Origin of the sequence: Telmatospirillum sp. J64-1, from assembly GCF_006980715.1 — a bacterium.
Taxonomy (GTDB): domain Bacteria; phylum Pseudomonadota; class Alphaproteobacteria; order Rhodospirillales; family Magnetospirillaceae; genus Oleiliquidispirillum; species Oleiliquidispirillum nitrogeniifigens.
Map to the genome: position 1 here is coordinate 1 of NZ_SBHN01000016.1, position 56,670 is coordinate 56,670.

The 56,670-nt window shown below is 65.2% G+C and carries 55 protein-coding genes (1 of these 55 only partly in view); 4 read left to right on the plus strand and 51 right to left on the minus strand.

Translation table 11 applies throughout. The annotated features are described in order from the left end of the window. Nucleotides 1–298 precede the first annotated feature (298 nt). The 12 genes from EPD66_RS15145 to EPD66_RS15200 all read right to left on the minus strand — a co-directional run bounded on the left by EPD66_RS15145 (nt 299) and on the right by EPD66_RS15200 (nt 11,893). The gene (locus EPD66_RS15145) at nt 299–2,728 is read right to left on the minus strand and encodes an ATP-binding protein (RefSeq protein ID WP_255448516.1); all 2,430 of its coding nucleotides are present in this window, start codon (nt 2,726–2,728) and stop codon (nt 299–301) included. 89 nt (nt 2,729–2,817) lie between these two features. Next, nucleotides 2,818–3,084: a Txe/YoeB family addiction module toxin gene (locus EPD66_RS15150; protein WP_142849364.1), complete on the minus strand. Its 267-nt coding sequence runs from the start codon at nt 3,082–3,084 to the stop codon at nt 2,818–2,820. Continuing rightward, nucleotides 3,081–3,332, minus strand: coding sequence for a type II toxin-antitoxin system Phd/YefM family antitoxin (locus EPD66_RS15155; protein ID WP_142849365.1), 252 nt, complete (start codon nt 3,330–3,332; stop codon nt 3,081–3,083). The genes EPD66_RS15150 and EPD66_RS15155 overlap by 4 nt, the downstream gene beginning before the upstream one ends. Nucleotides 3,333–3,456: 124 nt before the next feature. Next, entirely contained in the window at nt 3,457–4,752 is a 1,296-nt protein-coding gene (ahcY, locus tag EPD66_RS15160; protein ID WP_142849366.1) for an adenosylhomocysteinase, read from the minus strand. 123 nt (nt 4,753–4,875) lie between these two features. Continuing rightward, the gene (locus EPD66_RS15165; protein WP_142849367.1) at nt 4,876–6,123 is read right to left on the minus strand and encodes a methyl-accepting chemotaxis protein; all 1,248 of its coding nucleotides are present in this window, start codon (nt 6,121–6,123) and stop codon (nt 4,876–4,878) included. 5 nt (nt 6,124–6,128) lie between these two features. Further along, nucleotides 6,129–7,121, minus strand: a complete 993-nt coding sequence (locus EPD66_RS15170; protein ID WP_142849368.1) for a nitrate- and nitrite sensing domain-containing protein — start codon at nt 7,119–7,121, stop codon at nt 6,129–6,131. Between the two features lie 380 nt (nt 7,122–7,501). Further along, the gene (locus EPD66_RS15175; RefSeq protein WP_142849369.1) at nt 7,502–7,855 is read right to left on the minus strand and encodes a helix-turn-helix domain-containing protein; all 354 of its coding nucleotides are present in this window, start codon (nt 7,853–7,855) and stop codon (nt 7,502–7,504) included. A gap of 44 nt (nt 7,856–7,899) precedes the next feature. After that, nucleotides 7,900–8,484, minus strand: coding sequence for a Smr/MutS family protein (locus EPD66_RS15180; protein ID WP_142849370.1), 585 nt, complete (start codon nt 8,482–8,484; stop codon nt 7,900–7,902). Next, nucleotides 8,481–9,158: a lactate utilization protein gene (locus tag EPD66_RS15185; RefSeq protein ID WP_255448517.1), complete on the minus strand. Its 678-nt coding sequence runs from the start codon at nt 9,156–9,158 to the stop codon at nt 8,481–8,483. Before EPD66_RS15185 ends, EPD66_RS15180 begins: the two co-directional genes overlap by 4 nt. After that, nucleotides 9,145–9,696: a hypothetical protein gene (locus tag EPD66_RS15190; RefSeq protein ID WP_142849372.1), complete on the minus strand. Its 552-nt coding sequence runs from the start codon at nt 9,694–9,696 to the stop codon at nt 9,145–9,147. The genes EPD66_RS15185 and EPD66_RS15190 overlap by 14 nt, the downstream gene beginning before the upstream one ends. Before the next feature lie 6 nt (nt 9,697–9,702). Continuing rightward, nucleotides 9,703–11,121, minus strand: a complete 1,419-nt coding sequence (locus tag EPD66_RS15195; protein ID WP_142849373.1) for a LutB/LldF family L-lactate oxidation iron-sulfur protein — start codon at nt 11,119–11,121, stop codon at nt 9,703–9,705. A 1-nt stretch (nt 11,122) separates the two neighbouring features. Beyond that, nucleotides 11,123–11,893 carry a (Fe-S)-binding protein gene (locus EPD66_RS15200; protein WP_142849374.1) on the minus strand — a complete coding sequence of 257 codons (771 nt, stop codon included), beginning with the start codon at nt 11,891–11,893 and terminating at the stop codon, nt 11,123–11,125. A gap of 338 nt (nt 11,894–12,231) precedes the next feature. On the opposite strand from EPD66_RS15200, the gene EPD66_RS15205 reads away from it, so the two are divergent. After that, on the plus strand, nt 12,232–13,653 hold the full coding sequence (locus EPD66_RS15205) for a methyl-accepting chemotaxis protein (protein ID WP_185961436.1): 1,422 nt from the start codon (nt 12,232–12,234) through the stop codon (nt 13,651–13,653). Nucleotides 13,654–13,964: 311 nt separating this feature from the next. On the opposite strand, the gene irrA is transcribed toward EPD66_RS15205, so the two are convergent. From irrA to EPD66_RS15325, 24 genes are all read right to left on the minus strand, one after another. Then, nucleotides 13,965–14,378, minus strand: coding sequence for an iron response transcriptional regulator IrrA (gene irrA, locus EPD66_RS15210; protein ID WP_142849376.1), 414 nt, complete (start codon nt 14,376–14,378; stop codon nt 13,965–13,967). A 74-nt stretch (nt 14,379–14,452) separates the two neighbouring features. Beyond that, nucleotides 14,453–15,088 carry a hypothetical protein gene (locus EPD66_RS15215; protein ID WP_142849377.1) on the minus strand — a complete coding sequence of 212 codons (636 nt, stop codon included), beginning with the start codon at nt 15,086–15,088 and terminating at the stop codon, nt 14,453–14,455. 88 nt (nt 15,089–15,176) lie between these two features. Further along, on the minus strand, nt 15,177–16,553 hold the full coding sequence (locus tag EPD66_RS15220; protein WP_185961437.1) for a nitronate monooxygenase family protein: 1,377 nt from the start codon (nt 16,551–16,553) through the stop codon (nt 15,177–15,179). Between the two features lie 110 nt (nt 16,554–16,663). Next, nucleotides 16,664–17,401, minus strand: coding sequence for a glycerophosphodiester phosphodiesterase (gene ugpQ / locus EPD66_RS15225; RefSeq protein WP_142849379.1), 738 nt, complete (start codon nt 17,399–17,401; stop codon nt 16,664–16,666). A gap of 20 nt (nt 17,402–17,421) precedes the next feature. Then, nucleotides 17,422–19,560, minus strand: coding sequence for a polyribonucleotide nucleotidyltransferase (gene pnp, locus EPD66_RS15230; RefSeq protein ID WP_142849380.1), 2,139 nt, complete (start codon nt 19,558–19,560; stop codon nt 17,422–17,424). A 218-nt stretch (nt 19,561–19,778) separates the two neighbouring features. Next, nucleotides 19,779–20,048: a 30S ribosomal protein S15 gene (gene rpsO / locus EPD66_RS15235; protein WP_142849381.1), complete on the minus strand. Its 270-nt coding sequence runs from the start codon at nt 20,046–20,048 to the stop codon at nt 19,779–19,781. A gap of 16 nt (nt 20,049–20,064) precedes the next feature. Then, complete coding sequence (truB, locus tag EPD66_RS15240; RefSeq protein ID WP_142849382.1) at nt 20,065–20,985, minus strand: tRNA pseudouridine(55) synthase TruB; 921 nt, start codon at nt 20,983–20,985, stop codon at nt 20,065–20,067. Further along, nucleotides 20,975–21,445 carry a 30S ribosome-binding factor RbfA gene (gene rbfA, locus EPD66_RS15245; protein WP_142849383.1) on the minus strand — a complete coding sequence of 157 codons (471 nt, stop codon included), beginning with the start codon at nt 21,443–21,445 and terminating at the stop codon, nt 20,975–20,977. The genes truB and rbfA overlap by 11 nt, the downstream gene beginning before the upstream one ends. Nucleotides 21,446–21,611: 166 nt before the next feature. Next, nucleotides 21,612–24,245 carry a translation initiation factor IF-2 gene (gene infB, locus EPD66_RS15250; protein ID WP_142849384.1) on the minus strand — a complete coding sequence of 878 codons (2,634 nt, stop codon included), beginning with the start codon at nt 24,243–24,245 and terminating at the stop codon, nt 21,612–21,614. Between the two features lie 50 nt (nt 24,246–24,295). Then, nucleotides 24,296–24,964 (minus strand): RNA-binding protein, encoded by a 669-nt coding sequence (locus EPD66_RS15255; protein ID WP_142849385.1) that lies wholly within the window; start codon nt 24,962–24,964, stop codon nt 24,296–24,298. Nucleotides 24,965–24,984: 20 nt separating this feature from the next. Continuing rightward, nucleotides 24,985–26,514: a transcription termination factor NusA gene (gene nusA, locus EPD66_RS15260; RefSeq protein ID WP_142849386.1), complete on the minus strand. Its 1,530-nt coding sequence runs from the start codon at nt 26,512–26,514 to the stop codon at nt 24,985–24,987. Between the two features lie 11 nt (nt 26,515–26,525). Further along, entirely contained in the window at nt 26,526–27,020 is a 495-nt protein-coding gene (gene rimP, locus EPD66_RS15265; protein WP_142849387.1) for a ribosome maturation factor RimP, read from the minus strand. A gap of 233 nt (nt 27,021–27,253) precedes the next feature. Then, a complete protein-coding gene (trmB, locus tag EPD66_RS15270) occupies nt 27,254–27,985 on the minus strand; it encodes a tRNA (guanosine(46)-N7)-methyltransferase TrmB (RefSeq protein ID WP_142849388.1) in 732 nt (243 codons plus the stop codon). Continuing rightward, nucleotides 27,985–29,154, minus strand: coding sequence for a methionine adenosyltransferase (gene metK, locus EPD66_RS15275; RefSeq protein WP_142849389.1), 1,170 nt, complete (start codon nt 29,152–29,154; stop codon nt 27,985–27,987). Before metK ends, trmB begins: the two co-directional genes overlap by 1 nt. A gap of 279 nt (nt 29,155–29,433) precedes the next feature. Next, nucleotides 29,434–29,946: a helix-turn-helix domain-containing protein gene (locus EPD66_RS15280; protein WP_185961449.1), complete on the minus strand. Its 513-nt coding sequence runs from the start codon at nt 29,944–29,946 to the stop codon at nt 29,434–29,436. Nucleotides 29,947–30,080: 134 nt separating this feature from the next. Next, the gene (gene lnt, locus EPD66_RS15285) at nt 30,081–31,637 is read right to left on the minus strand and encodes an apolipoprotein N-acyltransferase (protein WP_255448518.1); all 1,557 of its coding nucleotides are present in this window, start codon (nt 31,635–31,637) and stop codon (nt 30,081–30,083) included. Between the two features lie 4 nt (nt 31,638–31,641). Next, on the minus strand, nt 31,642–32,550 hold the full coding sequence (locus EPD66_RS15290; protein ID WP_142849392.1) for a hemolysin family protein: 909 nt from the start codon (nt 32,548–32,550) through the stop codon (nt 31,642–31,644). Beyond that, nucleotides 32,547–33,128, minus strand: coding sequence for an rRNA maturation RNase YbeY (gene ybeY / locus EPD66_RS15295; RefSeq protein ID WP_142849393.1), 582 nt, complete (start codon nt 33,126–33,128; stop codon nt 32,547–32,549). Before ybeY ends, EPD66_RS15290 begins: the two co-directional genes overlap by 4 nt. Then, nucleotides 33,121–34,107, minus strand: a complete 987-nt coding sequence (locus EPD66_RS15300) for a PhoH family protein (protein WP_142849394.1) — start codon at nt 34,105–34,107, stop codon at nt 33,121–33,123. Before EPD66_RS15300 ends, ybeY begins: the two co-directional genes overlap by 8 nt. After that, nucleotides 34,104–35,486, minus strand: a complete 1,383-nt coding sequence (miaB, locus tag EPD66_RS15305) for a tRNA (N6-isopentenyl adenosine(37)-C2)-methylthiotransferase MiaB (protein WP_255448519.1) — start codon at nt 35,484–35,486, stop codon at nt 34,104–34,106. The genes EPD66_RS15300 and miaB overlap by 4 nt, the downstream gene beginning before the upstream one ends. Before the next feature lie 126 nt (nt 35,487–35,612). Continuing rightward, nucleotides 35,613–36,419: a 1-acyl-sn-glycerol-3-phosphate acyltransferase gene (locus tag EPD66_RS15310; protein WP_142849396.1), complete on the minus strand. Its 807-nt coding sequence runs from the start codon at nt 36,417–36,419 to the stop codon at nt 35,613–35,615. 5 nt (nt 36,420–36,424) lie between these two features. Then, nucleotides 36,425–37,228 carry a GNAT family N-acetyltransferase gene (locus EPD66_RS15315; protein WP_142849397.1) on the minus strand — a complete coding sequence of 268 codons (804 nt, stop codon included), beginning with the start codon at nt 37,226–37,228 and terminating at the stop codon, nt 36,425–36,427. 56 nt (nt 37,229–37,284) lie between these two features. After that, the gene (locus tag EPD66_RS15320) at nt 37,285–37,716 is read right to left on the minus strand and encodes a Fur family transcriptional regulator (protein WP_142849398.1); all 432 of its coding nucleotides are present in this window, start codon (nt 37,714–37,716) and stop codon (nt 37,285–37,287) included. 130 nt (nt 37,717–37,846) lie between these two features. Further along, a complete protein-coding gene (locus EPD66_RS15325; protein WP_142849399.1) occupies nt 37,847–38,269 on the minus strand; it encodes a MucR family transcriptional regulator in 423 nt (140 codons plus the stop codon). A 100-nt stretch (nt 38,270–38,369) separates the two neighbouring features. Here EPD66_RS15325 and EPD66_RS15330 point away from each other — a divergent pair, with 100 nt between their 5' ends. Further along, nucleotides 38,370–38,618, plus strand: a complete 249-nt coding sequence (locus EPD66_RS15330) for a sulfurtransferase TusA family protein (RefSeq protein WP_142849400.1) — start codon at nt 38,370–38,372, stop codon at nt 38,616–38,618. A gap of 33 nt (nt 38,619–38,651) precedes the next feature. On the opposite strand, the gene EPD66_RS15335 is transcribed toward EPD66_RS15330, so the two are convergent. Beyond that, nucleotides 38,652–39,089 carry a GNAT family N-acetyltransferase gene (locus tag EPD66_RS15335; protein WP_255448520.1) on the minus strand — a complete coding sequence of 146 codons (438 nt, stop codon included), beginning with the start codon at nt 39,087–39,089 and terminating at the stop codon, nt 38,652–38,654. Beyond that, the gene (gene tsaB, locus EPD66_RS15340; protein WP_142849401.1) at nt 39,086–39,754 is read right to left on the minus strand and encodes a tRNA (adenosine(37)-N6)-threonylcarbamoyltransferase complex dimerization subunit type 1 TsaB; all 669 of its coding nucleotides are present in this window, start codon (nt 39,752–39,754) and stop codon (nt 39,086–39,088) included. The genes EPD66_RS15335 and tsaB overlap by 4 nt, the downstream gene beginning before the upstream one ends. Nucleotides 39,755–39,832: 78 nt before the next feature. Here tsaB and ddpX point away from each other — a divergent pair, with 78 nt between their 5' ends. Further along, entirely contained in the window at nt 39,833–40,390 is a 558-nt protein-coding gene (ddpX, locus tag EPD66_RS15345; protein ID WP_142849402.1) for a D-alanyl-D-alanine dipeptidase, read from the plus strand. Between the two features lie 15 nt (nt 40,391–40,405). Here ddpX and EPD66_RS15350 read toward each other — a convergent pair whose 3' ends face one another. From EPD66_RS15350 to coaBC, 6 genes are read right to left on the minus strand one after another with little or no spacing between them, the layout of a single operon-like run. Further along, on the minus strand, nt 40,406–40,840 hold the full coding sequence (locus EPD66_RS15350; protein WP_142849403.1) for a DsrE family protein: 435 nt from the start codon (nt 40,838–40,840) through the stop codon (nt 40,406–40,408). Continuing rightward, nucleotides 40,827–41,618 (minus strand): molybdopterin-synthase adenylyltransferase MoeB, encoded by a 792-nt coding sequence (locus EPD66_RS15355; protein WP_142849404.1) that lies wholly within the window; start codon nt 41,616–41,618, stop codon nt 40,827–40,829. Before EPD66_RS15355 ends, EPD66_RS15350 begins: the two co-directional genes overlap by 14 nt. A gap of 4 nt (nt 41,619–41,622) precedes the next feature. Further along, on the minus strand, nt 41,623–42,597 hold the full coding sequence (cysK, locus tag EPD66_RS15360; RefSeq protein ID WP_142849405.1) for a cysteine synthase A: 975 nt from the start codon (nt 42,595–42,597) through the stop codon (nt 41,623–41,625). A gap of 52 nt (nt 42,598–42,649) precedes the next feature. Continuing rightward, nucleotides 42,650–43,108 carry an Rrf2 family transcriptional regulator gene (locus EPD66_RS15365; RefSeq protein ID WP_142849406.1) on the minus strand — a complete coding sequence of 153 codons (459 nt, stop codon included), beginning with the start codon at nt 43,106–43,108 and terminating at the stop codon, nt 42,650–42,652. After that, on the minus strand, nt 43,108–43,575 hold the full coding sequence (gene dut / locus EPD66_RS15370; protein ID WP_142849407.1) for a dUTP diphosphatase: 468 nt from the start codon (nt 43,573–43,575) through the stop codon (nt 43,108–43,110). Before dut ends, EPD66_RS15365 begins: the two co-directional genes overlap by 1 nt. Then, nucleotides 43,572–44,816 (minus strand): bifunctional phosphopantothenoylcysteine decarboxylase/phosphopantothenate--cysteine ligase CoaBC, encoded by a 1,245-nt coding sequence (coaBC, locus tag EPD66_RS15375; protein WP_221930993.1) that lies wholly within the window; start codon nt 44,814–44,816, stop codon nt 43,572–43,574. Before coaBC ends, dut begins: the two co-directional genes overlap by 4 nt. 430 nt (nt 44,817–45,246) lie before the next feature. Here coaBC and leuA point away from each other — a divergent pair, with 430 nt between their 5' ends. Beyond that, nucleotides 45,247–46,926, plus strand: coding sequence for a 2-isopropylmalate synthase (gene leuA, locus EPD66_RS15380; RefSeq protein WP_142849409.1), 1,680 nt, complete (start codon nt 45,247–45,249; stop codon nt 46,924–46,926). A gap of 41 nt (nt 46,927–46,967) precedes the next feature. Here leuA and EPD66_RS15385 read toward each other — a convergent pair whose 3' ends face one another. The 7 genes from EPD66_RS15385 to EPD66_RS15415 form a co-directional block, all read right to left on the minus strand. Continuing rightward, nucleotides 46,968–48,953: a response regulator gene (locus EPD66_RS15385; RefSeq protein WP_142849410.1), complete on the minus strand. Its 1,986-nt coding sequence runs from the start codon at nt 48,951–48,953 to the stop codon at nt 46,968–46,970. Further along, nucleotides 48,954–49,403 carry a response regulator gene (locus EPD66_RS15390; protein ID WP_142849411.1) on the minus strand — a complete coding sequence of 150 codons (450 nt, stop codon included), beginning with the start codon at nt 49,401–49,403 and terminating at the stop codon, nt 48,954–48,956. A 2-nt stretch (nt 49,404–49,405) separates the two neighbouring features. After that, nucleotides 49,406–51,637 (minus strand): ATP-binding protein, encoded by a 2,232-nt coding sequence (locus EPD66_RS15395; RefSeq protein WP_142849412.1) that lies wholly within the window; start codon nt 51,635–51,637, stop codon nt 49,406–49,408. Beyond that, nucleotides 51,634–52,236, minus strand: coding sequence for a biliverdin-producing heme oxygenase (locus EPD66_RS15400; RefSeq protein ID WP_185961438.1), 603 nt, complete (start codon nt 52,234–52,236; stop codon nt 51,634–51,636). Before EPD66_RS15400 ends, EPD66_RS15395 begins: the two co-directional genes overlap by 4 nt. After that, nucleotides 52,229–52,597, minus strand: coding sequence for a response regulator (locus EPD66_RS15405; RefSeq protein WP_185961439.1), 369 nt, complete (start codon nt 52,595–52,597; stop codon nt 52,229–52,231). The genes EPD66_RS15400 and EPD66_RS15405 overlap by 8 nt, the downstream gene beginning before the upstream one ends. 63 nt (nt 52,598–52,660) lie before the next feature. Continuing rightward, entirely contained in the window at nt 52,661–53,911 is a 1,251-nt protein-coding gene (locus tag EPD66_RS15410; RefSeq protein ID WP_142849415.1) for a HAMP domain-containing sensor histidine kinase, read from the minus strand. After that, nucleotides 53,912–56,670: the 3' portion of a chemotaxis protein CheB gene (locus EPD66_RS15415; RefSeq protein ID WP_142849416.1), read on the minus strand. The gene runs 178 nt beyond the window's last position; the window shows 2,759 of its 2,937 coding nt (coding positions 179–2,937); its start codon lies off the right edge, out of view; it ends in the stop codon at nt 53,912–53,914.

Below are 56,670 nucleotides of genomic sequence, written 5' to 3' on the forward strand. Positions count from 1 at the left end.
CGGCCCAGCCTAACTGACCAATCCGCTTGCGTGCCATGACGGCCTCTCCTGTTGATCGAACAGGCCGCTATCGAATCACAATCATGCCTTCCGTGCAAAGGTCTCCAGCATGAGGTTTAACATGTTGATATGTTTGTAGGATTAGCCTCATGCTGAGGAGCCGCAAAGCGGCGTCTCGAAGCATGGGGCGGGCCTAGCGAGGGCTGATACGACGTCAGGCCGTGATGCGCATTAAAGACACGAAACTCTAAGGCGTCGTTTCACGAGAGGGGCCGTTCTTCCCGGCCCTTCTTCTCTCCTATGACGCGGCCGCTTCCATCTGCCCGGCGGGCAGGCGCAGCGTGACCGTGGTGCCTTCGTTGGGGACCGAGACGAGCTCGATCTTGCCGGCGTGAAGCTCGACGAAGCTCTTGACCAGGGCAAGGCCCAGACCGGCGCCCTGCTGGCGCGCTTCGGGCGCAGACCCCCGGGTGAAGCTGGAGAAGACGCGGGCCTGTTCGGCCTGCGGAATGCCCATGCCGTTATCGGCCACCGTCATGACGATCTGGTCGCCCTCGCGCTGGGCCGCCAGGATGATATAGCCGCCGGGCCGGTTGAACTTGACGGCGTTGCTGATCAGGTTGAACAGCACCTGCTTAATGCGGCGCTCGTCGGCGACCATCCAGCCGATATCCAGCGGGCAGTCGAAATTCATCGAGATATTCTTCTCGCGCACCCGTTCGCGGGTCAGGTTCAGCACCGATGTCAGCATGGCGTGGACGTCGAAGGTGTCCAGGGTCAGCGACATCTGGCCCGCCTCGATGGTCGCCAGATCCAGGATATCGCTGATCAGCGACAGCAGCGAATGGCCCGCTTCGGAGATGCCGCGCGTATATTCCACCTGGCGCTTGTTGAGGCTGCCGAAATATTCGTGGCTCAGGATTTCGGAGAAGCCGATGATGGTGTTCAGCGGCGTGCGGACTTCGCAGCTGACATTGGCAATGAATTCCGATTTCAGCCGGTCGGCGGCGCTGAGGGCGTCGTTGCGTTCCCGCAAGGCCCGTTCCACGCGGGCGGAATCGCTGATGTCGAGCCAGCTCATCAGCACGGCACCATCGGGCAGCGGAACGCTGGTATAGTCGAGGATCGTGCCGTCGGCACGGTTGAGGCGCCCGCGTGCGGGCTGGCGCTCGGTGAACAGGCGGAGGAAGCGCTCGCGGGTGGCGGGCCAGGCGCTGGCCGGGAAGAAACGCTGGTGACGGTCGATGATGTCCGTCAGATGGGGCGCGCCTGCCAAGTCGTCCGGGGCGATTTCCCAGATGCGGCCGAAGGCGGGATTGGACAGGCGCAGCCGCCCGTCGCCACCGAACAGCGCCACGCCTTCATGCAGATGGTCCAGGGTCTCGCGCTGCACCGCGATCGAGGTGTTGAAGGACCGCTCCAGCGCCAGGGAATCGGTCACGTCCTCATAGGTCACGATCAGCCCGCCGAAGGGATGGGGCGAGATGATGCGGCGCAGGGTGCGCTCGTCGGGCAGGTGCAGCAGATCCTCGACCGGTTCGATCAGCGAGGTGAAGCGCTTCAGTTCCTCTTCCTTGAAGCCGCGGTAATCCGCCGTCTCGGGCAGGCGGCGGCGCTCGCGCAGCTGATCCAGAACGGCGCCGTAAGGAGGCTGGCTGTCCAGCCAGTCGTCGTCCAGGCCCCACAGGGTGCAGAAGGCGGTGTTGTAGAAGGACAGGCGCGTATCGGGGGCGAAGATGGCGATGGCCGAGGACAGATGTTCCAGCACCTCGGCCTGGGCGGCGACATGGCGGTCCAGTTCGCTCTTCAGGTCCTCTTCCCGCGTCCGGTCAAGGGCGAAGCCGATGGTCAGCTTCTCGTCCCCGCCGATGGTTTCGGGCAGGGGCGATTCGGTCAGTTCCATCAGGCGGCGGGCGCCGTCCAGCACCAGATGGAAACTCTCCGTGCGGGGCGAGGCGGCGGCGCGGGCGCGGGCGGCCAGGGCGCGGGCCTGGCGCAAGGCCGGTCCGGCGGCCAGTTCGGCGCCTTCCTCGACGGCCAGTTCGGTCGAGGGGGCATCGACGGCGCGGGCATAGGCTTCGTTGCAATAGATCAGCGCCAGATCGCCGTCGCGCATCCAGACCGGCACGGGCAGCAGGTCGAGCAGGGCCTGCAATCGGGCCAGTTCGCTGGTCAGTTCCTCGCGCTCGCCGGCCAGCCGGTCGAATTCGGCGCTGCCCTCGGTCACGTCGCGCATCCACAGCGTATCGGCCATCACGCGGCCATCGGCATCGGCGGCGCGCATGCCGATGACCAGGACCCGGCGCATGCCGTCGCGCAAGGGGAGCTCCAGCTCGAAGCCGCGCCCGTCCTGGCGCAGGGCGGCCACCGCCAGTTCCAGTTCGGCGGCTTCGGTCAGGCCGAAGCTCTGGCGGATGTCGTCCCAGCCGGCATCGAGGCCGCTGATCAGTTCCAGCAGCACCGCCAGACGGCGCGAGCAGCGCTCGGTGCCGTCGGGATACCAGCAGAAGAAGCCGTCCGGAGCCGCCAGCAGCATCTCGTCCAGCCGCGCGGCCTCCGTCATGCTGCTTTCCAGTTCGGTGCGCAGCCGGCGATTCTCCGAGCGTTGCAGCCCCAGGACCGGCAGCAAAAGCGCGACCGCCGTGCCCGCCGCCGTCAGGACCGGCAGGCCGGGACCCAACACCCAATCGGTGAATTCGCGAACCTGCTGGAGGATATCCTCGATCACTACGCCTGCCTCATCTCACACCGGGGCCTAAACTGACGGGGTAGGCCGAAAAACTCAAGCACGCGCAGAGGGAGGCGGGGAAAGGCGAGCTAATAATGATAGCGGCATTGGGCGATTTCGAGCGCCTTGCCGGCCCCGGAGCCCGAGACGCGGTAAACCAGCCGGTGTTCGCCGGTGATCCGCCGCGACCACCAGCCCGCCAGGTTCTCCTTCAAGGGCTCGGGCTTGCCCAAACCCTTGAAGGGATCGCGCTTCGCGTCCTTGATCAGGTCGTTGATCTTCTTGAGGGTATCGCGGTCGTTCGCCTGCCAGTGGAGATAATCCTCCCAGGCTTCCGGCGCCCAGATGAGCTTCATTCGGTGGGGTCGTGTTCAACACCCTGACCGGCATCAAGGGAATCGATCGCCTTCAGCAGGCGCTGGGCGTTGGCCGGGCTCTTGAGCAGGTGGAAGGTCTCCATGATGCCCTCGTATTCCTCCTCGGACATCACGACGACGGAGCTTCCCTTCTGGCGGGTCACGGTGAGCGGCCTGCGCGATTCGCAGACCGAATCCATGTAGGACGCGAGGCTTTGGCGGAATTCGCTATAGCTGACATGGGCCATGACGCCCTCCCTGGCTGAGATGTACAAATATATGTACAATCCGGCCGAGGGTCAATGTCATATCCGCCCCAGAAAAACGCCCCGGCCTTGCGACCGGGGCGTTTCCTTGGACGCCGCTTTTCGCTTAGTAGCGATAGGCTTCCGGCTTGAACGGACCGGCGACGTTGAGGCCGAGATAGTCCGCCTGCTTTTCGGTGAGCTGGGTCAGCTTGGCGCCGACCTTGGCGAGATGCAGGCGGGCGACCTTTTCGTCCAGATGCTTGGGCAGGACGTAGACCTTGCGCTCGTACTTGTCGGCATGGTTCCACAGCTCGATCTGGGCCAGCACCTGATTGGTGAAGCTGGCGGACATCACGAAGCTGGGATGGCCGGTGGCGCAGCCGAGATTGACCAGGCGGCCTTCGGCCAGGACGATCAGGCGCTTGCCGTCGGGGAATTCGACTTCATCGACTTGCGGCTTGACGTTGTGCCACTTGTAGTTCTTCAGGCCCGCGATCTGAATTTCGGAGTCGAAGTGGCCGATATTGCAGACGATGGCCCGGTCCTTCATCTGGCGCATGTGGTCGACGGTGATGACGTCCACATTGCCGGTGGCGGTGACGAAGATGTCGCCCAGCGGGGCGGCTTCGTCCATGGTCACCACCTGATAGCCTTCCATGGCGGCCTGCAGGGCGCAGATCGGGTCGATCTCGGTGATCATGACGCGGGCGCCCTGGCCGCGCAGCGAGGCCGCCGAGCCCTTGCCCACGTCGCCATAGCCGCAGACCACGGCGACCTTGCCGGCCAGCATCACGTCGGTGGCGCGCTTGATGCCGTCCACCAGGCTTTCGCGGCAGCCATACAGGTTGTCGAACTTGGACTTGGTGACCGAGTCGTTGACGTTGATGGCGGGCACCAGCAGCTTGCCGGCCTTGGCCATTTCATAGAGGCGATGCACGCCGGTGGTGGTTTCCTCGGAGATGCCGCGCACGTCCTTCAGCATTTCCGGATATTTGTCGTGCATGAGCTGGGTGACGTCGCCGCCATCGTCCAGGATCATGTTCGGCGTCCAGCCGTCAGGGCCGCGCAGGGTCTGCTCGATGCACCACCAGAATTCCTCCTCGGTCTCGCCCTTCCAGGCGAAGACGGGGATGCCGGCGGCGGCGATGGCGGCGGCAGCCTGGTCCTGGGTCGAGAAGATGTTGCAGGACGACCAGCGCACCGAGGCGCCCAGCGCCACCAGCGTCTCGATCAGCACGGCGGTCTGGATGGTCATGTGCAGACAGCCGACGATGCGGGCGCCGGCCAGCGGCTTCTTGCTGCCGTATTCTTCACGCAGGGCCATCAGGCCGGGCATTTCGGTTTCGGCGATGGCGATTTCCTTGCGGCCCCAATCGGCCAGGGAGATATCGGCCACTTTGTAATCGGTAAAAGCGGTCATGGGCGCTCGGCTCCTGCGAAACATCGGTTTGGCATGATGATAGCTCATCTTCTACCAGTCTCGCGGGGGAACGGCAATAGCGCATAAAGATATCTTTATATGGTCATGCCTCCATGTGGCAACTCACGCGGCCCGGATGGTGCTGAGGAAGGCGGAGACCTGTTCGCGCAGGCGCCCGGCCTGGGACGCCAGACGCCCGGCCATGTCCAGGGCTTGGCCGGCGGCCTGACGGGTCTCGCCCGAGGCGCGGGAAAGCTGCTCGACATGGCTGACGGCCTGTTCGGTATCGCTGGCGGCGCCCTGGATGTTGCGGGCGATCTCGTCGGTGGCGGCGCCTTGCTGTTCCACGGCGGTGGCGATGGCGGTGGCGATCTGGTTCAGTTCGGCGATCACCGAGGCGATGGTGGCGATGGTGCCCACCGTCTGTTCCGTGGCCCGCTGCACCGCGTCGATCTGGGCGGAAATCTCCTCGGTGGCCTGCGAGGTCTGGGTCGCCAGCGTCTTGACCTCGTTGGCGACGACGGCGAAGCCTTTTCCGGCCTCGCCCGCGCGGGCGGCCTCGATGGTGGCGTTCAGCGCCAGCAGGTTGGTCTGGCTGGCGATGTCGTTGATCATTCGGGCCACGGCGGAGATGCGCCCGGCGGCTTCGGACAATTCGCCGACCCGGCCTTGTGAGTCCTCGGCCTGTCCGGCGGCTTCGGCGGCGATGGTGGCCGAGCGCTGGACCTGGCGGCCGATCTCGGTGATCGAGGCCGACAATTCCTCGGCGGCGGCGGCCACGGCCTGGACGCTGGCGGCGGTATGGCCGGTCGAGGCCAGCACCGCTTCGACTCGTTCGTCGGCCTGGGCGGTGGAAGTGGTCATGGTCTCGGCGCTTTCGTGCATGCGCCCGGCCATGGCCGCCACCTCGCCGACCATTTCTCCCAGCTTGGCCTCGAACTCGCCGCCCAGGCGGTCGATCATGGCCCGCCTTTCGGCCTCGGCCTGCCGCTTCAGGCTGTCCTGTTCGGCTTGTAGATGCTCGGCATTCTTCAGGTGCTCGGCCAGCAGGCGGAGGGCACCGGCCATGTCGCCCAATTCGTCGCGGCGGTCGCCCAGGTCGGGAAGGTCCGGCGGCGCGGCCTCGGCCAGGCAGCGCAAGGCGGCGCCGGTCCGGGCCAGCGGGCAGGCGAGGCTGCGGTAAAGCAGCAGGAAGCCCAGCAGGATGACGGATGCCCCGCCCGCCACCGCCGCCGCCAGGATCTCGGGGGAGAGGCTGCCGTGCAGCGCCAGCCAGCCGGTTCCGCCCGCCACAAGCTGGGCCGTGAGGCTGGCGGCGACGACCCAGGCGAGTTTCACGGCGGCGGGTGCATTCAGCCATACCGAAATCATCGTCCTCAACTCCCGTGCAGGACAAAGACTGCCGTCATGACAGTCAGGCAAAGGGCTGCGGCGCTGCTCAGGGCGCCGGACAGGCGGAAGGAGCGGGCGGCGGAACCCTGGCGGCGGTTGCTAGCCGCCAGCAGGCGCTGGGCCGTCTCGTCCTCGAGCTGCTTGAAGGCGTCGATGCGGGCGGTGGCGGCCTTGAACCAGTCTGCGGGACTGGGCAGCGCGGTCGCGGCATCGGCCCGGGACAGTGTCTGCCGCAGCGCCTCGACCTCCCGGAAGGCCGGGGAAGCGGCGGCGGCGTGCAGCTTGGCGGCGATCTCTTCATCGGCGAGGTCGCGGAAGCTGCCCAGATACAATGTCTGCGATTGGGACAGGCCGCGCATGCGCGAGCGGTCGGCGTCGGTCAGCACCTGGCGGCTGAGTGCGCCGTTGATCACCGCCCGCTCCTGGCCCGCATATTCCTTGCCGGTGATCAGGTTGATATAGGCAAGGCCCAGGGTGGGGACCTTGCCGCGCGCGGTGCGGCGGACGATCTGGCGGACCAGGTCCAGAAGTTGGCCGACCACGGCGGAATAGGCTTCCACCACATCGGGCGGCGCGATGGCCTTGCCGTCCACCTTCTGCCGGAGGACGGGCAGGGTTTCCAGGGCGTCGCGGCAGCGTTCCAGTGGGGCGGCCAGGGCGGTGGTGCGATCCAGGCTTCTGGCGGCGGCGGCCAGGAAGGCCGTGGAGACGGCGGAAACCACCGCGCGCTGGTCGTCGAGAGTCTTGTCCCCGTCGTTCCCGGAGCGCCCGGCATGGGCGGTCGAGAGGCCGCGTTCCTTCTGCAATTCATGGGCAAGCTGGCCGCAGGCGATGGCCAGCCGTACCTGATCCCCGGCGAGACTGGTGTCCGCCTTCTGCCGTCGCGCGGCGGAAAGCAGCCAAAAGGCCACGCTCAGGGTCGCGGTGGCGATGCAGAGAAGAAAGACCGAGAGGAAGGAGAGGAGGAGAGCGGACATTTCGGGCCTCGCGGCAGTCTAGCCTTGGGCTAGAAGGTGTTTTTACCGTTCTACCAGCAATAAGCATGCCACCCCTTCGCGCGGGAAAGGGAGGCTGGGGCCCGGGAAACCCTCGTCATTCCCGCGAAAGCGGGAATTCCTGCATCCGCCACTCAATATCTTGCTGCGAGTCCTCAGCATTGCCCCAACTTGGATCCCTGCTTTCGCGGGGATGACGGAAAATTGGGAGCTATGAACGTTTTTCCGCGGCCTTGGCCGCGGCCTCGACGGCCGATAGTCGCAATTTTCCCTGAAATATCACGGAGGATTGCCTGCACACGAATTGGGCGGATTCTGGCTACCGGGCAGGCGTCGCCGCTTTTGTAGGCAGGGTGCGGGCGTCACTCGTCCCGCACCATCTCCAGCATCCGTTCCAGCACCTCCTCGGGCAGTTCGCGGATGCGTTCGCTCAGGCGGTTCGCCAGCTCGGTGGCGGTGGGGGACAGGCCGGAAGTGTCGAGCGTGACCTTGGGATGGGACAGGGCCGCCAGCCGCTTCAGGTCCTCGACGTCATCCCAGATGATGCCGAAATAGCCGCAGATCTGCATGACCAGCCCCGGGCTGGGGCGGCCGCGATTGCCGTGTTCCAGGGCCGAAAGATAGGCCGAGGACAGATGCAGGTCGGCGGCCATTTCCTTGAGGGTGATTCCCCGTTCTTCGCGCAATTGCCGCATTTTCTGGCCAAAGGGCGTCATCTGCTTCCTATCCGCTGGAAGATCCGTGCAGGGGGGAAGATACTCTACTGCCGCCGCCGTTTCAGCAGGACGTAAAGGGCGCCTTCGCCGCCGTCGCGGGGCTGGGCATGGCTGAAGGCGAGGATGCGCTGGCGCAGCGAGCCCTCGTTGAGCCAGCGCGGCACGGCGGCGCGCAGGACGCCGATGCCGCGCCCTTCCGAATCGCGGCCCTTGCCGGTGATGACCAGCACGCAGCGGCGGTCGGCCTCATAGCAGCGATGGAGAAAGGCGATCAGGGCCGAATGAGCGGCCTCCTGGGTCATGCCGTGCAGGTCGATGCGGCCGTCGATCGCCATCCGGCCCTTCTTCAGGCGGTCGGCATTCCGCCGGTCGACTCCGGGCGTGGCGCCGTGATGCAAGGCCGGCAGCGAGGAGGCCGGGCGCGGGGCGGGCGGCTGCGGCGGAGGAAGGGCGGGCGTGGCCCTGACGGCGGCGGGCATGGGGGCCGGTTCCGGCGGGACGGACTCCGGCCCGGCCAGGTCTTCCCGTCCGGGCAGGGGTTGCACGTCACGGGTCAGGGCCCGCCACAGATCCTTTTCATCATGAGAGAGGCCGCGTTGGCTCCGGCGGCGCCGGTTGGGATCGGTCACGGGGCCGTCGCGCCCACCAGCACCAGATGCAGACGGCGCGGGCCATGGGCGCCCAATTGGATGGACAATTCGATATCGCCGGTACGGGACGGGCCGGTGATGAGGTTGACCGTACGCGGCAGGCCGCCTTCCCCCAGGCGGCGCAGGCGGACCCAGACGTCTTCATAGGTGGCGGTGATGTCCTCGGCCTTCAGCACCACGATATGGGTGTCGGGCAGGAAGTTCAGCGTGGTCGGGCTGTCCGGCCCCGACAGCAGGGCCAGCGTGCCGGTCTCGGCGATGCCCGCGAAGGCGGGCGTGACCGAAACGCCGTCGCCCGCATCGGCGGCACGGAATTCCACGCTCATCAGCGGCGAGGATTCCCAGTCCAGCTCCTTCAGGGCCGGGGCGATCACCAGCCGGGGCGGTTCGTTCAATCCGGCGAGATAGCGCGCCACCTCGGCAGGGACTTCATCGAGGCTGTCGACCCGCGCCACGCTGGCCGCCGCCGCCTGGGCCATCTCGACGAACAGCGCGACCCGCCCTTCCTGGCCCAGCGACAAGGCGCGGGCGGGCAGGACATTGGCGCGGGGTTCGGCAAGGCGCGCCCGCAATTCGTCGGCCCGGCGTTCCGGCAGCGGGCCGCGTTTCAGCGAGCGGCGGATTGCTCCCAGGATTTCCTCACGGCTCGACATTGGTCTGTCCTTCATCCTTCGGCCTATCGGCCATCTGTGGCGGTGGAGCGGGCGGCTGCTGCGGTGGAGGCGTATTCATCCGGGAATATTCCTCCGCATCCGGCAAATAGGTTTGGGCGAAGCGGCGCCAATCCCCCGACGGGGCGAGACAGGAAATTCCCGGCTGGTGGACCAGGGCCACGGCGATGCCGCCTCTTTCCCACATCATCTTCCAGCCTTCGACGCTGCCGAAGGCCAGGGCGATGGTGCGCTGGCGCAGGCGCCAGGCGATCAGGTGGTTGATCACGAAGAAATGCGCCAGCACCGCCAGGAACATGGCGACGAGGCCGATGATCATGCCCATGGACAGCAGCAGCGCCAGAGATCCCAGCAGCAGGAACAGCAGCGGCAGGATGTATTCCCAGGGATTGTAGACCAGCGAGCCCTGACGGTTGAGGGCGTCGAAATCCACATAGAGCGCCAGCCGCCGGTCGTCATGGGCCAGCCGCAGCGCCTTGTGCAACTTCTCGTCCTGCTGGGGGTCTGGACGTCGCGCCACGACAGCCTATCTCCGCTTGCGTTCGGCCCATTGGCTTTGGAAGCTGCGGCCCTGGGGCGCGGGCAGGTCGCGCGCCTTGGTCCAGCCTCCGGCCAAAGGCAGGCGCGGCAGGCGGCCCGTGCCGCGCGACAGCTTCGCCAGCAGCCGTGCGCCCAGGCCGTTGGCCAGGCGGTACAAGGCGGGCCGCTTGGCCAGGAAGGCCCACAGCTTCAGCCCCGCCCGCACCCGGCCCGGCGTCAGATGGCGCTCGAACTCGCGCTCGCGCCAGTGGCGCAGCATCTTGGGCAGCGGAATCCGCATGGGACAGACGGCCTCGCAGCGCCCGCACAGGGTCGAGGCATTGGGCAGGTGGCGCGCTTCCTCCAGCCCCACAAGGGCCGGGGTCAGGACCGACCCCATGGGGCCGGAATAAACCCAGCCATAGGCATGGCCGCCCACCGCGCCATAGATCGGGCAATGGTTGATGCAGGCGGCACAGCGGATGCAGCGCAGCATGTCCTGGAACTCGCCGCCCAGCATGGCCGAGCGGCCGTTGTCCAGCAGCACGACATGGAATTCCTCCGGCCCGTCCAGGTCCTCGGGGCGGCGGGGGCCGGTCGAGACGGTGGTATAGGCCGAGAATTCCTGGCCGGTGGCCGAACGCGCCAGCAGGCGCATCACGGTCGCCGCGTCTTCCAGCGTCGGCACCACCTTCTCGATGCTCGCCAGCACGATATGAACGCGCGGCAGGGTCTGGGTCAGGTCGCCGTTGCCCTCGTTGGTAACGATGATGCTCGATCCCGTCTCGGCCACCAGCATGTTGGCCCCGGTGATGCCCACATCGGCGGCGACGAAATGGCCGCGCAGCACGTCGCGCGCCTCGTCGAGCAGCTGGCGCGGCTCGTCCAGCATGCGGTCGGCGGGATAGCCCTCGTGCTTCTTGCGGAAGGCCTTGGCGAAATGCCCGCGGTTGAGATGCAGGGCCGGGGCGATGATATGGCTGGGCGGGTCGCGGCGGAGCTGGATGATGTATTCGCCCAGATCGGTCTCGACCGGTTCGACGCCGTGGGATTCGAGGTAGTCGTTGAGCGCGATCTCCTCGGCGATCATGCTCTTGCCCTTGGTCACCGTGCGCGCATCGGCCTTGCGGCAGATCTCCAGCACGGTGCGGCGCGCTTCCTCGGCATCGCGGCACCAATGGACATGGCCGCCCTGGGCGGTCACCTTGTCCTCGAAGACTTCAAGATAGAAGTCGAGATTCTTCAGCGTGTGGTTCTTGAGGTCGCGCCCGGCATCGCGCAGGTCCTCGAATTCCGGCAGCTTGTCGATCGCCTTCAGGCGGTTGATGCGGAACCCCGCCTTCACCTTGGCGAGCGAGTCCTGCAAGCTGTCGTCGGCCAGGGCCGTGCGGGAGGCGGATTCGAAGCTGTGGCAATCGGGCTGCATGTCAGTCGTCCTTCTCGCCGATTCCCGGCGCGTCCCCGGTCATGCCGGCCAGCACCTCGGCGACATGGCGGACCTCGATCTCCTTGCCCTGGCGCTTCAGGCGTCCGGCGATGTTGAGCAGGCAGCCCATGTCGCCCGCCAGCACCATCTCGGCGCCGGTGGCCTCGATATCGGCGACCTTGGCGTCCACCATCTTTTCCGAGATGTCGGGATACTTGACGCAGAAGGTGCCGCCGAAGCCACAGCATTCCTCGGGCTGGGCGAGGTCCTTGACGGTCAGGCCCTTGACCTGGGAGAGCAGCTTGCGCGGCTGTTCCCGGACCTTCATCTCGCGCAGGGACGAGCAGGAATCGTGGTAGGCCGCCACCGTCGGCAGGCTGGCCGCCAGATGGTCGATCTTCAGCACATCCGCCAGGAACTGGGTCAGTTCGTAGGTCTTGTCGGCCAGGCGCCGGGCGCGTCCGGCCAGGTTCGGGTCGTCCTCGAACAGGCTGGGATAGTGGTGGCGGATCATCCCGGCGCAGGAGCCCGAGGGCACCACCACGGCGTCGTGATGGGCGAACAGGTCCATGACCCGGAGCGCCAGGGCGCGGGCATCCTCGCGGTCGCCGGAATTATAGGCCGGCTGGCCGCAGCAGGTCTGGCCTTCCGGCACGTCGATGACGCAACCGGCGTCTTCCAGCAATTTGATGGCGGCGAAACCGACGGTGGGACGGAACAGATCGACGAGACAGGTGACGAAGAAGCCTACCCGCATTGGCTTGACTGACATGGACGCACTTTCGCGGCGACGGGGACGGAGTGTTTTTCCAGATTACCGGAAAAAAGGCTAGATTTCTAAGGCCCTGTTTGCAGGAAGCGGATGCGGGGGCTGCGCTTCCCGTCCTTTTCCGCCGGTTCCGCCCCTGCGGAAAGAAGCCCTGAAATCAAGGCAGGGTCATGACGCCCTCCCTCCTCCGCCGCATCGGGGATTCGGGCCGGGTCGTTTTTCGTTTTTACCCATCCTCCACTAATGGTTTTACATGCCGGAAGTGCTATGCCTTGCGGAGCCTGAGGAAGATATGTTCAAATCTTTGCAATAATAAAACATATAATTACGGAGGAGCGCTCATGACCATTGCGTTGCTAAGCCGTGAGCACAGCCTGGAGGAGATGCCGGGGCACCGGGATTTCGCGGCGGCGATGGCAAGCCGCATCGGCAGCCTGTGGGAGAATCTCGCCAAGGTTGCAGCCGACATCGACGGCGTCGCCGTCAATGTCCAGCGGCATTCCAGTCAATGCCTGGATCTGCGCCATGCCGCCGAGACCATGACGGCCTCCAATGGCGATATCCGCAATGCCGCGGCGACGGCCAGCGAGGTCAGCCAGGCGGTATCCGCCGAAACCCTGCAATCCCATGCCGTCCTGCAGGCCGCGCTTGGCGACGTCGCCTCGCTGGTGAATTCGGTCCAGCGCATCGAGGAAAAGCTGCTCGGCCTGGGCCAGGCCCTGCAGCGCGTCTCGCGGGTCAGCCAGGAGATCGAGGTAATCGCCCGCCAGACCCGCCTGTTGGCGCTCAACGCCACCATCGAGGCGGCCCGTGCGGGCGAGGCCGGCAAGGGGTTCGGCGTGGTGGCCAACGAGGTCAAGGCCCTGTCCCAGCAGACCAGCAACGCCACCTCGCATATCGAGGAGACCGTGACCGAATTGTCCCGGCTGATCGAGAGCCTGGGCAATGAAAGCGCCAGCAGCATCGAAGTCGCTGGACGCGTGCAGGAATCCACCAGCACGCTGGCCCAGACCATCGATGAATTGCACACCCAGTTCGGGATGGTGGACCAGCGCGTCCACCAGATCGCCGCCGCCTCGCAGGCCAATCTTGACCAGTGCAGCACCGTCGCTACTTCGGTTTCGCTGCTGAGCGAGGAGATGGAACGCGAAAGCAAGTCTCTCTCCCAGGCCAATGAACGCACGGCGGAATTGCTGGCCCTGAGCGAAACCTTGATCGAACTGGTGGTGGAGAACGGCTTCGAGACGGCCGACAGCCCCTTCATCCGTGCCGCCCAGGAGACGGCCCGGCGTATCTCGGCCTTGTTCGAGCAGGCCGTCGACCAGGGGCAGATCAGCCTGGAAGACCTGTTCGACGAGAATTACCGGCCCATCGCCGGGACCAACCCGGTGCAGCACATGACCCGCTTCGTCGCCTTCACCGACAGGACCCTGCCCGAAATCCAGGAGGCCCTGCTGGCGGAGAATCCGAAGATCCAGTTCTGCGCCGCCGTCGACCGCAACGGCTTCCTGCCGACCCACAACAAGAAATCCTCGCAGCCGCAGGGCAAGGACCCGGTCTGGAACGCCATCCATTGCCGCAACCGGCGGCTCTTCAACGACCCGGTGGGGCTGGCCGCCGCGCGCAACCGCAAGCCCTTCTCGCTGAAGACCTACAGGCGCGACATGGGGGGAAGTTTCGTGCTGATGAAAGACCTGTCCGCGCCGATCATGGTCAAGGGACGCCACTGGGGCGGCTTCCGCATGGGCTACAAGGTCGACTAGGCGGGTAACTGGTCCCCTGGTGTCTTGATGCTTCCTTCATGCCGCAGGGAGCCACCAAGACACAAAGGCTTAGGGGTTTGGCGCCGAGCCCTCCCATTTCAGCAGAGTACTGACGAAGCCTTTTTTCTCGTCGCTTCCGCGCAAGCGGAAGTCCATGCAACCGCCCTTTCTATCAGGCGGTTTACGGCTTCATCAGCCCCGGCATGGGCCCCCGCTTTCGCGGGGGTGACGATCTATTACGGGCGTTACCGACCTTGCTGGCAGCTTGTGAACCCGGACAGCAACGCGCTTGGATATAGCGAGTCTGTGATTTATCCCGCCAAGCGGACGATCACTTCGACGCTGGCGATGGTGGTGCCGGGCGGAGCATCGGGCAGCCTGGCGACCTGGACTTGGTCGCCGGGGATGTCCTCCAGGCGGCCGGAATCCTGGTAGAAGAAGTGATGGTGGTCGCTGGTATTGGTGTCGAAATAGGAGCGGCCGGGTTCGACCACGATTTCCCGCAGCAGCCCGACTTCCGTGAATTGGTGCAGCGCATTGTAGACGGTGGCCAGCGACACCCGCAGGTCGGCGTTCAGGGCCTCGCTATGCAGCTGTTCCGCCGTCAGATGCCGGTCGCGCCCGTCGAAAAGCAGACGGGCGAGGCCCAGACGCTGGCGCGTCGGGCGCAGCCCTACCGTCCGCAGGCAATCGAGCGCTTGGCTAAAGGGGCGCGACGTCGTCATCTCCTGATTCCTACTATGCCGGAGGTCGTGTCCGCCTATTATACCCATTCCGTTTGGGGTTTAAATGCAAATGGTCAGGTCTTGCCCTGAGTCTGGTTCTGCACCTCGTCGGCGGCGCTTTCCACGCCTTGGGGCAGATCATGGACATGGATGTCCTCGGCACCGTATTTCTTGAAAACCGCCACGGCGCGTTCGGCCGCGGTGTCATCGCGCAGGCGCACCCAGACCAGGATGCCGCCGCGTTCCAATTGCTTGTGCAGGTTGTCGGCGATCTTGCTGTCCAGCACCTTGCCCAGCGCCAGGCCTAGCCCGGCCATGGCGCCGCCGCCGATGGCCCCGACAGCCAGGGCGACCGCCGCCGCGCCGCCGGTGAAGAAGGTGACGCCGCCGAAGGTGAGGGCGCCGATATAGCCCATCACCGCCGCCAGGGCGCTGCGGCCCTCGGTGCGTTCCTCGGGCCCGGCATAGGCCATGCGCGGCGCCGAGCTATCGTCTGCGTGATTGCGGATGTTCTGGTAATTCTGGCCGAATTTCTCTTCGACCACCTCATCGCGGGCCAGCAGGCTGATATCGCCATGCTCGAAGCCCGAGGTCATCATCTCTTCGATGGCGCGTTCCAGGGTGCCGACATCGTTGAACACCCCTACCGCCTCGCGGGCCGTCACGCCGCTGCGAGGCTCATCGTCGTAATCGGTACGCTCGACGGCCATGGCCAATTCCTCCGTCCTGTCCGTGCGGCATTTCTCTTGATATATGGCCGCGACGGACAGGTTTAAGGAGGAAATGCCCGGTTAAGGCTTAATCGCCCATGGCGATGCGTTCGACCAGTTGACGCACCGTCGGGATAAAGCCGCCCGCATAGAAGGGGTCCTCGCCGAAGCGGTAGGCGTTATGACCGGCGAACATCAGTTCGTTCTCGACATTGCCACCATGGCTGATGTTCTGCAGCGTCTTCTGGATGCAGAAGGAACGCGGGTCGGCCTTCTTGCCGGTGGTGCCGGCCTCGTTCTCGGCCCAGTTGCTGAACATGCAGGCCGACAGGCAGCCCATGCATTCGATCTGGTCCCTGCGGATCTGCTCGCCGCGTTCAGGCGTGACGAAGACCAGAGTCGAATCGGGGCTGCGCATTACGTCGGTGAAGCCTTCGGCCATCCAGGACTGGGCGCGGGCCACGTCCTCGGGGCGGACCCAGACGCGGCGGCCGCGGGCGCCGATGGCCAGTTCGCCGGTCAGTTCGCCTTCGGGCTCGCTGGCATAGGGAATTTCATGTTCCAGGCGCTGGCACAGCTCGTTCAGGAAGTCGTTGCGCACCGCCGAGGAATAGAAGCCGGTGGGGCTGAACTTGTGCAGCAGCACGTCGCCGGCCTTCAGCGTCAGCAGGCGTTGCTTCCAATCGTCCGAGATGGGGCTTTCCTGGGTCAGCAGCGGACGGGTGCCGAACTGGAAGGCCACGGGGCCGAGTTCGGGATTGTCCAGCCATTCTTCCCATTCGCGCAGGAACCACACGCCGCCGGCCATGAAGATCGGCGTCTCGGTCAGGCCGACCTCGTTCATGGCGGCGCGCAGGTCGCGCACGCGCGGATAGGGGTCCTGGGGCTCTTGCGGGTTCTCGCTGTTGGACAGGCCGTTATGGCCGCCGGCCAGCCAGGGATCCTCGTAGACGACGCCGCCCAGAAGTTCGGCATGCTTGTGGTAGGAGCGCTTCCACAAGGCCTTGAAGGCGCGGGCGGAGGAAACGATCGGATAGTAATAGACGCCGTGCTCGGCGGCGATTTCGGCCACCTTGTAGGGCATGCCCGCGCCGCAGGTGACGCCGTGGATCAGGCCCTTGGCACCTTCCAGCACGCCGCGCAGGATGGGCTGGGCACCGCCCATTTCCCACAGCACGTTCATGTGGATGCGGCCTTCCCCGTTGGACATCTCGTGGGCGATGCGGGCTTGGGCGATGCCGCCCTGGATACCGTAGGCGATCAGCTCCTCCTGGCGTTCGCGGCGGGTCTTGCCACGATAGACGACAGGGATGGGATTGCCGTTCTCATCATAGGAATCGGCATTGACGCCTGAAAAGGTACCCACGCCGCCGGCAGCCGCCCAGGCACCCGAGCTGCGCCCCGTCGAGACGGCAATACCCTTCCCCCCCTCCACCAAGGGCAGGACCTCACGACCGGATATCATCAACGGTTTCAGGGACTTCACTAAGTCATCTCCACTTCATTGGCGCGCCCGTCAGGCGTGCGACGTTCCCTCGGCAAGGGCATATAAGAACTTTATCCAGCCCGGCCATGTTATTGCCGCGCCTTCAGTAGTCGGTCTGGGCAATCGGAAAAGACCGAAAGGACGCCCCAGTTCCATAGCGTCACCGCCCGGCGCGGATCATTCACTGTATATGCCAGAACATCCAAGCCCGCCAAGCGCAGCTTGTCCACGACTTCTGGTGTAAGATGCCGGTGGTCGAGATTTATACTGCTGCAGCCATAATCCGCCACCAGATCGGGCCAGTCCCGCGGCAGGCGGGAGGCGAGCAAGCCGCGCGGCCAGTGTGGAACCACCGCTTGGGCCGCGTGCAGGGCGGCATGGGAGAAGCTGGAGATCAGCGGGACCGGCAGATGGTCCGGCCAAAGCCGCTGGGCCTCGCCCAGGCCGATGCGGGCAGTCTCGTCCTCTCGCCCCTGGTCCGGCTTGATTTCTATATTGATGCCCAGGCCCAGGGTGGCAAGCAGTGTCAGCGCTTCCGCCAGGGTGGGAATGGCCTCGCCGGCGAAAGCGGGCGAGAACCAGGCGCCGGCATCGAGATCCCGAATCTCTTCCAGACTCTTGTCGGCAACGCGGCCCGAGGCGCCGGTAATGCGCCTCAGGCCGTCGTCATGGAAAAGCACGGGCTGCCCGTCGCCGGTCAGCCGCAGATCGAACTCGACCCAACGCGCCCCGAGTTCCGCTGCCCGGCGGAAGCCGGCCAGTGTATTCTCGGGGGCGCTGTCGGCGGCCCCGCGATGCCCGATCACGGAAGGCAGGTCGAGGGGCATGCCGGGAATGCGGCGAGGCCTTAGCCCTCGCCACCCTCCTGCTTCGGCGGGTTGAGGTCTTCGCCGGTCTCCTGGTCGACCTGCTTCATCGACAGCTTGACCTTGCCGCGGTCGTCGAAGCCGATGACCTTGACCTTGACCACGTCGCCCATCTTGACCACGTCGGTGACCTTCTCGACGCGCTTGGGCGCCAGTTCACTGACATGGACCAGACCGTCGCGCGATCCCAGGAAGTTGACGAAGGCGCCGAAATCGACGGTCTTCACCACCTTGCCGGTATAGATCACGTTCAGTTCCGGTTCGGCGACGATGCCCTTGATCCAGTCGATGGCCTTCTGAGCCGCCTCGCCATCGACCGAGGCCACCTTGATGGTGCCGTCGTCCTCGATGTCGATCTTGGCGCCGGTGACTTCGACGATCTCGCGGATCACCTTGCCGCCGGTGCCGATCACTTCGCGGATCTTTTCCTTCGGAATGGAGAAGGTGGTGATGCGCGGGGCGTTGGTGCTGACTTCCGTGCGGGCGGTGGTCAGGGCCTTGCCCATCTCGCCGAGGATATGCATGCGGCCGTCCTTCGCCTGATCGAGGGCGATCTGCATGATGTCCTTGGTGATGGACGTGATCTTGATGTCCATCTGCAGGGCGGTGACGCCCTTTTCGGTACCGGCCACCTTGAAGTCCATGTCGCCCAGGTGATCCTCGTCACCCAGGATGTCGGACAGCACGGCGAACTGGTCGGCTTCCTTGATCAGGCCCATGGCGATGCCGGCCACCGGACGGGGCAGGGGAACGCCGGAATCCATCAGCGCCAGCGAAGTGCCGCAGACGGTGGCCATCGAGGAGGAGCCGTTGGATTCGGTGATCTCGGAGACCACGCGGATGGTGTAGGGGAAGCTGTCCTTGGGCGGCATCACCGGATGGATGGCGCGCCAGGCCAGCTTGCCGTGGCCGATCTCGCGGCGGCCCGGCGAACCCATGCGGCCGGCTTCACCCACCGAATAGGGGGGGAAGTTGTAATGCAGCATGAAGTGTTCGCGGTATTCGCCTTCCAGGGCGTCGATGATCTGCTCGTCCTGGCCGGTACCCAGGGTCGAGACGACCAGGGCCTGGGTTTCGCCGCGGGTGAACAGGGCCGAGCCATGGGCGCGGGGCAGAATGCCGACCTGGACCTCGATGGGGCGCACCGTCTTGGTGTCGCGGCCGTCGATGCGCTGGCCGGTCTTCAGGATGTTGCCGCGAACCACGTCGGCTTCCAGGCCCTTGAAGACGCCCGCCAGAACGGCCAGTTCGGCTTCGTTCTCGGCCAGCAGGTCGGTGGCCTGCTGCTTGATCTCGGCGATGCGGGTCTGGCGATCCTGCTTGACGATGATCTTGTAGGCCTCGGCGAGCTGCTCGACGATGCCCGCCTTTTCCAGCTTGTCGCGGACGATGGCCTGTTCCGGGGCGGCCGGAGCCACGTCCCACGGATCCTTGGCGCATTGTTCGGCCAGCTCGATGATGGCCTGGATGACCGGCTGGAACTGTTCGTGACCGAAGGTCACGGCGCCCAGCATCACCTCTTCCGACAGCTCCTTGGCTTCGGATTCGACCATCAGCACGCCTTCGGTGGTGCCGGCCACCACCAGGTCCAGATCGGACTTGGGCAGCTCGTCACGGCGCGGGTTCAGCACGTACTGGCCGTCGATATAGCCGACGCGGGCGGCGCCGATCGGGCCCAGGAAGGGCACGCCGGAAATGGTCAGGGCGGCCGAGGCGCCGACCATGGAAACGATGTCGGGATCGTTTTCCATGTCATGGCTGAGCACGGTGCAGATGACCTGGGTCTCGTTGCGGAAACCCTTGGCGAAGAGCGGGCGGATCGGACGGTCGATCAGGCGGGAGACCAGGGTCTCCTTCTCGCTCGGACGGCCTTCGCGCTTGAAGAAACCACCGGGAATCTTGCCGGCGGCAAAAGTCTTTTCCTGGTAATTGACGGTCAACGGGAAGAAATCCACCCCGGGCTTGGCCGCCTTCTGAGCAACCGCGGTGCAGAGAACGGTGGTGTCACCATAGGTGACCATCACGGCGCCATCGGCCTGACGGGCGATCTGGCCGGTTTCCATCACCAGCTTGCGGCCGCCCCACATCAATTCTTTGCGGAACACCTTAAACATGGACATTGCTTGACTTTCCTCTTCCATTAGATCGCCGCCGGATTGCGGACGATCCCCATCGTGTCGGTGCGGCCCCGTCGGTTTTCTCGGTTTTCACATCGTCACAGCGGTGGCAACCGGTATCTAGATAAGGTTTCGCCCGCTTGGGATCACTCCCGCGCGGGCTCTACCCTGCCATCGCGCCGCCCCGGTTACCGGACGACGCGGTATCGCATGATTATGGCTTACTTGCGCAGGCCCAGGCGCTGGATCAGGCTTTCGTAACGCGCAACGTCCTTGCGCTTCACGTAGTCCAGCATGCGGCGGCGCTGACCGACCATGATCAGAAGGCCACGACGGGAGTGGAAGTCCTTCTTGTGTTCCTTCAGGTGTTCGGTCAGGTTGCGGATGCGTTCGGACAGAATGGCCACCTGCACTTCGGGCGAACCGGTGTCGCCGGGGGCGGTGGCATATTCGGTGATCAGTTCCTGCTTGCGCTCGGCCGTGATCGACATCGTCTACTCCATAGACTTAAAGGTTCATGACGCGCACCGGCCGGAGGTTTCCGGCTTCGATGCGTGCGAGCGCCACCAGCTTCCCTTCGGCCATGGCCCGCACGGTTTCACCGGCGGCGATGGCGGGAAGGCCAGACCGGGCTGCCAGGCGCAGGATCGGCACCGGCTGTCCGGAATGAAGGCGGCGTGCTTCGTCCTCCGTCAAGGCGAGCGCCGGGATGTCGTCCAGCGCAGTCTCAACGGGTAGGACACAAGACGCGGCACTATGCCCAAGTTGTTCCAACTTATCCAGGGAAATCGCGTTGGCTTCGTGAAAGGGACCGCAGGAGGTGCGGCGCAGGGCGGCGATGTGGCCGCAGGTCCCCAGAGCCTTGGCCAGATCGCGGGCGAGCGAGCGGATATAGGCGCCCTTTCCGGTCTGGACCTCGAATTCGGCATGGTCGTCGTCGGGCTGGGCCAGGAGCTCGAAGCGGTCGATGCGCACGATGCGCGGCTTCAGCTCGACCACTTGTTCGGCGCGCGCCAAGTCATAGGCGCGGCGGCCGTCGACCTTGACCGCCGAGAATGCCGGCGGCACCTGCTCGATCTCGCCCAGGAAGGCGGGCAGGGCGGCCAGGATCTCCTCGCGCGAGGGCCGGTGGGGGCAGGTCTCGATCACCTCCCCTTCCTTGTCGTCGGTGCTGCGCGCCTCGCCCCAGCGGATGGAGCAGCGATAGGTCTTGGCGCCGTCCATCACCCAGGACACGGTCTTGGTCGCCTCGCCCAGGGCGATGGGCAGGATGCCCGAGGCCAGGGGGTCGAGCGTGCCGCCATGACCGACCTTGGCCGCGCCGGTGATGCGGCGCACACAGGTCACAACGGCCGTCGAGGTCATGCCCAGCGGCTTGTCCACCGCCAGCCAGCCATGGACGGGCAGGCCCTTCCGCTTACGCCCCATCGTTGCGGCCTTCTTCGGCCAGCGGATCGTCGTCGATATCGTCGGCGGGATCTTCGTCTTCGCCTTCTTCGGGACCTTCCAGGTCGCGGCGGACCGCCTCGCTGCGCAGCAGGGTGTTGATGCGCTGGAACTCGTCGAAGGACTGGTCGGGTTCGAAGGACAGGTTGGGCACCGCGCGCAGCTGAACCCGGCGGGCCAGCTCATGGCGCAGATAGGGCCGCACGCGGCGCAGGGGTGCCAGCAGCGCGGTGGCATCGCCGCCGCCGAGCGGCGTGAAGAAGACCGTGGCGTTGCGCAAATCCGGGCTGACCCGGACTTCGGTGATGGTGATGGATTGATGGGCCAGGGCGGGGTCGTGGATATCGCCGCGCTCGATCACTTCGGCCAGGGCATGACGCAATTCTTCGCCCACGCGCAGCTGACGCTGCGACGGGGCCTTGTTGGCCTGACGTCTGGTCATGGCGCCTCCGTAGGCTGGGCAAGGTTGGGACAGGGCATGGGACGGAAAAGGTGACCGGCCCCGGCATGCGCGGACACATGCCGGGGCCTGGAAGCCATCATGCCGTCACGGCGGACGAACCACCCTTTCGGCTTTGGGGCATCATCCCGCTTTCGCGGGAAGGGCCTCAGAGGACTCCGGCCACCTCTTCAATCTCATAGCATTCGATGAAGTCGCCGACCTGGATGTCGTTGTAGTTCTCGAACGACATGCCGCATTCGTAGCCTTCACGGACTTCGCGGACATCATCCTTGAAGCGCTTGAGCTGGCTGAGAGCGCCCTGATGGATGACCACGTTGTCGCGCAGCAGACGAACCTTGGCGCCACGCTTGACGATGCCTTCGGTGACCATGCAGCCGCCGACCTTGCCGACCTTGGTGATGTTGAACACGTCGCGGATCTCGGCATAGCCGAGGAAGCGCTCGCGCAGGGTCGGGGCCAGCATGCCCGTCAGGGCCTTCTTCAGGTCGTCCGTCACATCGTAGATGATCGAGTAGTAACGGATGTCCACTTCGTCGCGGCGAGCCAGATCGCGGGCCTGCGGGTTGGCGCGGACGTTGAAGCCGATGATCAGGGCGTCCGAGGCCTTGGCCAGGGTGACGTCCGATTCGTTGATGGCACCCACGGCGGCGTGCAGCACGCGGACCTTGACGTCCTCGTTGCCCAGCTTTTCCAGGGTCGCCACGATGGCTTCGACCGAACCCTGCACGTCGCCCTTGATGACGACCGGCAGTTCCTTGACCTCGCCCGCCTGGATCTTCGAGAACATCTGTTCCAGGGTGCCACGGCCACCGGCGGCGGCCTTGGCCTCGCGTTCCTTGCGTTGGCGGTAGCCGGCGATGTCGCGGGCACGGGCTTCGGTCTCGACGGTGATGAAGTCGTCACCGGCATTGGGCGTGCCCTGCAGGCCCAGCACCTCGACCGGGGCGCCGGGACCGGCGGATTCGATCTTGTTGCCGTGGTCGTCGACCAGGGCGCGGACGCGGCCCCATTCCGACCCGGCGACGAAGACGTCGCCGACCGTCAGCGTGCCGCGCTGGATCAGCACGGTCGCCACCGAGCCGCGGCCCTTTTCCATCTTGGCCTCGACCACCACGCCGCTGCCGGCACGGTTGGGATTGGCCTTGAGGTCGAGGATTTCCGCCTGCAGCAGGATGGCCTCTTCCAGCTTGTCCAGGTTCAGACGCTGCTTGGCCGAGACTTCCACCGCCAGGATGTCGCCGCCCATCTCCTCGACCACCAGGTCGTGGTTGAGCAGGGCCTGGCGCACCTTGTCGGGGTTGGCGTCGGGCTTGTCGATCTTGTTGATGGCGACGATGATCGGCACATTGGCCGCCTTGGCGTGGCGGATGGCCTCGACCGTCTGCGGCATGATGCCGTCATCGGCGGCGACCACCAGCACGACGATGTCCGTCACTTTGGCGCCGCGGGCGCGCATGGCGGTGAAGGCTTCGTGGCCGGGGGTGTCGATGAAGGTGATCTTCTGACCGCTCTTCAGCGTCACCTGATAGGCGCCGATATGCTGGGTGATGCCGCCGGCTTCGCCCGACACCACGTCGGTGGAGCGCAGGGCGTCGAGCAGCGAGGTCTTGCCGTGGTCGACGTGACCCATGACGGTGACCACCGGCGGACGGGGCTGCAAGTCCTCTTCGCGGTCGGTATCGCCTTCCAGGCCGATCTCGACGTCGCTTTCCGAAACGCGCTTGGTGTTATGGCCGAATTCGGCGGCCACCAGTTCGGCGGTGTCGGCATCGATGGACTGGTTGATGGTGGCCATCACGCCCATGCGCATCAGCGTCTTGATGACGTCGCCACCACGTTCGGCCATACGGTTGGCCAGTTCCTGAACCGTGATGGTGTCGGGAATGATCACTTCGCGGATCACCTTTTCCTGCTGCCGCTGCATCTGCTTCTGGCGTTCGCGCTCGCGGGCACGGCGCACCGAGGCCAGCGAGCGGCCACGCTCGCCACGATCCTCGTCGGTCAGGGCGGCGGTGATGGTCAGCTTGCCGGTGCGGCGGCGCTGGTCGGCACGCTTGGGCGGCGTGGCAACCTTGGCCGGAGCCGGACGGGCCGGGCTGCCGGGGCGCTTGCGGGCGGCGGTTTCCTCGTCGTCCTCGGCGGCCACGGTTTCGGGACGGGCCACCGGCTTGGCGGGCGCGGCCGGAGTCGCGGCGTCGGGCGTGGTGACGGCGGGCTTGGCCGGCTCGGGCTTTTCCTGGGCCTGGGCGGGGGCCTGCTTGGCGGCGAGGGCTTCGGCGCGGGCGCGTTCCTCTTCCTCGGCCTTGCGGCGCGCTTCTTCCTCTTCGGCGCGGCGCTTGGCCTCTTCCTCGGCCTTGCGGCGGGCCTCTTCTTCCTCGACCTTGCGGCGCGCTTCCTCTTCGGCGCGGCGCTTGGCCTCTTCTTCGGCCCGGCGGCGGGCTTCCTCTTCGGCCTTGATGGCCTCCTGCAGGACGCGGGCGCGCTTCATCTTCTCGGCGTTGGTCAGATCGCCGGCCGAGGACAGATTCTTGAGCGCAGCTTCGGCGGTGTGCAGAGCATGGGCGGCTTCGGGCGTGGAAGAGGAAGGCGAGCCTCCATTCTCGGAGCCCGGGGTCGGGGTAAAGGTACGCTTCTTGCGGACCTCGACCGTCACCGCCTTGGACCGGCCATGCGAGAAGCTCTGGCGGACCTGGCCGGTCTCCACGGTCTTCTTGAGCTCGAGCTTCCCGCCCGACAGTCGCAGGGGAGTCTTGCGGTCTTGGTCGTTGGACTGCGTCATAGGTGTGACTTATCTCTCGCTTCCGCGGGGGAATTCCCCGCCAACCCAAACTAGCCGAGCGGCCTTCCGCTCTGCCTGAAACCTTGCAGCCGTCGGCATTCGACGGCCAGACGCTGGGCCAAGCGGCCCGGCGCAAATGCCACATGAACCGGGTTGTCCCGGCCTAGGGCCACGGCCAACTCGTCGCGCGTGAACAGGTCGATGACCGGAACGCCACGCCCCACTCCGGACAATTTTGCCCGGCCGCCTTCCGCGGCATCGGCCGCTTCCAGCAACAGAGCGACACGGCGGGCCGCCAGTTCGGCCTTGACCTTCTCGAAGCCCGTGACCACCTGGCCGGCGCGGCGCGCCAGACCGACGATCTGCAGGCAACGGCGGGAGAGCAGACGCTCGACCCGTTCGGCCAAATCCTCGGGCACCGTCACACGGGCCCGTGCTGCCTTGGCGAAAAGCCTTTTCGCCTGAGCAACAGCAATCATATCACGTTCGGGGCTGATCCATAACCCCCTGCCGGGCAGGCTACCCTCTATATCCGGCACCACGGTTCCGTCTGGGCCGACGACGAAGCGGATCATCTCTTCCGCCGGACGGACCCGCCCGGTGGCGATGCACCGCCGGCTGGGTCCGCTTTCGTCATCCTCGGCGGTCTCGATCTCCGGGAGGCCGGGTCCTTCTTCGGGCACGGCCTCTTCCGTCTGCTTCTGATCGGAACCGGTCATGACCTCGTCCGTTCCCAGGATCAGGATGCCTGACCTTCCCCGTCTTCGCCTTCGAACCAATGAGCGCGGGCCGCCATGATCACGGCATTGGCCTGTTCTTCGCTCATGGCGTCCTTGCCGACGATCTCGAGCAATTCGTCCCCGGCCAGGTCGGCCAGGTCGTCCATCGTCTTGACGCCGTTCTCGCCCAGCTTCACCAGCATGGCGGGCGTAATGCCCTCGATCGAGGCCAGTTCGTCCACCACGCCCAGCTGAACGCGGCGCGCCTCGTTATGGGCGTTCTGCTCGTTCAGCCAGCTGAGAGCACGTTGCTGCAACTCGGCTGCGACGTCCTCGTCGAAGCCCTCGATCTGGCTCAGCTCTTCCAGGGGAACGAAGGCGACCTCTTCGACAGCAGAGAAGCCCTCCGTGACGAGTAGATGGGCAATCACATCGTCCACGTCCAGTGCTTCGATGAACATCTTTGAGTTGGCGCGGAATTCTTCGTTGCGCCGTTCCGATTCCTCGGCCTCGGTCATGATGTCGATATCCCAGCCGGTGAGCTGGCTGGCAAGGCGGACATTCTGACCGCGACGACCGATCGCCAGGCTGAGCTGGTCGTCGGGCACCACGACTTCGATGCGGTTGGCTTCCTCGTCCAGCACCACCTTCGCCACCTCGGCCGGAGCCAGGGCGTTGACGATGAAGGTGGCAGGATCGGGCGACCACTGGATGATGTCGATCTTCTCGCCCTGCAATTCGGCAACCACGGCCTGCACGCGCGAGCCGCGCATACCGACGCAGGCGCCGACCGGATCGATGCTGGAATCGCGGCTGAGCACGGCCATCTTGGCGCGCGAGCCGGGGTCGCGGGCGACGGCCTTCAGCTCGATCACGCCGTCATAGATTTCCGGCACTTCCTGCGCGAACAGCTTGGCCATGAACTGGGGATGGGTACGCGACAGGAAGATCTGCGGGCCGCGCTGTTCCTGGCGGACGTCGTAGATATAGGCGCGCACGCGGTCGCCGGTGCGGAAGGTTTCGCGCGGGATCAGCTCGTCGCGGCGCAGCAGCGCCTCGGCACGGCCCAGATCGACCATGACGTTGCCGAATTCGACGCGCTTGACCAGGCCGTTGACGATCTCGCCGGCGCGGTCCTTGTACTCGTTGTACTGGCGCAGACGTTCGGCATCGCGCACTTTCTGCACGATCACCTGCTTGGCGGTCTGGGCGGCGATGCGGCCGAAATCGATGGGCGGCAGCGGATCGATGATGAACTCGCCGACCTGGATCTCCGGATTCTTCCGCCGGGCACGCTCCAGCGTCATCTGGGTGTTCTCGTCCTCGACCTCTTCGACCACCTCGATATAGCGGGCGAGGCGGATTTCACCGGTCCGGCGGTCGATCAGGGCGCGGATGTCGTGCTCGTGGCCGTATTTCGACCGGCCGGCCTTCTGGATCGCCTGTTCCATGGCTTCCAGGACCTCGTCGCGGTCGATGCCCTTGTCGCGGGCTACGGCGTCGGCCACCTGCAGGAGCTCGGGACGCGGAAGTGCGGCGGTTTTTTCCATTGTTCTGGGCCCTATTGTTCCTGGTCCTTCAGAGTCGCGGCAATCAACTCGTCCGTCAGCACCAGCTTGGCGCGGTGCAGATCGGCAAAGGGGATGGCGACTTCGCCGGACTCGATCTCGAGCCGGATCAGATCGTCCTCGCCAATCCCCAGGAGGCGACCGCGAAAACGCTTGCGCCCGTCGATCGGCTGCTTGGCGTCGAGCTTGACGTCGAAACCCGCATAGCGTTCGAAATCCTTGCGGCGCACCAGCGGCCTGTCGATGCCGGGGGAAGAGACTTCGAGAGTGTAAGCCGCCGGGATCGGATCCTCGACATCCAGCACGGCCGAAAGGGCGCGGCTGATATCGGCGCAATCATCGACGGTCATGTCCTTGCCATCCTGGCGCTCGGCCATGATCTGCAAGGTCGGCCGGACGGTCCCCTGATACTGGACGCGCACAAGCTCGTAGCCCATGCCTTCCAGCGTCGGCGTGACCAGGGCTTCCAGACGTGTTTGCAGGTCCATATCGGCGGCTCGTTGTTAAACACTAACCCTAAAAAACAAAAAAGTGGGCCAAAGGCCCACCCTTACAACCCTGCCAGTGTGGGCAGGACCACAAGAATGTCTTGCCGGCACTATAGCGAAAACACTTATAGAAACAAGAGTTTTCGCGCACAGAGCCGGAACGCCGCCACCCGCCGGGCGTTCCCCGCGATGGGGAAAAACACCCGGAAGGGGCGGGAAGCGGAAGAGTCCGCCTACGCCTTGCGGCGGAAGCGCATGAAGGCGCAGGGCCGTCCGACGGCGACCGCCTTCCCTTCGTAGCGGGTGGGCGGCCAGTCATCGGGGCGGATGCGGCATTCTTCCAGGGCCTTGGCCGTCCACTCGAATTCCGGCCGCTTGGCCAGCTGTTCGAGCGTCCAGTCCACATAATTGGCGTCGTCGCTGGCCACACGCAACTCCCCGCCGACGCGAAGCAGGCGGGCGATCTGGTCGAGATTGTCCTGGTTGATGAAGCGGCGCTCGGCATGGCGCTTCTTCGGCCAGGGATCGGGGAACAGCACGAAGACCCGCGTCAGCGCGCCATCGGGCAGGGCCGGCATCAGCAGGCGGGCATCCTCGGGAAAGACCCGCACATTGTCCGGCGTCGGGTCCTTGGCCTCCAGATGCTTCATCAGGCTGGCGATGCCGTTGACGAAGACCTCGCAGCCGATGATGCCGACATCGGGATGACGCGCGGCCTGTTCGGCCAGATGCTCGCCGCCGCCGAATCCCACTTCCAGCCAGACCTCGCGGACCGGGGAAGGGAACAGGGAAGGCGGATCGAGACGCTCGTCCGGGCCCGGTTCAGGCAGGGTCAGGCGCGGCAGCATCTCTTCCAGGCGCCCCTGGGCCTGGACGCGCAGGCGCTTGCCGCGGCGGCGACCGTAAAAGCGGGGGGCGTCCTCGCGGACGCCCCCTTTGCCGTCTTCGAACTCGGGCTGACTCATCAGGCGAAAGCGCGCTTCAGTTCGTCCACCAGATCGTTCCGTTCCCAGGAGAAGCCGCCATCGGCTTCCGGGGCGCGGCCGAAATGGCCATAGGCGGCGGTCCGGGCATAGATCGGCCGGTTGAGGCCGAGATGGGTGCGGATGCCGCGCGGGGTCAGGTCCATCAGTTCACGCAGGACCTGGGACAGCTTGGCTTCGTCCACCTTGCCGGTGCCTTCGGTATTGATATAGACCGACAGCGGATGCGGCACGCCGATGGCATAGGAGAGCTGGATCAGGCACTTGTCGGCCAGTCCGGCGGCGACCACGTTCTTGGCGAGGTAGCGCGCGGCATAGGCGGCCGAGCGGTCCACCTTGGTCGGGTCCTTGCCCGAGAAGGCGCCGCCGCCATGGGGAGCCGCGCCGCCATAGGTGTCGACGATGATCTTGCGCCCGGTCAGGCCGCAATCGCCGTCGGGACCGCCGATGACGAAGCGTCCGGTCGGGTTGACGTAGAAATGCTCCTCGTCGCACATCCAGCCCTCGGGCAGGACGTTGAGGACATGGGGGCGCACGATCTCGCGGATCTCTTCCTGGCTGGCGCCTTCGCTATGCTGGGTCGAGACGACCACCGAGGTGGCGCCGACCGGCTTGCCGTCGACATAGCGCAGGGTGACCTGGCTCTTGGCATCCGGGCCCAGCTTCGGCTCGGCGCCGGAATGGCGGGCTTCGGCCAGGGACTTCAGGATGGCATGGGCGTAATAGATCGGCGCCGGCATCAGATGCTCGGTCTCGTTGACCGCATAGCCGAACATGATGCCCTGGTCGCCCGCACCCTCGTCCTTGTTGCCGGCGGCATCGACGCCCACGGCGATATCGCTGGACTGGGCGTGGACATGCACCTCGACGGCGGCGTCCTTCCAGTGGAAGCCGACCTGCTCGTAGCCGATTTCCTTGACGGCGTGGCGGGCCACTTCTTCCAGGGTCTTGTCAGTGATGCTGTCGGGGCCGCGCACTTCACCCGCCAGCACGATGCGGTTGGTGGTGCACAGGGTCTCGACCGCGACGCGGGCTTCCGGCAGAGCGGTCAGATAGGTATCGACGATGGCGTCGGAAATACGGTCGCAGACCTTGTCCGGATGACCTTCGGACACGGATTCGCTGGTAAAAAGATAATCGAGCTTGGACACAGCCGATCCCTCCGGGATAGGAGTTGTGCGGGACCAGGGCCATCGGATGAAGTGCGATGCGCCCCACTTAGCCGTTTTTAACGTGGCGGCAAGCGGGAAAAATCCCCCACGGCCGGATTCTTCCGGCGCGCCAACTTGTGGCAGCCTCGAGTGACCGGCGTCAAGAGAAACTCGTCGAAAGATAGAGTGTCCGGGAAGAATTTGCCCGCCTACAGATGGGCCCCGCGGACGGCATCGGGATAAGACCGATGGCGCGGGACCATCCGGAAGGCGGGATGCTTAGTCTTCCTTGTCCTTGTCGGCCATGCCGTCGCTGGCATTGGCCAGCGCCTTGGCCAGGTCGAAGACGCGGCGGCGGACCTGAGGATCGGTGATGCGGTAATAGGCGCGCACCAGCTCCAGCGTCTCGCGCTTGGTCATGGGATCGGCCTCGAAGGGCTCGGGTTCCTCGGCGAGGCCGGAAATCAGGCGCGGGCTCTGCTGGGAGACTTCATCGGACATGTCGTCGAAGAAGAAGGAAACCGGCACATCCAGAACGCGAGAAAGGTCGAACAGGCGGGAAGCGCCGATGCGGTTGGCGCCCCGTTCGTATTTCTGCACCTGCTGGAAGGTCAGGCCGATGGCTTCGCCCAGCTTTTCCTGGCTCATGCCAAGGAGAGTGCGTCGCAAACGCACGCGTGAACCGACATGGACGTCGATGGGATTGGGTTTTCCGGAAGGTGTCCGGCCACGGCTTCCCGAACGGCGGGTCACAGAGTCTTTTTCTTTCGGAGCGCGCGAAACAGGAACCATCATACATCCACGGAAATAGCGTTCTGGTATGAAAGCCATACCACAGGTTCGCGAAGTTAGGCATACGTTAGTATGCAAGTCAACCCGGGGAGGTCGGCGGAAAGGCCAAGCTTCCTGGTGTTGCATACACTTGTTCACCCCCTTCGGATCATTCTCCCCGTAACAATTGCAGCGAGTGCTGCAACTCCGATCAAGACGAGAGGAATTGTGTTTCCGTATCTACCGTAAAGAGTGGCGTGCCCCAATGATCCCGGCAAAGGGGAATCAATCACGCCGCGAGTGCCCAGTTCGAGCTCGGCGACGCTGCGCCCCCAGGGATCGATGACGGCGGAGATGCCGGTATTGGCGGCACGCACCAGCGGAAGACCCTCCTCGACGGCCCGCATGCGGGCGCTGGCGAGATGCTGATAGGGGCCCGAGCTGATGCCGAACCAGCCGTCATTGGTGATGTTGAGCATCCATTCCGGCCGTTCCCCCTCGCCGATCACGGCGCCGGGGAAGATGACCTCGTAGCAGATCAGCGGGCTGACCGGCGGCAGGCCGGGGAAGGTCAGGGATTGCGGCCCCGGCCCGGCGGAGAAGTCGGTGCTGCCATGGGTGAGTTTCTCGAAGGGCAGCAGGCCGCGCAGGGGCATGTATTCGCCGAAGGGCACGAGATGGGCCTTGTCGTAGACGCCGATCACCTGCCCCTGGTCGTTCACCGCCTTCAGGCTGTTCCAGACCTGGAAGGGTTCGATGCCCTGCGGCGTGGCGCGCGGCGCGCCGGTCAGCACCAGGCCGCCGGGTGGTGCGGCCAGGGCGACGTCGCGGCTGCGCATCGGGTCGAGATCGAGGAAGTAGGCCGCCGCCGTCTCGGGCCAGATCACATGGGTCGGCGGGATGTCCGCCGGTTCCTGGCTGAGGGCGACATGCTGGGCGAGATGGGCCATGCGCAGGTCGTCGCGCCATTTGTGATTCTGGGCGATATTGGCCTGGACTAGGCGCAGATGCACGCCCTCGACCATCCGCACCGGCCCTTCCGGCAGGCGTGCGGCGCCGCCGACCCACAGCCCGGCCAGCAGTGCGGCCCCGGCGGCGACCGAAGCGATGCGGCGGACAGCGGAGCCTTCGCCGCCCAGCAGGGCGGGCAGGGAGGCGACGAGGACGGTCACGAAGCTCAGGCCATAGACGCCGGTGAAGGCCGCCAGCTGCAGCATTTCCGGCCAGGGCGCCCAGACATTGCCCATGAGATTCCAGGGAAAGCCGGTCAACACCCAGCTGCGCAGCCATTCCATGAAGGTCCAGGCCGCCGCGAACATGAGGACCCGCGCCCCGCCGCGCACGCCGCTCAGGCGTGTGGCCAGGGTGGTCAGGCCGATGAACAGCCCCATTCCCGCCCCCAGCCCGCCCACGGCAAAGGGCACCAGCCAGCCCCAGCGTTCGGGTTCGGTCAGCAGGGCATGGGAGACCCAATAGAGGCCTGCCGAGAAATGCCCGAAGCCGAACCACCAGCCGATGCCGAAGGCGCCCCACCGTCCGCGCGCGCCGTCCAGCAGCCAGATCAAGGCCGGAAAGGCGATCAGCAGCACCGGCAGGATATGCAGGGGCGGCAGGGCAAGCGCCGTCGATGCGCCCAGCAGGACAGCGAGGAACCGGCGCCGCCACCCTTGCAGGGCGGCGGTGCGGCAGGCCAGGGAGGGGAGAGAGGTCACGGGCTTAAGCGGTCTCTTCCTGTTGCGGCTGAGGCAGGTTGCGGACCCGCAGGCGCTTGATGCGGCGCGGATCGGCATCTACCACCTCGAATTCCAGTCCCGAAGAATGCGGGATCAATTCGCCGCGCGCCGGTACACGTCCGGCCAGGGCAAAGACCAGCCCGCCCAGCGTGTCCACGTCTTCGACCTCTTCCTCGGGGAAGAGGCGACCGACCCGCTCCTCGAATTCCTCGATGGGGGTGCGGGCATCGGCTTCGATCACGCCATCGGCGCGGATGCGCAGTTCCGGCTCTTCTTCGCCGTCGTGTTCGTCCTCGATCTCGCCGACGATCTGCTCGACCAGATCCTCGATGGAGACCAGGCCGTCGATGCCGCCGTATTCGTCCACGACCAGAGCCAGATGGGTACGCTTGAGGCGCATTTCCACCAGCAAGTCCATCACGCGCATCGAGGGGGAGACGAACAGCACCTTGCGCAGGATGCGGGACAGGACGAAAGGCTTCTCGGAATGGACCAGCGCCAGCACGTCCTTGATGTGGACCATGCCGATGGCGTCGTCGAGCGTGCCGCGATAGACCGGCAGACGGGAATGGCCCGCCGTGGCGAAGGTGGCGACCAGATCGTCGAAGGGGGTCTTCAGTTCGACCGCGACGATGTCGGCGCGGGGCACCATGACATCGGAAACATTCAGGTCGCGCAGATGCAGGATGTTGCCCAGCAACAGGCGTTCCTGCTCGTCGATCGGGATTTCCGCCTCGGCCCGTTCCTCGATCAGTTCCTCGAGTGTATCCCGGACGGTATCCCCATTCCGGCCGCGGCGCAACGAGCGCAGCCAACCGCGAAAGCTTTCCACAAGGGATGGATCATCGGCCCCGTTTTCACGGGGCGATCTACTACATGATATGTCGCTCATTCCTTTACACCATGCTCCTTTGCCGGCTGCTGGTAAGGGTCGGGCACGCCGAGGGCCGCGAGGATCGCGGTCTCCATGCCCTCCATCTCCTCGGCTTCGCTCTCGTCCTCGTGGTCGAAGCCCAGGAGATGAAGGAGCCCATGCACCAGAAGGTGGGTCAGGTGATGGGTAAAGGTCTTGCCTTCCTCGGCCGCTTCGGCGGCCGTGGTCTGGTAGGCGATGACGATGTCGCCCAGGAGGATCGGCCCGTCTTCGGGCAGAGGGGCGTCTTCGTCGTCGAGGGAAGCGAAGGACAGCACATTGGTCGGCTTGTCCTTGCCACGATAATCGCGGTTCAGGATGCGGACGGTCTCGTCATCGGTCAGCACGACGCTGACCTCGATGCGGTTGAGATCGGGCACCTCTTCCCAGAAGGTGATGCCCGCGCCCAGGGCCGCCGCGCAGACCTGGCGCGCCAGGTCTTCCACATCGGTCAGAGTGGTCGTCCACAGGTCGCACTCGACCGAGACGACGATGGACGGCCCGTTGCCGTTCCCGCCAGGATCCTCGGGGCGGCCGCCACTCTGGTCGTCAGGCATTGCCGTCTCCGGTGGTGGACTTGCGGGCCTTCATCTGGCGTTCGCGTTCGTCATAGGCCTTGACGATGCGGGTCACCAGGCCGTGGCGCACCACGTCCTTGGCGCCGAACTGCACGAAGCCGACGCCGTCCATGCCGTTCAGGGTGTCGAGGGCATCGCGCAGGCCGGATTTCATGCCGGCGGGCAGGTCGACCTGGCTGAGGTCGCCGGTCACCACCATGCGCGAATTCTCGCCCAATCGGGTCAGGAACATCTTCATCTGCACCGGCGTGGTGTTCTGCGCTTCATCCAGGATGACGAAGGAATTGGCGAGCGTCCGGCCACGCATGAAGGCCAGGGGGGCGACCTCGATCTCGCCCGAGGCCAGCTTCTTCGCCACCGTGTCGCCGGGCATCATATCGTAAAGGGCGTCATAGAGGGGACGCAAATAAGGGTCCACCTTCTCGCGCAGGTCGCCGGGCAGGAAGCCCAGGCGCTCGCCCGCCTCGACCGCCGGGCGGGACAGGATCAGGCGGTCCACCTGGCCCTGGAGCATCATGGAAACGGCCTTGGCCACCGCCAGATAGGTCTTGCCGGTGCCGGCCGGGCCCAGGCCGAAGACCAGTTCGGCCTCGTTCATCGCCTGCATGTAGGTGGCCTGGGTCGGCGAACGCGGCGAGATATGGCGCTTGCGGGTGCGGATGGTCAGGTCGGAGGACGGCCCGCCCATGCCGCCCATCCGCAGGGCGGCATCCACGTCGGCGGTCACGACATCCTGTCCCCGGCGCAACTGACCATAGAGATTGTCAAGCACGGCCGCGGCCTCCTCGACCTGCTCGACCGGCCCGTTGATGGTCACTTCATTGCCGCGCGATTGCAGGGAAACCCCCAATTGCCGTTCGATCCGCTCGAGATGGGAATTATGCGGGCCGAACAGTGCTTGCAAAAGTGAATTGTCGTCGAACGCACGCGTCACCGAAGCCGGAGCGGGATCGTTCACGCCAGGGCCCTTTCCTGTTGGAGGTCGGCGGCCATTTCGCCGGAGAGCGAATTGGCATGGCCGTCCAGGATGCGCAGGCGGACCAGCTTGCCCAGCAGCGCCTCGGGCGCCTGGACATGGACCGGCTGCATATAGGGGCTGCGGCCGAGAAGCTGGCCGTCGAGCTTGCCGTGGCGGTCCAGCAGCACGTCCATGACGCGGCCGGTACAGGCACGGTTGAAGGCCAGGGTCTGCTCGCTCAGAAGTTCCTGCAGGGCGGCCAGGCGTTCGGCCTTGGCCTCTTCGGGAACCTGCAACTCCATGGCCGCCGCAGGCGTGCCGGGGCGGGGCGAGTATTTGAAGGAATAGGCCTGCACGAAGCCCACCCGGCGCACCAGCTCCAGGGTGTCCTCGAAATCCCGTTCGCTTTCGCCGGGGAAGCCGACGATGAAGTCCGAGGACAAGGCGAGGTCGGGGCGCGCGTCGCGCAGCTTCTCGACCAGACGCAGGTAATCCTCGGCCTTGTGCTGGCGGTTCATCAGGTGGAGGATGCGGTCGGACCCCGATTGCACCGGCAGATGCAAGAACGGCATCAGCTTGTCCACGTCCCGATGCGCCGCGATGAGGTCGTCATCCATGTCGCGGGGATGGGAGGTGGTGTAGCGGATGCGCTCCAGCCCGTCGATCTCGGCCAGTTCGCGGATCAGGCGGCCGAAGCCCCATTCCCCGCCATTCGCGGCCTCGCCGTGATAGGCGTTCACATTCTGGCCCAGCAGCGTGATCTCGACCGCGCCGCCCTTGACCAGGGCGCGGGCCTCGCTCAGCACGTCGGCGACGGGGCGGGAATATTCCGCGCCACGGGTATAGGGCACCACGCAGAAGGTGCAGAACTTGTCGCAGCCTTCCTGCACCGACAGGAAGGAAGCCGGACCTTTTGCCACCGGCTCGGGCAGGAAGTCGAATTTCGGTTCGACCGGGAATTCGGTATCCAGCACGCCCTTGCGCTTGCCGCCGGCCTTGCTTTCGGCGGCGCGGCTCGCGCGGGCGACCATCTCGGGCAGGCGGTGATAGGTCTGCGGTCCCATCACGATGTCGACGATCGGGGCGCGCACCATGATTTCCGCGCCTTCGGCCTGTGCGGTGCAGCCGGCAACGGCCAGGATCATGCGTTCCCCGGCCTCTTCCCGCGCCTGTTTGAGCGGACGCAGGCGGCCCAGGTCCGAGAAGACCTTTTCCGATGCCTTTTCGCGAATGTGACAGGTGTTGAGGATGACCATGTCCGCCCCATCGGGCGCATCGGTCAAAGTCCATCCATGAGGAGCCAGGACGTCGGCCATGCGGTCGGCGTCATAGACATTCATCTGGCAACCATAGGACTTTATGAAAAGTTTCTTACCCAAGTTCTTTGCTACAGCCCGCTTCGCTGCTCTTGCTGGGGAATGGACAGACCTCTCGCCAAGAAACGAGACAGCGAGCCCACCATCTCTGAAACCTAGCATCCGACCGCCAGGAGTCAAGATTCCGGATCAGCGCGCGGGGGTGTCTCCCTCTTCCGGCCAGCGTCCGGTATTGGCGGCCAGCAGCCCCGCCTTCACCGTCTCGTAGCAGTGGCGGGCGAGCGCCCGGCGGTCGGGGAAGGAGTCCAGGCCGACGGGGGTGTGGAGGATGATGTCGACCCGCAGCCGCCCGAGGCCGAGCAGGTGCCAGATATGGGGCGCCAATTCCATGTCGCCATACCAAGCGAAATAGGGCCGCCAGGCATAGCCGATGGGAATGCCGTTGAGGCGGGTATAGGCGATGGTCACCGGCTGCACCGGCAGGGCGCGGTCGTTGGGCCGGTATTCGGCCACCGAGAACAGGGCGCTCTTGAAGGGCAGGACGCGGTTGCCGTCATGGCTGGTGGCTTCGGGAAACAGGATCAGGCTGTCCCCGGCCTGCAGCCTGTTCAGGATCTCGTTGCGATGGGTCTTGCTGTCCTGGCGGCGGCGGTTGATGAAGACCGTGCGTCCCAGCCGCGACAGCCAGCCGATCACCGGCCAGGTGCCGACCTCCGCCTTCGAGACGAAGGAGGCCGGCAGCACGGAGCCCAGGATCGGGATGTCCATGTAGGAGATATGGTTCGAGACGTAGAGAAGGGGATGGTCCTTGGACAGCTTGCCGTGGATCACGATCTTGATGCCCATCAGCCATACCGCGACCCGCCAGAAGAAGCACTGCATGTCGCGGGCGCAGGGACGGCAGACGAGCAGCGCGAGCGAAAAGGGCAGAAGATAGAGCAGCGTCCAGAGCAGGAAGAGGACGAGCCGGAAGGCGGCCAGGCTGCGCGAGACCATGACCGTCAGAAATCTTGCGCGGCTTGGGGATCGCGGGCGGTGCGCTCGTAATGCTTCTGGTATTTGTCCGTCACCAGATCGGTCTTGACGATGACGCAGACATCGATGGTGTTGAACTGGCGGTCGATCACCGCGCCATCCCCGATGAAGCCGCCCAGGCGCAGATAGCCCTTCACCAGCGGCGGCAGCGCCACCAGGGCGCGCTTGGGGTCCACCTCCTCGGGCGGCAGCAGGGCCATGTCGGTATACAGGCCGGGCAGGGCCGCCGGGCGGAAATCCTCGGGTGCCAGATGATGGTAGCGCAGGTAGGAAAGCGGCAGGGCCAGGGCCTGCGGATCGGTGCCGGGCAGGCTGGCGCAGCCGAACATGAGGTCGATCTTGTGCTGGTTGACATAGGCCGCGATGCCGCGCCACAGCATCTGCATGGTCAGCTTGGTGCGATAGGCGCGATGGACGCAGGACCGGCCCAGTTCCAGCAGCCGGCCTTCCTGGCGCAGGATGCGGGTGATGTCGAATTCGCTGGCCGTGTAGAAACGGCCGAAGCATTCGGCCTGGCTGCGCTGCATCAGGCGATAGGTGCCGACCACCCCTTCGGCACCGCGCCCCATGCTGGTGTCGATGACCAGAAGATGATCGCACAGCAAATCGAATTCGTCGAAATCGCGGCCCAAGGCGGCCATTTCCGGGGTGGGGTGGGCGCCCATTTCGTCATAGAAGACGGAATAGCGAAGAGTCTGCGCGGCCTCGATTTCACTGCGATCGGCAGCCAACCGCACTTCAAGATCGCCCGAGCGCAGCACGGACGTCATCGGTACTCCAACACTCATCGCGCCACCGTCCTCACCATCACCGGCGGAATAACCACTCAGTTTGTCTCGGATTCGTCCTCGGATTTCAAGGGCGTCCCGTAAAGCTCCAGCCGATGACCGATCAGGCGGTACCCCAGGCGGCGGGCGATTTCCCGCTGCAGGTTCTCGATCTCTTCGTTGTGAAACTCGATCACCTTGCCGCTTTGCGTGTCGATCAGGTGATCGTGATGCTCTTCGGGCATTTCCTCATAGCGCGCGCGACCATCGCCGAAATCATGGCGTTCCAGGATGTCGGCCTCCTCGAACAGCCGCACGGTGCGATAGACCGTGGCGATGCTGATGCCGGAGTCGATTTCCGTTGCGCGGCGATAGACCTCTTCGACATCGGGATGATCGGTGGCATCGGACAGCACGCGGGCGATCACCCGGCGCTGTTCGGTCATCTTCATCCCTTTTTCGATGCAGCGTTGCTCGATACGGGAAATCATGGGTTCTCTTGGGCGTTTTTGACACAATGTGATGCTTGGCCCGGCCTCATTACCGGGCGGCGCAGGCCAAGTATAGACGAAAAGGCGCCCAAGCACAGTGCTTGTGGCGCCTTCAGTCTTTTTCTCCAGCTCAGACGGCGGCGCGGCGGCGCTTGCGCGGCTTGGTGCCGAGACCGATCTTCTTGGCCAGGCTGGAACGGTGCTGCGCGTAATTCGGCGCCACCATGGGATAATCGGCCGGCAGACCCCAGCGCTCGCGGTATTCCTCGGGCGTCATGTTGTAGGCGGTCTTGAGGTGGCGCTTGAGCATCTTCAGCTTCTTGCCGTCCTCAAGGCAGATGATGTAGTCGGGGGTGACCGACTTCTTCACCGGCACGGCCGGTTGAGGACGTTCGACGGCGGCGGGCTGAGTACCGACGCTGGCCAGGGTCTTGTAGACCTCCTGGATCAGATTCGGCAGGTCAGTCACAGCCACGCTGTTGTTGCCCACATGCGCAGCGACGATTTCGGTCGTCAGGGAAAGAAGTTCACTTTGGTTCGACTGCGCGGTCATCTAAGGTCTACCCTCCATTACAGCGGATGCCGGGCTATATATTCTTTTCCCGGTCATTTAGCAATCTCCATCCGCAAAAAAGAAAAGAGACGCGGCCCCCATGACTGAAAACGCCAACTACTACCTCGATATCACCAACGAAATTTGCCCCATGACCTTCGTCAAGACTAAGTTGCTGATCGAAAAAATGGCCAAAGGAGAGGTAGCGGAAATCCGCTTGAAGGGTGAGGAGCCTTTGAAGAATGTTCCTCGCTCGGTCGCGGAGTTGGGACATCACATACGTAACCTTTCTCCGGAAGAAGGAGAAGGGTCAACCGGTGTGCATCGGCTGTTTATATGCAAGGCTTAATTATAACGGGAATTTGCGGCGGGCAAGGTGAAATTACAGGTCCCGCCGCATGATTAGTGCATCAATCGTGCCGCCATAGTAACGTGCCCTGCGGCCCACCTGTTCAAATTTACGGGTGTTGTAAAGAGACAGGGCCGCCTCGTTATTGGCCGCGGCTTCCAGGAACATCACTTCGGCGCCCGCCTTCGCCCCGGCTTCGAGCGCCGCATCCAGCAGTTTTCCGCCGATTCCATGGCGCCGCCAGGGCGGCAGGACGGCGATGGTCAGCACCTCGGCCTCGCCGCCCGCCGCCCGGCACAGGATCACGCCCGCCGGCTGCTGCCCGTCCTGGGCCACCCAGCCGTAGCAGCCGGGCATCTCCAGCAGGTCGCGCACTGCCTTTTCGTCCCAGTAATCCTTGAAGCAGACCCGATGCATTGCGGCAATCAGTGCAGCAAAGGGGGGAGCCGCCGGGACCAGTTTCATGGTCATGCGGCACCCTTCGGCAGATTGACGTCGGGTGCGCGCAAGTAAAGGGGTTCGGCCGGACGGGTGCGGCCTTCGGCCCAATGGCGGGCGGCCACGCGGGCGACATGGAGGGCATCGGGCAGGCCGCTTCCCGTGGCCCGCAGCCATCCCTCGGGTGCCTCGGGCAGGCGGGCGGCGGCATCGCCGCAAAGCAGGGCAGGCGCCGGGGCCAGGGCGAAGGCATCCTCAGGCCGGACCGAGACGATCTCTCCCAAGGGCCGCAGGTCGGTGCCGAAGGCCTGGGCGAAGACGTCCTCGCGTTTGGATTCCACCGCCACCAGCAGGTTCCGTCCGGCCCTTTCGTCCTGCCCCACCCCTTCGGCTATGGCTTCGGTCGTGCTCACGCCGATGGCGGGAAGATCGGCGGCCAGGGCCATGGCGCGGGCGGTCGCCAAGCCGATGCGCAGGCCGGTGAAGGCACCCGGCCCCACCGTCACGGCCAGCGCCGTGATCTCGCGGAAGGACAGGCCGGACTGCGCCAGCGCCTCGGCGATCATGGGAGGCAGCGCCTCGGACTGGCCGCGCGCCATTTCGGCGAAGCAATGGGCCAGGACCTCGCCGTCGCGCAGGATGGCGACGGAACAGGCCGAGGTGGCGGTGTCGAAGGCGAGAAAGACGGGAGAGGACAAGCCGGAGGCCTCTTTTCCAAGTGAACCAGACCGCTATACTGCCGTTCCGCGCCCTTGCAGCAAAGGACATCCGTGCGTATGGCCCTGGTCGAAATCACCGAAGCAGAATTCGGCGTGGAGCTTTCCATCGCCTATGCCACCGCCGGCAACTTCACCGGCCGCCCCGTCTATGGCCGCCCGGCCTGCTATCTCAATCCGGAAGGGGCGCAATTGCTGCGCCGCGCCGTCGATCTGGCGGCCCCCTTGGGCCTGCGCCTGCGCATCTTCGATGCCTTCCGTCCCGCCGAGGCCCAATGGAAGCTGTGGCAGCACAGCCCCGATCCGGAATTCCTGGCCGACCCGCGCCGGGGCTCGCCCCATTCCATGGGGGCCGCCGTGGACCTGACGCTGATCGACGGCAGCGGCGCCGAACTCGACATGGGCACGGCCTTCGATGCTTTCACGCCGTTGTCCCATCACGGCGTCACCGAAGGGATCAGCCCCGAGGCCCAGCGCAACCGCGCGCTGCTGCTGGGGATCATGACGGCGGCAGGCTGGGACTTCTATCGGAACGAATGGTGGCACTATCAGCTTTTCAACGCCCGCAAGCGCTGGCCGGTGCTGAGCGACAGCGTGCTGCCGCAATCCATGATGTAATCGGGAAAGAGGGGATCAGACGAAGACGATCGAGCCGTCCCGGGAGGCGTCGGACAGGAAGGTCACCAGCCCGCCCGGCTCGATCGGCACGTCCTGCCGCAGGCTTGCCGCCTCCATCCCGATGGCGCGCAGGCCCATCTCGCAAACCATGATCTTGCCGCCCAAAGCGGTGCAGGCCGAAAGCAGTTCCTCGAAGCGGCCGATGCCCTTGGCGGCGAAATCCTCGTCCATGGCCGCGCCGTCCTGCGTGCCGCCGCTGGTGGGCAGGCCCTGCCAGCCGGGGCGTCCGTCGGGGCCGGGGGCGGCCAAGGCGCGGGCCGCGCCCATGGTGAAGAACAAGGTGGCGGGAATATTCGTTGCCAGGGCGGCGGCGGCCATGGCCAAGGCGTAATGGATCTTGTCGAAATCGCCGGAATAGATCACCAGCGACAGCTTGTCAGGTGCGGGCATGGCCGGACAGGTCGGTGATGACGGGATGGTCGCCGCAAAGCGGGCAGGCGGGATCGCGCGGTACGCGGACGATGCGGAAGCCGGGGGTGAGGGCGTCGTAGATCATCAGCCGCCCGGCCATCGATTCGCCGATGCCCAGGATTTCCTTGATGACTTCCGTGGCTTGCAGGCTGCCCATGGTGCCGGCGACCGAGCCCAGCACGCCGGCCTGGGCGCAGGTGGGAATCTGGTCGGCGGGCGGCGCCGAATGGTAGAGGCAGCGATAGCAGGGCTGGCCCTCGCCGGGGCGGAAGGTGGCAAGCTGGCCGTCGAAGCGCAGGATCGCCGCCGAGACCAGAGGCTTGCGCGCGAAGAAGCAGGCGTCGTTGACCAGGAAGCGGGTGTCGAAATTGTCGCTGCCGTCCGCCACCAGGTCGTATTGCGCGATCAGTTCCAGTGCGTTCGAGGCATCCAGCCGCAGGCGGTGGGGAACCAGCGTCACATCCGGGTTGATCTCGGCCACGGCGGCCCTGGCGCTGTCCACCTTCGCCATGCCGATGCGGCCGGTGGCGTGCAGCACCTGGCGCTGCAGGTTCGACAGCTCCACGGCATCGTCGTCGACGACGCCGATGGTGCCGATTCCGGCGGCCGCCAGATAGAGGATCAGCGGAGACCCGAGCCCGCCCGCCCCGATCACCAGGACCTTGGCGTCGAGCAGCCGCGCCTGTCCCACCCCGCCCACTTCCGGCAGGATGATGTGGCGGGCATAGCGGCGGATCTGGGCCTCCGTGAAATCCACTCTGTTACAGGCCTTCGAACAGGGCGGTGGAGAGATAGCGCTCGGCGAAGGAGGGCAGGACGACCACGATCATCTTGCCGGCCATGTCGTCGCGCTGGCCCAGCTCGATGGCCGCGCCCAGGGCCGCGCCCGAGGAGATGCCCACCGGCACGCCTTCCAGCTTGGCCACGGCACGGGCCAGGGTGAAGGCGGTCTCGTTGGAAATCTGCAGGACCTCGTCGATCACGGCCTTATCCAGGTTGCCCGGCACGAAGCCGGCGCCGATGCCCTGGATCTTGTGCGGGCCGGGTGCGCCGCCCGACAGGACCGGGCTGTCTTCGGGCTCGACCGCGACCATCTTGACCGAGGGCTTGCGCTGCTTCAGCACATGGCCGACGCCGGTGATGGTGCCGCCGGTGCCGACGCCCGAGACGACCACGTCGACCGCGCCGTTGGTGTCGCGCCAGATTTCCTCGGCGGTGGTGCGCTCGTGGATCAGGGGATTGGCGGGATTCTCGAATTGCTGGGGCATGATGGCGCCGGGCGTGGCGGCCAGCAATTCCTCGGCGCGGCGGACGGCGCCGGTCATGCCCTTGGCGGCCGGGGTCAGTTCAAGTTCGGCGCCCAGCAGCAGCAGCATCTTGCGCCGTTCCATCGACATGCTTTCGGGCATGCACAGGATCAGCTTGTAGCCCTTGGCGGCGCAGACGAAGGCCAGCGCGATGCCGGTATTGCCGGAGGTCGGCTCGATGATGGTGCCGCCGGGCTTGAGCTGGCCCGAAGCCTCGGCGGCTTCGATCATCGCCAAGCCGATACGGTCCTTGACCGAAGCCAGCGGATTGAAGAATTCGCATTTGCCGACGATCTCGGCCTTGCAGCCATATTCCTTCGCCAGTTTGGGCAGTCGGATCAGGGGCGTGGCACCGATGGTGTCGATGATGCTGTCATAGATGCGGCCACGGAATTCACCGCTTTGCGCTTCGGTCTTGGCGTCGCTCATGTGTTTTCCCCGTCTCGCTTTTTATGAGGGTCGGTCTGGTACGGTGCGCGGGTCAGATAATGAAGTCCAGCTTGTTGGTCGCCTCGCTGGGGATGCCTTCCTTGTAGGAGCGCATGCATAGCTCGTCGATGCTGATGGCATCCAGACGGCTCATGATTTCTTCCTGCAATTCGGCCCACAGGGGGCGGATCACCTGCTTGCCCAGTTCGGAGGCGGGCGCTTCGTCCTGGATCGGGTCTTCGGCGGTTTCCATGGCCCGGACGACGCGCACGATCTCGCCGATCGAGATGCGCCGCCGCTCGCGTGCCAAACGATAGCCGCCGCGCGGCCCGCGCACGCCGACCAGGATGCCGCTGCGGACCAATTGCTGCAGCGTCTGCTCGAGATAGCGCCGGGGAATGCCCTGGCGGCGGGTGATCTCGCGGCTCTGCACCGGCTCGCCACCGGCATGATAGGCGATGTCGAGAACCGCCTCGATGGCGAAGAGCATCTTCTTGGACGGTCGCAGCATCAGGTCTTATTGCCTCCTTGAGAGAATCCGGTCGAGCCGAAGCCGCCCGCGCCGCGGGCGCTGTCGGACAGGGCGTCGCTTTCCCGCCAGGCCACGCGGCTGACGGGCGCCACCACCATCTGGGCGATGCGCAGGCCGCGCGTCACGGTGAAGCTTTCGGCCCCGTGATTGATCAGGATGACGCCCACCTCGCCCCGGTAATCGGCATCGATGGTACCCGGCGCATTCAGCACGGTGATGCCGTGCTTGGCGGCCAGCCCCGAACGCGGGCGGATCTGCGCCTCGAAGCCTTCGGGCAGGGCGATGGACAGGCCGGTGGGAATGATCGCCCGCGCCCCCGGCGCCAGTTCCACCGGCTCGGCGACGGCGGCGGCCAGGTCCATACCGGCGGCGTGGTCGGTTTCGTAGCGCGGCAGCTCCAGCCCCTCGGCATGCGGCAGGCGGCGGATATCGACGGTTACGCTCATGCCGGAACCTCGGAGGTGGTGGGATGGGGCTTGGCGAAATGGGCGGCGATGCGTTCGGCCAGACGTTCGGCTACCAGTTCCTTGCCCATGCGCGGCCAGGCTTCCACAGTGTCGGGCGTCAGCAGGTGGACGGCATTCTGGTCGCCGCCGAAGGTGCCGCTGGCGGGCGAGACGTCATTGGCAACGATCCAGTCGCAGCCCTTGCGCGCCAGCTTGGCCGAGGCATGCTGCAGCAGCAATTCCGTCTCGGCGGCGAAGCCCACCACCAGGGCCGGGCGCAGTTCGCCCGGCTGGGACAGGGTCGCCAGGATGTCGGGATTGGGCGTCAGGGCGATGGTGGGCGGTCCGCCGCCCTCGGTCTTCTTGTGCTTCTGCGCGCCGGGATTGGAGACCCGCCAATCGGCCACGGCGGCGGCGCAGACGGCGATGTCGGCGGGCAGGGCGGCAAGGCAGGCCTCCAGCATCTGGGCGGCGGTCTCGACCGGCACGATTTCGACCCCTTCGGGCGGAGGCAGGGTGACGGGACCTGAAACCAGGGTGACTTCCGCGCCCAGGCGGTGCAGGGCGGCAGCCACGGCATGCCCCTGTTTGCCCGAGGAGCGGTTGGCGATAAAGCGCACCGGGTCGATGGGTTCATGCGTCGGGCCGCTGGTGACGATGGCGCGGCGGCCCGCCAGGGGCTTCGCCTCGGGGGGCAGGACGCCGATCAGGCGGCCGATGGCGGCCATGATCTCGGGCACATCGGCCATGCGGCCCTCGCCCACCTCGCCGCAGGCCAGTTCGCCCGCGCCGGGGCCGACGCGATGGACGCCGCGCGCCGCCAGGGCGGCGACATTGCCCTGGGTAGCCGGATGGTTCCACATGAAGACGTTCATGGCGGGCGCGATCAGCACCGGCTTGTCGGTCGCCAGCAGCGCGGTGGAGGCCAAGTCGTCGGCCAGCCCGCAGGCCATCTTGGCGATCAGGTTGGCGCTGGCTGGCGCCACAACCACCAGGTCGGCCTCGCGCGACAGGCGGATATGGCCCATCTCGGCTTCGTCGGTCAGCGAGAACAGGTCCTGGTAGACCTTGTGTTCGCTCAGGGCCGCCACCGAGAGCGGCGTGACGAATTGGGTGGCGCTTTCGGTCAGGACGCAGCGCACAGCCGCCCCCTGTTCCCGCAGGCGGCGGATCAGGTCCAGGCTTTTGTACGCGGCGATACCGCCTGAAATGATTAACAGAATGCGCCGACCACTGAGCACGGGGGTAATCCAAAAAAATTCACGACAGCGGAGTGTGATTAAACTAGTCGTGGCCGGGTCTTCGTGCAAGCGCCGATTCCGACTCATGCCATGAGGCTTGGTCTCCGCCGCTTGACAGGCGCGATGCCTCTCGTCACTCTTTGGGACATGAAGGCGAACCCGACTCTCACCCTACGACTTTCCGGCCCGATCTCCTGAGGGAGGTCGGGAAAAGACTGTCGTATCGAGGTGTAGTAGTGCCGGTGAAGCCATGTTTTCCGATCATAAATCCGTTCGAGCGCCCTCTCGTCGCGTCAACAAGCACGACTATCTCGCTCAGTTCGATCTAAGCCTGCGACTTCTCTGCGGCCGCCGGGACTGACGGCTGCCCGGTTGGCTGTAGCTCTGCCGTATTCGTTTTTTCCGAATACTCCGAGAGAAGTTGCATATCATGCTGCGCGACCCTTCCAGTAAATATCGCCCGTTTTCACCCATCGACCTGCCCGACCGCACCTGGCCGTCCCGCCAGATCACGCAGCCGCCGCGCTGGTGTTCCAGCGATCTGCGCGACGGCAACCAATCCCTGATCGACCCGATGGACGGCCCGAAGAAGCGCCGTTTCTTCGATCTGCTGGTCAAGGCCGGTTTCAAGGAGATCGAAGTCGCCTTTCCGTCGGCCTCGCAGACCGATTTCGACTTCGTCCGTCATCTGATCGAGGACGCGGCCATTCCGCAGGACGTCACGATCCAGGTCCTGACCCAGTCGCGGGAGGATCTGATCCGCCGCAGTTTCGAATCGCTGCGGGGGGCGGAGCAGGCCATCGTCCATTTGTACAACGCCACATCGCCCATCTTCCGGCGCGTGGTCTTCGGCATGGACAAGGCGGCGGTGCGCGACCTGGCGGTCAGCGGCGCCCGGACCATCCTGGAAGAAAGCCTGAAGCAGCCCGAGACGCGGTGGAGCTTCGAATATTCGCCGGAAACCTTCTGCTTCACGGAAGAGGATTTCGCGCTGGAAGTCTGCGAGGCCGTGCTGGACGTGTGGCAGCCGACGCCCGAGCGGCCGGTCATCCTCAATTTGCCCGCCACGGTGGAGATCTCGACGCCCAACCGCTACGCCGACCAGATCGAATGGTTCTGCCGCAACATCTCGCGGCGGGAGTCGGTGGTGGTCAGCGTGCATCCCCATAACGACCGGGGAACCGGGGTCGCGGCGGCGGAGCTGGCCCTGATGGCGGGCGCCGACCGTATCGAGGGCTGCCTGTTCGGCAATGGCGAGCGCACGGGCAATGTCGACCTGGTGACGTTGGCGCTGAACCTCTATACCCAGGGCATTGATCCCAAGCTGGATTTCTCGGACATGCGCTCGGTGGTGCGGGTGGTCGAGGAATGCAACCAGATCCCCGTCCATCCCCGCCATCCCTATGCCGGGGAACTGGTCTTCACCGCCTTTTCCGGCTCGCACCAGGACGCCATCAAGAAGGGGCTGGCCGCGCAGGCAATGCGCAATGACGGCATCTGGGACGTCCCCTATCTGCCCATCGATCCGGCGGATCTCGGCTGTTCCTACGAGGCGGTCATCCGTCTGAACAGCCAGTCGGGGAAAGGGGGCGTGGCCTGGATCCTGGAACAGGAGAAGGGGCTGCGCCTGCCGCGCCGCCTGCAGATCGATTTCAGCCGCGCGGTCCAGAAGGTGGCCGACCGCACCAGCCGCGAACTCACCGCCGAGGACGTTTGGGCGACCTTCCAGGAGGCTTATTGCCTGGAGGGGGAACAGCGGTTCCGGCTGCTGGAGCATGGCAGCCTGGGCACACGTTCGTCCGGCCAGGATTACCGCTTCACCGGCCGCATCGCGGTGGATGGAGAGGAACATGCCGTCAGCGGCCGGGGCAACGGCCTGATCTCGGCCGTCCTGGGCGCCCTGCGGGACAATTGCGGCCTGGACCTGGATGTCCTGGATTACCATGAACATGCCATCGGCCGGGGCGCGGATGCCCAGGCCGCCGCTTATGTGGAATGCCGCGCGGCGGATGGGCGGGTGGTCTTCGGCGTCGGCATCGACAGCGATGTGGCGACCGCGTCGGTCAAGGCGATCCTGAGCGCGGCCAACGGGTTCAGCCGTCTCGCCTGAAGGCATGGCCCTGTCCCGGTTTTCCCGGGACGGGGCGTCGCCTAACCCGTCGTATTGCCGATGAAGGACGAGCCGCGCCCCCGCGCCAGCAGATGGGCGGCGGCGGTTATCAGGCGGTTGGGCATGACAGGCTTGGCCAGGAAATCGTCGAATCCCGCCTGCAAAGCCTGGTCGCGGTCTTCCGGGCGGGCATAGGCGGTCAGGGCCAGGGCCGGTACCTCCTCGGCTTCCGGCAGCACCCGAAGGCGGCGGATCAGGGCATAGCCGTCCTCGCCCGGCAGGCCGATATCGCTGACGATCAGCGATGGGCGGCTGGTCAGCAGGTGGGAATGGGCTTCCTCGCCATTGGCCGCCGGCATCACCCGGGCCCCGAATTGCTCGAAGACCTGCTGGATGAGCTGGCGGGTATCCGCTTCGTCCTCCACCACCAGGATCACCGTGCCGGTAAAGTCCACATCCTCGGCATCGCCCTCGGCCAGGGCCGGGAACAGGCTTTCCCCGGCCAGCGTCACCAAAGGCAGGCTGACCGAGAAGCTGGCGCCTTTTCCTTCGCCCTCGCTTTCGGCGGTGATGCTGCCGTCATGGGCTTCCACCAGTGACTGGACGATGGCCAATCCCAGTCCCAGGCCGCCGAAGCGCCGGGTGGTGCTGGCATCGGCCTGGCGGAAACGCTGGAACACGTCGGTCAGGAATTCCGGCTTGATGCCGATGCCGGTATCCCGCACCGTCAGCCGTGCCTGGCCCTGCTCCTTGTGCAGGGTCAGGGTGATGCGTCCGCCCTGCGGGGTGAACTTCACGGCATTGGACAGCAGGTTGAGGATGATCTGCTGCAACCGCCCGCCATCGCCCATGATCCACAGGCCGTCCTCCAGGGCGACCTCGATCTCCAGCCCCTTGTTCTCGGCGGCCACCGTGACCGAATGCACTGCTGCCCGCGCCACTTCGGCCAAGTCCAGCGGGCGCCGGTCCAGGGTGATCTTGCCCGAGATGATCCGGCTCATATCCAGCAGGTCTTCGATCAACTGGGCTTGGCTGCGGGCGTTGCGTTCGATGGTTTCCATCACTTGGCCCAGCTTTTCCGGCCCGACCAGCCCCCGGCGCATCATCTGCACCCAGCCCAGGATGGCGTTCAAGGGAGTGCGCAATTCGTGGGAGAGGACGGCCAGGAATTCGTCCTTCACCCGGTTGACCTTCTCCGCCTCGCTGCGGGCGGCGCGTTCCCGTTCCAGCAGGGCCTCGCGCTCGGCCTGGGCCTTGCGGATCTCGGTGACATCGCGCAGGACGATGGAATAGGCCAGCAACTGGCCCTGCGCGTTGCGGACCGCCGATATCACCCCTTCGCCCCGGAAGCGGCTGCCGTCCTTGCGCAGGAAGAAGCGTTCCCCGGCGACGCGGCCCTTCGTCCTGGCCTCGGTCCGGACAAGGCCGGGCACGTCCGCGTCGCGGTCCTCGGGCAGATAGAAGAGCGCCATGGGCTTGCCCAGGATTTCCGCCTCTTCATATCCCAGCAAGCGCAAGCCGCCCTGGTTCCACGAGGAGATGGCGCCATCGGGCGTGATGGTGAAGATGGCATAGTCGTGGACGTCGTCGATGGCCATGCGCAGCCGCTGGAGATTTTCCTCCGCGGCTTTCTTGTCGGTGCGTATGCGCGCCTCGACCATGGCCCGCTCGACCGCCGCCGGCAGACGTTGCAGGCGGTCTTTCAGGACATAATCGGTCGCGCCCTCCTTCATCGCCTCGATGGCCGTCTCCTCGCCCAGCACGCCGGAGACGAAGATGAAGGGCAGATGGCCGTTTTCCCGCTGGCGCACGAGGCGCAGGGCGGCCATCCCGTCGAAAAGCGGCAGGCGGTAATCGGCCAGGATCAGGTTCGGCCAGCCCTGTTCCAGAAGCGCGACGAAATCGGGCTGGTTCTCCACCCGGCGGACCTCGATGTCCAGGCCGTGCCGGGTCAGCCGGGACAGGATCAGCTCGGCATCCAAAGGGCTGTCTTCGAGGAGCAGTATCCTCAGCGATGTCATCATCATTCACCCGCGTTTGCGGAAACCCGGCGGCGGCTCATTGAAAACCCCCCAGAACATGCCGAGTTCGTAGATCGCGGCGAAGAATTCCTTGTAGCCCACCGGTTTTACGACGAAGGCATTGACGCCCAGTTTGTAGCTGCGCACCAGATCCTCCTCCTCGCGCGAGGAGGTCAGCATCACCACCGGGATGTAGCGGGTCTTGGGATGCTGCCTGATCTTCTCCAGCACTTCCAGCCCGTCCAGCTTGGGCAGCTTGATATCGAGGATGATCACCACCGGCATCTCGTGCAGGGGCCGCTCTTCCTCGAGGAACAGATAATCCAGGGCCTCGGCGCCGTCGCGGGCCACGGTCACGTCGTTGCCCAGCTTGCACTTCTCGAAGGCCGAAAGGGTCAGTTCCAAATCGAGCGGATTGTCTTCGACGAGCAGGATGGGCTTGAGGGGGGCGGACAAGATCAAGGCTCCGTCACAGGCAGCGAGACATAGAAGGACGCGCCCTTGCCGGGCTCGCCCTCGGCCCAGGCCCGGCCGCCATGGCGCTCGGCCACGCGGCGGACATTGGCAAGGCCGATACCGATGCCTTCGTATTCCTCGGCCCGGTGGAGACGCTGGAAGACCCCGAACAGCTTGTCCACATAGGCCATGTCAAAGCCGATGCCGTTGTCGCGCACGAAATAGGTGATCATGCCCGGCTCTTTCTTCTCGGCTCCGATCTCGATCACCGCGGGATGGCGCTGGCGGCTGTATTTGAGCGCGTTGGAAACGAGATTCTGCAGCACCATGCGCAGCATGACAGCATCGCCTTCCACCGGCGGCAGGTCGGCGATGCGCCAGACGATCTGGCGGCCCGCCGTTTCGCTTTCCAACCCGGCGATCACCTCGCACAGCAGGGTGTTCATGTCCACCTGCCGGCGGTTCAGCGTCGCCCGGCCCATCTGCGCGAAATGCAAAAGGCTGTCGACAAGTTCCCCGGCGGAAAGGGCGGATTCGATGATGATGTCCAGGTAGCGCTGACCGGCGGGGCTGAAATGCTCTTTTTCCATGTCGCGCAGCAATTCCGAATAGCCGACGATATGGCGGAAAGGCGCGCGCAGGTCGTGCGAGACGGAATAGGAGAAGGAGGCCAGTTCCTTGTTGCTGCGCTCCAATTCCTTGCTCAGTTCGGCCAGTTCCTCGGCCTGGCGCAGCACGATGCCAACGATGGACTGTCGCAGGTCGCGGGCGGCATCGATTTCGCTGGGCTGCCAGGGGCGCGAGCGCAGATGCACCACTTCCTTCCACATCTCGAAGGATTTGCGGGGATGCAGGGTCTTGGCCTCGGGTTCGACCGGCTTGCGCGGATCGCCGCCCCATTTCACCGTCTGCACCACTTCCGGGCGGAACCAGATGACGAAGCTGGGATGCAGGCTGGAAATGGAAACGGCCAGCACGCCGCTGGCGCTGTCGGCAATGTCTTTTGCCTGCGGCCAGAGATCGGCCAGACGATCGGTGGCGAAGACCTCTTCCTTGCCCTGCTCGCGCAGCCATTGCGCCAAGTCGCGGACAATTTCCTCTTTGGGCGTCCGGCCGACCAGGTGCAGCTGATCGTCCGCGATGATGGCCGCCCCTTGGGCATCGGCCAAAGCCAGAAAGTCCCGGCCCTGCTCGGCCAGGGCCGCCAGATAATTCTCGCGCCCCGCCATCGCCGCCAGCAGCCGCGCCTCGCATTGCTTCAGCTTCAGGCGGCGATGGGCATCGGCACTGCGTTCGCGCGATTCGATCTGGACCGCATAAACCTGGCTGAAAAGATCACAGGCGGTGCGGATGCCGAAAGGCACCACCGCCGGTACATGATTGTGGCAGGAAATCAGCCCCCACAGCCGCTCGCCCTGGATCACCGAAAAGGACATGGAGGCAGGGATGCCCATGTTGCGCATATATTCCAGGTGAATGGGCGACACGCTGCGCAGCACGGAAAAGCTCAGATCGAGTGCCTTGCCCGTCTCGGGGTCGAGGGGCGGCACCAGGGGAACCGGCTGATAGGCGGCATCCGGGATCAGGCGCAGGCGGTTGATGCGGTACAATTCCCGCGCCTGTTCAGGAATGTCCGAGGCCGGAAAACGCAGGTCCAGATAGGACGGCAGATGCTCGTTGCGGTCTTCGGCAATGACCATGCCGTTCCATTCCTCGTCGAAGCGATAGATCAGCACCCGGTCGAAGCCGGTGATGCGGCGCACTTCCTGGGCGGCCACCGCATCCAGTTCCTCGGCCGAAGCGGCGCGCAGGCGGTCGAGCGAGTCTTGCAGCAGCGCATGGATGTCGGGTGAGGGCGTCGCGGCCGGCGGGCATTCCTCGAGTTCGACCACCACCACCTCGCCGCTGCGATGGGCGAGAAGCTGATAGGACTTCCCCGAGGGCAGGGAAAGCTTGGGGAATTTCTTGGGCGGCCCCGCCCGGACCTGGCGCAGATCTTCGATCTGCGATGACAGGGGCGTGTTTTCCAGCAGCTGTCCGACCGGCTTGCCCAGCGCCTCTTCCGGAGTGATGCCGAAGACATCGGCGAGATTGGCACTGACCTGGCGCAGCCTGCCATCGGCGGCGCCGAAGGCCAACAGCACCCCATGGGGCTGGATGCTGCCGGGAATGCGGATGGGCTCGCGGGCGCAGTTGGACAGATCGACGGCGGGGAAGGAATCCGGCTGTGTCATGCCTCGGCCTCCTTGGGGACACAGAGCCAGCGATGCAGCGCGATGAAGGTCGCCACGGCCATGCCGGTGATGGCGTCATCAGCGGCGGGCGAGGAATGCGCGGACAGGATGCGGCGGAAATCCTGCCACATGGCCCCCACCTGCGCGCCATGGCTGTGGAAATAGGCCATCCCCTGTTCCTCCGACCAGCCGAAGCGGGCGCGGACATGGCGGGTGATGAAACGGCCGCCGAGGGTCGAGCCCTCCAGCACGTAGAGAGAGCCCAAGGCTTCCTCCCGGCTGCGGAAAACGGGGAGATGGGGACAAAGGGGAAGGGCGGCGATTTCTTCTGCCGTCAGCCCTAGAAAAGTCAGGTCCTGCTCCAAAAGATGAAGCCGGCGGCGGGGCGCGAAAATGGCGTCGCCTTCGCCGAAAATGGCTGTCAAAGCCGCTTCCCAGGGGGAATGGAAGCCCCAGAAGCGCGTCAACAGCCAAAGATAGCGTTCGCGGGAGAGATCGGGGGCCATCAGCCCCAGATCATCTTCCAGCCGTTGATGGATCGGCCATGTTTCCCGGCGCAGCCGCGCTGCCAGTTTTTGTGCCTGCTCCGTCTCAGGCATTACTGGCGAGGGCGGAAACCCTCCGCAGCAGATCGTCGAAATCCACCGGTTTGAGCAGCCAGTCGGCGAAACCGCCTTTGCGGAAATCATCTTCTTCCAGCATGTGCCCGGTCAGGGCGATGGCTTGGACCGGACGTTGCGACTGGATCTTGTTCACCAGTGCAAAGCCGTCGTCATCCGGCAGGGAAATATCGGTAATGACCACATCGACATTCTTGCCCAGCGCCACCGCCAGGGCCGTGGTGGCGTCGCCCGCCGTATGCACGCCATAGCCTTCCGAGGTCAGCAGGCTTTCCAGCAGCATTCTGGTGATGTCGTCATCTTCGACCACCAGGACAGTCGTCTCCGGTTTCGTCTTCATCGTCAAGACATCTCCAGGCATATCGCAGAGTAAGGGGAAAACCTTAATATCTGACTTACTCTCTCAGGCCAAGCTTTCCGTCCGTAATGGGACCTCGACGGAAAAGCAGGATCCCTTGCGAAGCTGCGATTTGACGCTGACCCGGCAGCCGGTCATGGCCGCCAGGCGGGAGACGATGGACAGGCCCAGCCCCAGGCCGCCCTCCCTGTTGCGGCCGCTGTTGCCGACCTGATGGAAATCCTCGAAGATCACGTCGAGCTGGTCTTCCGGGATGCCGATGCCGCTGTCCCAGATTTCGAAACGCAGCCGGCCACCGCGCCGCCGGGCGCCGAATAGCACACCGCCCTGGTCGGTGTAGCGGATGGCGTTGGAAAGGATGTTGCGCAGGATGCGTTCCACCAGTTGCGGGTCGCACCACAGCTCGACATCCGGGGCGAAGGTCTTGAAGCGCAGGCCCTTCTGCTGGGCGATGGCCGAAAATTCCAGTTCCAGCCGGTGCATGATGTCGGCGCTGGAAAAAAGGGAGAGTTCGGGCGTGATCAGCCCGCCCTCCACCCGCGACAGGTCGAGCAGGCCGTCGAGCAGGCTGCGCAGGGAATCGGTGGCCTGGCGCAGCCGCTCCACGATCGGCGTGATGTCCTGGCCCGGTTCGCGCTGTTCCAGCGCCTCCATGAACAGCGTCAAGGCATGGACCGGCTGGCGCAGGTCGTGGCTGGCCGTCGCCAGGAAGCGGGTCTTGGCGTTCAGCGCCTGTTCCATCTGGGCCTTGGCCTCGGTCATCGCCTCCATCGCGTGCTTGCGGTCGCTGATATCGACCACGGAACAGACGACCGAGCCGCTGTCATCGAAGGAGGCGCAATCGAACAGGCCGGTGAAGACCGTGCCGTCCAGGCGGTAGAAGAGGTATTCCGCCGTTTCCACCGGCTCGCCGCGCCGTGCCGCCGCCACATGGGCGAGAAGCCGCATATGGTCCTTCGAGGCAGCCAGCAGCAGCAGCGGCTGCCCCACCAGGCGGTGCTGGACGGAGCGGAACTGGCGGATGGCCATGCGGTTGACGTCCTGCACGAAACCGGCCAGATCGACGACGAAACAGGCCACCGGAATGGTGCTGAAAAGCGTCATGTAGCGCTGGCGGGATTTTTCCAGTTCAAGCTGCGCGCCGCGCAGTTCCTCGTTCTGGATATCCAGCTCCGCCTGGTGGATGAACAATTCCTCGATCAGCTCGCGCATCTCGTGTTCAACCACCGGCCGGGCCGTCAGGCGCCCCTCCTTCAGGGCGAGGCGCGCCCGGGACCGTAAATCCTCACCATCCATCTAGCCTGTCCTTTCGGTCCTTTGATGCGCAGTCGGATCGAAACCGGTATTGACCGGCAGGTGAGTCACCACGAGGCTGCCGCCGGTATTGGGCAGCAGGGCCACGTGCAGGAGCAGGAAACGCTCGCCCCAGGGCAGCTTGGTCCAGTACATGTCGCTCTGGCCGGACCGTACCATGTCCATGGCCTCGTTCAGGACCCGGCACTGGTCCTGTCCCAGGGGCAGCAATTCCCGGCACAGCCGCAGATAATCCCGCCCCAAGCCCGCCGACGAGACGAGGGGCAGATGTTTTGCCGCCAGATCCTTCCAGGCGGCATTGACCAAGGTCACGATGCCGCTGGCATCGAGCACCACCACGCTGGCCGGCAAGGTGTCGAGCACCGCCTGGAGGCGCATCTGCACCTCCTTGATCAAGGTGATGTCGAGGAAGGTCACGACAACACCCGAAGGGGCCGACTTCTGCTGGCCGCGCGATTGAGCGGAGATATAGGGCAGCAGACGGACGAGCAGCCATCGCCCGAACGAGGATCTGACCTCCCGGCTGGTGGTGCTTCCTTCTGTCAGGGTCGTGCGCAGATCCCTAAGAAAGTCGCCATACTCCAAATTGGACGAGATATGGGCAATGGACCGTCCGATGTCACGGGGCATGACATTGAGAAAATTCGCCAGGGGCGCGGTGAAACGGCGGATGATCAGGTCCTGGTCGAGGAACAGGACCGGCAGGTCGATGGCCTGGAACAGGTTGTCCAGGTCGTCGGTGACCTTCGTCAGTTCCTCGATCTTGGCCTCGTATTCGGCGTTGAGCGAATGGAGCTCCTCGTTGACCGATTGCAGCTCTTCGTTCGTGCTCTGCAATTCCTCGTTCGAGGTCAGCAATTCCTCGTTGGCGGCCTGCAGCTCTTCGTTCGTCGTTTCCAATTCTTCATTGGTCGCGTGCAGGCTTTCCTGGCTGGTCTGAAGGTCGATCTCCAGGCCCTGGATACGTTCGGCGGCCTCGCGCTGGAGGCCCTCCATGCTCGGCGCTTCGCCGGTGAAGCCGCTGCGGCTGGGGGTCATCACCACCATGCAATAGGGGCGGCCGTTGCGGTCGACGAAGGGCCGGATCACCGGTTGCAGAAGTTCGGTGCCGCGCGCGGTGACGACACTGACATTGCGGCAGACGACCTCGCTTCCCCGGCGGAAGGCGTGATGGACGCCGGTGCCGATGATGCCGCGCAAGGAAGGCAGAAGCAGCTTCAGCAGGTTCAGGCTCATGGCGCCCGAGGCCATCTGGAGGAAACGGCTGCCGCCGCCGAAGATATGCACGATTTCGAGGTGATCGTTGACCAGCAAGGTCGGCGGGGAGAAATCCTCCATCAGCATCGACAGGCTCTGATCCACCGCCATCTCGTTTTCCGTGGCGGTAACCCGCGACCGGCGGGGCTGGGCGGTGGGCGCGGGCAGGGCGGTCGCGGGCAGCAGGTCGGGCGGCAGGCGCTTGGCCTCGCGCACCACCTGATAGATCTTGTGCTTGCCGTCGACGACGCTGAAACCGCTGGCGAGGTCGCCCAGGGTCTCGCTCGATCCCTGGAACAGATAGCCGCCGGCCCGCAAGGCGTAGTGGAAGCGGGAGAGCACCTTGCGTTGCAGGATCGGCTCCATATAGATCAACAGATTGCGGCAGCTGATCAGATGGACGCGGGTGAAGGGCGGGTCCTTGAGGACGTTGTGGCGGGCGAAGACCACCATCTGCCGGATCGTCGGCGTGACGCAGAGCCTTTCACCCCGGCGGGTGAAATAGCGCTGGCGCAGCTCGGGCACCATGTCGTCCAGTTGATGAGGATCGTAGGCACCATGGCTGGCGATTTCGACGGCGTCATGGTCGATATCGGTGGCAAAGATCTTGATGTCGCGGTCCCGTCCCGTCTTGCGCAGATGCTCGGCGAACAGGATGGCGATGGAATAGGCCTCCTCACCGGTGGCGCAGCCGCAGACCCAGACCCGGACCGGGTCGCTGGGGCCCGCCGCCTTCACCACATCGGGAATCACCTGCTCGGCCAAGGCGTCGAAGGCGCCTTCGTCGCGGAAGAAGCGGGTGACGTTGATCAGCAGGTCCTTGCAGAGAAGCTGGGCCTCCACCGGGGTTTCGCGCAGATGTCTGGCATAGGAGGCCAGATCGGCCAGGCCTTGCAGCGACAAGCGCCGTTCGATCCGCCGCGCTAGGGTTGAGCGGCGGTAATGGGAAAAATCCACATCGGCATGGAGATGCAAGGCCGACAGCACCTGTTCGATCTGCGGATCGTCCGGATCCACCTTTCCCGTCTGCCCACGCGGGCGCGGCGCGTGGGACAGCGCGATGATGGAATCGGCCAGCATGTCGGCGGGCACCACGTCGTCGACCACTCCCGAGGCGATGGCGCTGCGCGGCATGCCGTCGAAGGCGGAGCTGTAGGGTTCCTGCACCAATACCCGGCCGCCCGCTTCCTTGATGGCGCGAATGCCGCGCGAACCGTCGCTGCCGGTTCCCGAAAGGATGACGGCGATGGCCTTCTCGCGCTGATCGGTCGCCAGGCTTTCGAGGAACAGGTCGATGGGCAGGCTGAGATTGGTGCTGGCCTCCTTGACCACCAGATTCAGGCGGCCGCCGGAGATGGTCAGCAGCTTGCCCGGCGGCAGCAGATAGACCTTGTCGGGCTCCACCACCATGCCGTCCCCGGCTTCGGAGACCGGCATGGTGGTATGCTTGGACAGCAGGTCCGCCATCAGGCTCTTGTGATCCG

Coding starts and splice junctions, on each gene's coding strand:
- leuA (WP_142849409.1), top strand. CDS start 45,247: ATGCTGCGCGACCCTTCCAGTAAATATCGCCCGTTTTCACCCATCGAC.
- ugpQ (WP_142849379.1), bottom strand. CDS start 17,401: ATGCCCCTCGACCTGCCTTCCGTGATCGGGCATCGCGGGGCCGCCGAC.
- EPD66_RS15365 (WP_142849406.1), bottom strand. CDS start 43,108: ATGCTGCGACCGTCCAAGAAGATGCTCTTCGCCATCGAGGCGGTTCTC.
- EPD66_RS15335 (WP_255448520.1), bottom strand. CDS start 39,089: ATGACCATGAAACTGGTCCCGGCGGCTCCCCCCTTTGCTGCACTGATT.
- EPD66_RS15290 (WP_142849392.1), bottom strand. CDS start 32,550: ATGAGCGACATATCATGTAGTAGATCGCCCCGTGAAAACGGGGCCGAT.
- cysK (WP_142849405.1), bottom strand. CDS start 42,597: ATGAGCGACGCCAAGACCGAAGCGCAAAGCGGTGAATTCCGTGGCCGC.
- rpsO (WP_142849381.1), bottom strand. CDS start 20,048: ATGTCGATCACGGCCGAGCGCAAGCAGGAACTGATCACCGAATATGCC.
- EPD66_RS15185 (WP_255448517.1), bottom strand. CDS start 9,158: ATGTCGAGCCGTGAGGAAATCCTGGGAGCAATCCGCCGCTCGCTGAAA.
- EPD66_RS15385 (WP_142849410.1), bottom strand. CDS start 48,953: ATGATGATGACATCGCTGAGGATACTGCTCCTCGAAGACAGCCCTTTG.
- EPD66_RS15330 (WP_142849400.1), top strand. CDS start 38,370: ATGACTGAAAACGCCAACTACTACCTCGATATCACCAACGAAATTTGC.
- EPD66_RS15255 (WP_142849385.1), bottom strand. CDS start 24,964: ATGACCGGTTCCGATCAGAAGCAGACGGAAGAGGCCGTGCCCGAAGAA.
- EPD66_RS15170 (WP_142849368.1), bottom strand. CDS start 7,121: ATGTCCGCTCTCCTCCTCTCCTTCCTCTCGGTCTTTCTTCTCTGCATC.
- EPD66_RS15175 (WP_142849369.1), bottom strand. CDS start 7,855: ATGACGCCCTTTGGCCAGAAAATGCGGCAATTGCGCGAAGAACGGGGA.
- infB (WP_142849384.1), bottom strand. CDS start 24,245: ATGACGCAGTCCAACGACCAAGACCGCAAGACTCCCCTGCGACTGTCG.
- EPD66_RS15220 (WP_185961437.1), bottom strand. CDS start 16,553: ATGATATCCGGTCGTGAGGTCCTGCCCTTGGTGGAGGGGGGGAAGGGT.
- EPD66_RS15195 (WP_142849373.1), bottom strand. CDS start 11,121: ATGCAGCCCGATTGCCACAGCTTCGAATCCGCCTCCCGCACGGCCCTG.
- EPD66_RS15150 (WP_142849364.1), bottom strand. CDS start 3,084: ATGAAGCTCATCTGGGCGCCGGAAGCCTGGGAGGATTATCTCCACTGG.
- EPD66_RS15165 (WP_142849367.1), bottom strand. CDS start 6,123: ATGATTTCGGTATGGCTGAATGCACCCGCCGCCGTGAAACTCGCCTGG.
- EPD66_RS15315 (WP_142849397.1), bottom strand. CDS start 37,228: ATGACGTCCGTGCTGCGCTCGGGCGATCTTGAAGTGCGGTTGGCTGCC.
- EPD66_RS15200 (WP_142849374.1), bottom strand. CDS start 11,893: ATGTCAGTCAAGCCAATGCGGGTAGGCTTCTTCGTCACCTGTCTCGTC.
- EPD66_RS15400 (WP_185961438.1), bottom strand. CDS start 52,236: ATGCCTGAGACGGAGCAGGCACAAAAACTGGCAGCGCGGCTGCGCCGG.
- ddpX (WP_142849402.1), top strand. CDS start 39,833: ATGGCCCTGGTCGAAATCACCGAAGCAGAATTCGGCGTGGAGCTTTCC.
- dut (WP_142849407.1), bottom strand. CDS start 43,575: ATGAGCGTAACCGTCGATATCCGCCGCCTGCCGCATGCCGAGGGGCTG.
- EPD66_RS15395 (WP_142849412.1), bottom strand. CDS start 51,637: ATGACACAGCCGGATTCCTTCCCCGCCGTCGATCTGTCCAACTGCGCC.
- EPD66_RS15310 (WP_142849396.1), bottom strand. CDS start 36,419: ATGGTCTCGCGCAGCCTGGCCGCCTTCCGGCTCGTCCTCTTCCTGCTC.
- ahcY (WP_142849366.1), bottom strand. CDS start 4,752: ATGACCGCTTTTACCGATTACAAAGTGGCCGATATCTCCCTGGCCGAT.
- EPD66_RS15155 (WP_142849365.1), bottom strand. CDS start 3,332: ATGGCCCATGTCAGCTATAGCGAATTCCGCCAAAGCCTCGCGTCCTAC.
- rimP (WP_142849387.1), bottom strand. CDS start 27,020: ATGGACCTGCAAACACGTCTGGAAGCCCTGGTCACGCCGACGCTGGAA.
- EPD66_RS15325 (WP_142849399.1), bottom strand. CDS start 38,269: ATGACCGCGCAGTCGAACCAAAGTGAACTTCTTTCCCTGACGACCGAA.
- EPD66_RS15350 (WP_142849403.1), bottom strand. CDS start 40,840: ATGCCCGCACCTGACAAGCTGTCGCTGGTGATCTATTCCGGCGATTTC.
- nusA (WP_142849386.1), bottom strand. CDS start 26,514: ATGGAAAAAACCGCCGCACTTCCGCGTCCCGAGCTCCTGCAGGTGGCC.
- rbfA (WP_142849383.1), bottom strand. CDS start 21,445: ATGACCAGACGTCAGGCCAACAAGGCCCCGTCGCAGCGTCAGCTGCGC.
- EPD66_RS15215 (WP_142849377.1), bottom strand. CDS start 15,088: ATGGCCGTCGAGCGTACCGATTACGACGATGAGCCTCGCAGCGGCGTG.
- trmB (WP_142849388.1), bottom strand. CDS start 27,985: ATGAGTCAGCCCGAGTTCGAAGACGGCAAAGGGGGCGTCCGCGAGGAC.
- pnp (WP_142849380.1), bottom strand. CDS start 19,560: ATGTCCATGTTTAAGGTGTTCCGCAAAGAATTGATGTGGGGCGGCCGC.
- EPD66_RS15320 (WP_142849398.1), bottom strand. CDS start 37,716: ATGATTTCCCGTATCGAGCAACGCTGCATCGAAAAAGGGATGAAGATG.
- EPD66_RS15405 (WP_185961439.1), bottom strand. CDS start 52,597: ATGAAGACGAAACCGGAGACGACTGTCCTGGTGGTCGAAGATGACGAC.
- irrA (WP_142849376.1), bottom strand. CDS start 14,378: ATGACGACGTCGCGCCCCTTTAGCCAAGCGCTCGATTGCCTGCGGACG.
- truB (WP_142849382.1), bottom strand. CDS start 20,985: ATGGGGCGTAAGCGGAAGGGCCTGCCCGTCCATGGCTGGCTGGCGGTG.
- ybeY (WP_142849393.1), bottom strand. CDS start 33,128: ATGCCTGACGACCAGAGTGGCGGCCGCCCCGAGGATCCTGGCGGGAAC.
- EPD66_RS15205 (WP_185961436.1), top strand. CDS start 12,232: ATGACCATTGCGTTGCTAAGCCGTGAGCACAGCCTGGAGGAGATGCCG.
- EPD66_RS15280 (WP_185961449.1), bottom strand. CDS start 29,946: ATGGTTCCTGTTTCGCGCGCTCCGAAAGAAAAAGACTCTGTGACCCGC.
- EPD66_RS15410 (WP_142849415.1), bottom strand. CDS start 53,911: ATGGATGGTGAGGATTTACGGTCCCGGGCGCGCCTCGCCCTGAAGGAG.